Below are 57,671 nucleotides of genomic sequence, written 5' to 3'. Positions count from 1 at the left end.
GGAAAGCTTCAATGCCTACCTCGGTGCCCTGGACGACCTGGCCGAAGCCGAGCTGATGCTTGATGACAGCGATGCCGAGATGCGCGAAATGGCCCGCGAGGAGATCGGCGCTGTGCGGGCCCGTATCGACGAGCTGGAAGCGCAGTTGCAGATCCTGCTGCTGCCGCGGGATCCGAACGACGGCCGCAACGTCTTCCTCGAAGTGCGTGCCGGTACCGGCGGCGACGAGGCGGCCATCTTTGCCGGCGACCTGTTTCGCATGTACTCGCGCTACGCCGAGCAGCAGGGGCTGCGCATTGAAATCATCAGCGCCAGCGACGGCGAGCACGGTGGTTACAAGGAAATCATCAGCCGGGTCGTGGGGCAGGATGTGTACTCCAGGCTCAAGTTCGAATCCGGTGCGCACCGGGTGCAGCGGGTGCCGGAAACCGAGTCCCAGGGGCGTATTCATACCTCGGCCTGTACCGTCGCAGTAATGCCGGAGCAGGACGAAGTGGCCGAAATCGCCATCAACAAGGCGGATCTGCGGGTGGATACCTTCCGTGCCTCCGGTGCCGGTGGCCAGCACGTCAACAAGACCGATTCGGCCATTCGCCTTACCCATATTCCCACCGGCGTGGTGGTGGAGTGTCAGGATGAGCGCTCGCAGCACAAGAACCGTGCCCGGGCCATGTCGCTGCTGGCGGCGCGGTTGCAGTCGGCCGAGCAGGAACGTCATGCCGCCGCCCAGGCCAGCACCCGCAAGAGTCTGGTGGGCAGCGGTGACCGCTCCGAACGCATCCGCACCTACAACTATCCTCAGGGGCGGGTGACGGATCACCGTATCAACCTGACGCTCTACAAGCTGGGTGAAATCATGAACGGCGAGCTGAACGCCATCATCGATCCGCTGCAGCTGGAATATCAGACCGAACAGCTCGGCGCCCTCTCTGAGGAGTGAAATCGGAGGAGTAATGCCGCATGAGAGTGATGACACCTGTACTGATGAGTAAGCTGCGGTGACCTTGACCATCGCCAAAGCGCTGCAGTGCGCCGCGCAACTGGTCGACAGCGACAGCCCGCGGCTGGATCTGGAGCTGCTGCTGTGTCACCTGCTCGACTGCGACCGTACCTACCTGTTCATGCACCCGGAACGGGAACTTACGGCCCTGCAGGCGGCGGCTTTCGACGGGCTGTTGCAACGGCGTCTGGCCGGAGAGCCGGTGGCGCATCTTACCGGCCGCCGCGGTTTCTGGACCCTGGATCTGGAGGTAAACGCCGATACGCTGATTCCGCGCCCCGATACCGAAACCCTGGTCGAGCAGGCACTTGAGCTGCTGCCCGACGGTGACTATAGGGTCGCGGATCTGGGCACCGGCACCGGTGCCATTGCACTGGCGCTGGCCAGTGAGCGCAGTCAGTGGTCACTGACCGGCTGTGACCGAATTGCAGGCGCTGTCGCACTGGCGCAGCGCAATGCGGCGCGCCTGGGGCTGAGCAATGCGCACTTTGTGCAGGGCAGCTGGTTCGAACCGCTGGACGGGCGTTTTGCGATGATTGTGAGTAACCCTCCTTACATAGACCCCGCCGACCCGCACCTGGGGCAGGGGGATGTCCGATTTGAGCCGCGCAGTGCGCTGGTGGCAGAGGAAGCGGGCCTGGCCGATATTCGTCATATTGCCGAGGGTGCACGCAGCGCGCTGGAGTCCGGCGGCTGGCTGCTGTTTGAACACGGATATGATCAGGGCGGCGCGGTGCGGGCCTTGCTGGATGAGTTGGGTTATAGCGAGCTTGCCACGCGGCCGGATCTGGGGGGGCGTGATCGTGTCACCCTGGGGCGCTGGCTACTGGAATCTGCAAGGAGTGACTGAATGCTGACCGATGAGCAGTTGTTGCGTTACAGCCGGCAGATCATGCTGCCGGAGGTCGAAATTGATGGCCAGGAAGCCTGGCTCGGCGCCCGGGTACTGATTATTGGTCTGGGCGGGCTGGGCAGCCCCGTGGCCATGTACCTGGCGGCGGCGGGCGTGGGTGAGCTGGTGCTGGTGGATGACGATGAGGTCGATCTGAGCAACCTGCAGCGGCAGATCATTCACAGCACGCCGCGTATCGGCCAGCCCAAGGTGGAGTCGGCACGGCAAACCCTGACGGCACTTAATCCGGATATTCGCATCCAAACGCTGTGCGAACGGCTTTCGGAGGAGCGTCTTGACGCGCTGGTGGCCGGGGTTGATCTGGTGGTGGATTGTTGCGACAACTTCGGCACCCGTTTTGCGGTCAACCGGGCCTGTGTTGCCCACCGGCGTCCGCTGGTATCGGGTGCGGCTATCCGGCTGGAAGGCCAGGTCGCGGTGTTTGATGCCAGGCAGCCGGATTCGCCCTGTTACCAGTGCCTGTATCGCGATGGCGAGGATGAGAACCTGACCTGTTCGGAATCGGGCGTGCTGGCACCGCTGGTGGGCATTATCGGTTCTGTGCAGGCGATGGAAGCATTAAAGGTGCTGGCGGGTATCGGCCAGCCGCTGGTAGGCCGGCTGCAGCTGCTGGATGCCCGCAGCATGGACTGGCGCACCTTGAAATTGAAGCAGGATCCCTCATGTCCGGTTTGTAGTCGGGCCGACAAGGAGTAAAGGTTTTGAACAACGATAAAATTATTCGAAAGATTCTGGAAAACTCTAAAACCATTGCGCTCGTGGGCGCCAGCCCCAGGCCCCATCGTGCCAGTCATCAGGTCATGGGCTATTTGCTGGCCAAGGGGTATCACGTGATTCCGGTCAACCCCATCGAAGCCGGTGCCAGCATTCTGGGGCAGCCGGTGCTGGCGTCATTGTCCGAGATAGACGAGCCCATCGACATGGTGGATATCTTTCGCAACTCGGTCGATGCCGGCGATGCCGTGGATGATGCCATCGCGGCCCATGCCCGGTCGATCTGGATGCAGCTGGGCGTGGTGAACGAGCCGGCCGCCGAGCGTGCCCAGGCCGCGGGGCTGGACGTCGTCATGGATCGCTGCCCGGCGATCGAAATTCCGCGGCTGGATCTGTAGCGGAAAAGCCGCTGTTTTAGCGGCAACTTTAGAGCTAAATCCTGTGAAAGACACGCTTTTCAGAGGGTTTGTCCTGGTTGTCCCCGTGGTGCCCGGTAAAATGGGCGGTTCCTTTCAGTTCCACAACCCGACCCACAACTCTATCCACAACAGGACCCCCGATGAGTCTTATCCGTATGGAAACCGGTCAGCGCATGAGCCGGATCGTGATTCACAATGATACCGTTTACCTCTGCGGTCAGGTTGCGGCCGATGCCAGCGCCGATATCCGCGAGCAGACCAGCACCATGCTGGAAAAGGTCGATACCCTGCTGGCCCAGGCCGGCAGTGACCGTGAGCACCTGCTGTCCGCAACCCTGTACATCCGTGACATGAAGGACTTCGCGGCCATGAACGAAGTCTGGGATGCCTGGGTGCCGCAAGGGCAGGCCCCGGCGCGCGCCTGTGTTGAAGCGCGTATGGCACGGCCCGAACTGCTGGTTGAAGTCTCGGTGGTTGCCGCAGTGAAAAAGTAACAGTTGATATTGAAACAGAGAAAGCGCCGTTTGGCGCTTTCTCTGTTTCAGGCCCAGGCGTAGCCCGACGCACAGTCGCCGCTGCAGCCCCGGCCGGATTTAATGCAGTTTCAGGCCGACCTTGGTGATGACATCGCCTTCCACCGCCTTGACCACCAGGGTGACCGGGCCCAGCATCAGGCTGTCGCCCACAACCGGGTGGCCGTGCTGGTGGCGCGCGATGCAGGCGGATAGCGTCTGGGTCGAATCCTCCTGCTCGACCTTGATGCCGTAGGCCTGCTCGACATCGGCCAGCTGCGCCTCGCCATTGAGTACAAATTCCCCGAAGAAGGCCATTTCCGCCAGGTGTTTGGGGCCGTGGGGGGCGTTGAACTGATGTCCCAGGGCATCGATCATGTCCGGGCGCGCCATTACGGCCAGCAGATCGCCGTCCTGCAGGGCGGTCTTGGCCTGGGGCCGCAGGTAGCGGCCCTGACGAAACACTGCTGCTATACCGGTATCGGCCGGCATGCGCAGATCACCCAGCGGGGAAGGGCGCTGCCAGCGCTGGCCCTGCAGCCGGAACAGCAACAACTCATGTTCCCCCACTGCCGGTACATCGATGGGAATACGCCGGTGCGCCTGTTCATGCCCCGGCACTTCCAGTTTCATCCAGCGGGCCACCGGTGCCAGGCTGGTGCCCTGCACGATCAGGGATACCAGCACAATGATAAAGGCGATATTGAAGAACAGCGGCGCCTGTTCCACACCGGCCATGACCGGGAACAGGGCCAGTACGATGGGCACGGCGCCGCGCAAGCCGACCCAGGCGATAAAGCTGCGTTCGCGCCAGTGAAAACCAAAGGATCGGAGGGTGCCAAAGACCGCCAGCGGGCGCGCCACCAGTATCAGCACTGCCGCCAGCAGCAGGCCGGCCGGTGCAATCAGCAGCAGCTGGGACGGGTCGACCAGCAAGCCCAGGATCAGGAACATGCACAGCTGGGCCAGCCAGGCCAGGCCGTCGTGCACCTGCAGTATGGCCGGCATCATGCGCACCCGGGTATTGCCCAGCAGCACGCCGGTCAGGTAGATCGCCAGAAAGCCGCTGCCACCCAGGGCGTTGGTGCCGGCGAAGACGACCAGGCCACAGGCTGTCACCAGCAGCGGATACAGCGCCGTGACCAGGTCCACCCGGTTGATCAGGAACACCAGCAACTTGCCACCCAGCCAGCCACAGAGGACGCCGACGACGATCTGCTGCAGCAGCATCAGCGGTGCCGACCAGAGGGAAGTGGCGCCGTCCTGGGTGATCAGCTGCAGCAGAATCAGGGTCAGGAAGATCGCCATGGGATCGTTGCTGCCGGATTCGATCTCCAGGGTGGCGCTGACGCGGGCGTTGAGGTTCAGGCCACGGCCCTGCAGCAATGCGAAGACGGCGGCAGCGTCGGTGGAGGATACGATGGTGCCGACCAGCAGGCCATCGAGCCAGGAGAGGTCAAAGATAAAGACCGCGGCCAGGCCCGTGACCAGGGCGGTTATCAGCACGCCCAGGGTCGCCAGTATCAGCGCGGGCCTGAGGCCAACCCGGAAGGTTTCGCCCCGGGTGCGCATGCCGCCATCCAGCAGGATGATGGCCAGTGCCAGGTTGCCCACCAGGAAGGCGGTTTCAAAATCGTCGAACTGGATATGGCCCAGACCGTCTTCGCCGGCGAGCATGCCAACGCCCAGAAACAGCAGTAGCACCGGCATGCCAAGCCGGTTCGACAGTGGGCTGAGCAGAATGCTGAGCATCAGCATCAGGGCGCCGACCAGCAGAAACAGGGAGGTCATGACATCGATCCTTGAGGTTGCCGTGCGTACCCTGCGCCTGAATGGTGCGGGAATTATAGCGCGCACAGTGCCTAGTATACGGGGACGCAGGATTTCGGCCAATGGCCGTTGTGAATCAGGAGCTTGCGGCAAGAGGCTGGATTTCAGACCATACCGGGGGCTTGCCTGTGGAGCTGGATTCGGGGGATAACAGGCGGACGCAAGAACAGTGGGAGGTGACGTGATGCGAGGTCAGATGGCGAAACTGCTGGGTACATTGCCCCAGTGCGGTGTGCTGGAGCTGATACTGCTGCGGCCTTCCCGTGAAGAACCCATGCAGAGCGTTACCGAGGCCCGCGTACAGCTGGGGCAGGGCCTGCTGGGCGATCGCTTTAGCGGTCGGCTGGACAGCAAACGCCAGATTACCCTGTTTCAGGCGGAGCATGTGGCAGTGCTGGCGTCCCTGCTGCACAGGGAATCGCTGGATCCTGCACTGCTGCGGCGCAACCTGCTGGTGCGTGGCATCAGTCTGCACGCCCTCAGCGGGCGGCGCTTTCGCATCGGTGAAGTGGTGCTGGAGGGGGCCGGGCAGTGTCACCCCTGTTCGCGCATGGAGGCGGTGCTGGGCCCCGGCGGATTCAATGCCATGCGCGGTATCGGCGGGCTCTGCGTACGCATTATCGAGGGCGGAAACATCCGTGTAGGCGACAGGGTGCAGGCCGAGCCAGAGCTGCCGGATGCGCCCTGAGCCCGCTTCGCAGCAATCCGCTTTGCTCGCCGCCGATTATCGAGGGTGGATGCATCGGCGTGGGCGACCATGTGCAGGCTGAGCCGGAAATGCCGGATGCGCTGTGCTGTTGTATCAGCTTTGCTCGCCGCAGATGGATGTTTGCATCAGCTCGCGAATCCGCGCCGGCGGCTGTCCGGTGGCGACAAGAAAATGCAGTTTGGTGAAGGCGGCCTCGACGGTGAGATCGCTGCCCGGTACCACACCTATATCATTCAGTTTGGCGCCGGTGGCATAGGCACCCTGGCTGACCTTGCCCTGCAGGCACTGGGTCAGATTGACCACGACCTGGCCCCGGACCGACGCCTGCTCCAGCGCCTGCATCAGTTCACGGTTTTCATCCGGTGGATTGCCGACGCCAAAGCTGCGGATCAGCAGCCCCTTGAGTTGCGAATCCTCCAGCAACTGGGCGGCGATACGCCCCGGCATGCCGGGATACAGGTGCAGCAGCGAGACGGCGGCAGGGTCGAAGTGCGGTGCTTCAAAGCGCGGTGCGCCGCGTTCGAGCAGCAGGTGCTCCTGCAGTTCTATATGGATGCCGGCCTGGCCGAGCCAGGGGCAATTGGGCGTATCGAAGGCATCGAATCCGGTCGCGCGCAGCTTGCAGGCGCGATTGCCCCGCAGCAGCCGGCCATTGAAGTAAATGCAGACTTCGGGCACCGAATAGTTGCCCGCCAGAATCAGCGCGGTGATCAGGTTGTCCAGGGCATCGTTGCGCGGTTCGATCAGCGGAATCTGTGAGCCGGTCAGTATGACCGGCTTGTCCAGGCCCTGCAGGATGAAGGACAGCGCCGAGGCGGTGTAGGCCATGGTATCGGTGCCGTGCAGCACCACGAAGCCCTTGTAGTCGTCGTAATGCTCCATCAGCGTTTGGCCCAGGCGCGTCCAGTCGGATGGCTGGATGTTGGAGCTGTCGATCAGCTGGGCGAATTCCAGTATTTCAAAATGCGGCAGGTTCTGTTGCGCCTGCTTGCTGAGTTTTTGCTGCAGCAGTTGATCAAAACCCGGCACCGGGATATAGCCCTGATCCGAAGGGTGCATGCCGATGGTGCCGCCGGTGTGAATGATCAGAACTTTTGATTTCATTATTGTGGCCTTGGGCGGTCTGGGTGTGGGCGGCTTGGGTTCTCAGGCGCCGAGAAATTGCTGGCGGATGCGGTAATCCTGTTGGCAGCGCTGGGCATAGCGCTGCGTCTCCTCACTGATGTCTGCTGTGAGGCTGTCCGGCAGGGCCGCGCCCGAGTGAATCAGACACTGGATCAGCTCGGGCCTGTCACTGCGCAACGCCAGCAGCAGGATACTGTGTCCAGCACTGTCCAGGCTATCGATACGGGCGCCGGCTTCCAGCAGGCGGCTGAGATGCAGCATCAGCCGGGCCGGTTCGCAGTGCTCGAAGCAGGCGTGCAGCAGCGGTGTGCCCGCGCTGTTGTGGCGATTGGGGTCGGCGCCCGCACGCAGTAGCGCGGCGATCAGGTCCAGGCTCTGGCCCGCCGGGCCGTGCATTTCAAGAGCCCGCCAGCTCAGGGATTGGCCTTGCGGGTCTGTGGCATTGGCGTCGGCACCGGCGTTGAGCAGCAACGTCAGCAGTTTTGCGCGCCGCGCGTCGATCGCCAGCTCAGTCGCAAGCTGGCCGTCTTGCACCGGTTGCAACAGCAGTGCCGGGGTGGCCTTGCGCAACAGTTTGGCCAGGCCATCGGCATCATCGCGTTCGATCGCCTGCATCAGCTTGGCCGGTTGTGAGCCTGTGAATAGCTTGAGCATATCCTTCTGAATCCCTGAACCCGATGGCATCTATTCTGGCGCCTAGGAGGCTGTCCGACAATACTCAACCTACTGCGAACCATCTGAGTTTGGCTGTTTTTTGTGCTGTTTTTTCGTTAAATAGAACCACTATTCGCCTTAAAACACCGCAAAAAACCGCTCAAATCATCCGGCTCTCGCTACGGCCAGCATTCTCGGACAGCCTCCTGGTCGTTTAGAATCATAGGCTATCTCATAATTCATTACTCAGGACTGCGAATGCCGGCCCAGATATCCCTCGAAGCCATCAAGGTACTTGATGCCATAGATCGCCACGGCAGTTTCGCCGCAGCGGCCGAAGCCCTGTATCGCGTGCCCTCCGCCATTACCTACACGGTGCAGCGTCTTGAGGAGGAACAGAACATCAAGGTGTTCGAGAAACAGGGACGGCGCATGGTGCTGACGCCGGTGGGACGCATGCTGTTGCAGCATGGCCGGCAGATTCTGCAGGCGACTGAATCTCTGGCCGAAATGGCACAGCGCATGGCCCACGGCTGGGAAGCGCAGTTGACCATCGCCATCAATGCGCTCTTTCCTGTGGAGCTGATCTTTCCCCTGGTGAAACGCTTCCAGCTGGTGCAGCCCGATATCCACATACTGCTGCACTACGAGACCCTGGCGGGTACCTGGGACTGCCTGCACGATGGCCGCGCGGATCTGGTGATTGGCGCACCGGGGATGCCGCCGGAAGGGCGCTCCTACGATCTGTTGCCGCTGCCGCTGATGCCGGATAGCGCCTTCTGCTATGTGGCGGCGCCTGAGCATCCTGTCTGCCAGCTGGAGCAGCCGGTTAAACGGGAGGCGTTGCGCCGTTTCACCTCGGTGGTCATTCCCGACAGTTCCCGTCGCCTGCCGGCCCTGACCTATGGCCTGCTTGAAAGCCAGCCGCGCATCTTCGTGCCGGATGCCGATGCCAAGCTCAAGGCCCATCTGGCCGGCCTTGGCATCGGTTTCCTGCCGCGCTTTCGTGCCGCGCCTTATCTGGCAAGCGGCGAGCTGGTGGAAATCGACGTCGATCTCACGCGCACCGACCACACCCATCATCTGGCCTGGAACAGCAGCAACCAGGGGCGTGCACTGCACTGGTTTATCGATGCGCTGCGGGAAGACAATCCCTTCGGCGAGATGATTGAGCAGGGTCAGGCACCGCGTTGAGCGGGGCTGTGGCAGGCTGTTGTGCTGCAGCCTGGCAGGCGAAAACGTGATTGCGCGCTGGAAGAGGGCCCCATTCAGCCTATTTCCAGCCTTATCCAGAATGGCTGATTCTAAGCGGAAATGTCTGCATGTTTGCCGCCGATTACGGCAGTGTCCGGCAGTGCGGGATTGATGCAGAAACGGGTTTTCAACATATATTGTACGATGTATGATTATCCTGGCTGTTGCGCCGAGTGCCTATATGCAAAGGCAAGTCGGGTGCGGCGCTGCAGCAGGGTGACAAGATGGCAGCGGTCAGTTTGACGTGGCAGGCACGGGCAAGCCTGTTACCGGTGCTCTGTCTGGTTCCACTGCTGGCAGCTGCAGCACATACTTACCGGCGGGCATGCTTGCTGTTGTGTCGGGCGCCGAGGTTTGAGTGCCTTGCGCCACACTGGTTTGATGGTACCTTGAGCCCCGCTTTCTTTAGCCAAAACATGCCTGACATTTCCCCATGCCCAGACAATCCATAGATAAAGATTCTGAAATCCCGCTGGATAAAACCCGTCAGGCATCGGGTTTTACACTCATCGATGTGGCCAAAGTGGCCGGCGTTTCCCCGATTACCGTATCCCGGGCGTTGAACCGACCTGAACTGGTGTCTGATCAAACGCTGGAGAAGGTTCGGCGTGCGGTGGCGCTGGTCGGGTACATCCCCAATATGCTGGCAGGCGGGCTGGCCAGCAAGCAGAGCAAGCTGGTCGCCGTTTTCGTTCCCACCATCGCGCACTCTATTTTCTCTGACATGGTCCAGGCGCTGATGGACCAGCTCGGCGAGGCCGGTTACCAATCCATCCTCGGCGTTACCGGATACTCGCTTGAGAAGGAAGAGTCATTGCTGGGCGCGATATTGGGGCGTCGACCTGATGGCATTGTGCTGATGGGCACGGAGCACTCTGCACTGACCCGCCAGCGGCTTGTCTCCTCCGGTATACCCGTGGTTGAGGCCTGGGATTTTTGTGAAGATCCTATCGATATCCTGATTGGGTTTTCCCACGAAGCCGTCGGCAAGGCCGTAGCGGATCACCTGCACGCAAAAGGATACCGGCGTTTTTCTGTCGTCTCGGCCGGTGATCCGCGCGGGATCAAGCGTTGCAAGGCGCTTGTGAACGAGTTGCGGGAGCTGGGTATCATGGATGTTCCTCAGGTGATTTTTCCGCCACCGGCGACGCTGAAAGAAGGGCGGGAAGGGCTGAGTCAATTGTTATCAGAAGGCGCAAAACCTGAGATCGTTGTGTGCAGTTCGGATACGGTCGCGCAAGGGGTGCTGGCTGAAGCCGCCTCACGCGGCCTGCGGGTTCCGGAAGATATTGCCGTTATGGGGTTCGGTGATCTGGGCAGTGCAGCGCAAGTCTATCCCGCCCTGTCTTCTGTCAGGCTGGATGGGGCGCGAGTCGGGGGCTTGATTGCAAGCGTGCTGCTGGAGCGCTTTCGCAACCAGGGTGCACATCAGGCCCAGGTGCGTATCGATACGGGCTTCACATTGATCGATCGAGTCAGTGCGTGAGGGCGTGGGGAAGCTTGCCTGTGCTTCTGAGCAGGCTGGATGAGTCCGTGCCGCCTATTTCCTGATGCCTGTTGTGCCCCGGTCGACGCGCGGCGGCCTGCCGGAAGGACCCATGCTGCTTTCCCGCGTTAACAATCCGCGTCCGGGGTCCTCTGCCGGCGATTAACGTCCCCGTTTCGATGATGGCTGCCGGGCTTGCAGAGTCGCGTTGTTGCTCAGCAAATAATGATTGCGCAATCATATGTATGATGTATGATTATTTGAGTCCACTGCAGGGCAGGACCCTTTCCGGAAACTCGGGTGCGCGTCTGTCGTGTGTGGCGGCCAAAAGAGCGGGTGAGCAGCGATAGGCGTTCATTGTTGTGAATGCCTAGCTGTCCGAGACAAAACAGGTCATACAGGAATAATAAGATATGAAAGGTTTAGTGTTAGGTTTACGTCTGAGCTTGTGTGCGCTCGCGGCAACACTGGCTGCACAGAGCTTTGCAGCCGATATTCCAGCGAACATCCGGGTCGTCATTGGTTCCAAGTCGACCGGTGGTGATACCTATCAGTCCAGCAGCATTGTGGCCGAGGCCCTGTCTGCCAAGCTGGGCGCCAACTTCAAGGTCGACGCCACAGGCGCGCCGGCGGCCTACAAGGCTGTGGAGCGTGATCGCAGCGCCGATGGCAGCACTATCATGGTATTCCACGACCAGGCCTATCTGGGCGTGCTCTACGGGCAGAAAGGCTATTCCGACCTGTTTGAAAACTACCGTGTCGGGCCGACCTTCGCCATCAACCCGGGCAATGCCTACCTGGTCAGCAAAAACTCACCGTACCAGAGTGTGGATCAGATTATCGATGCGGCGGGCAGCGGCACGACCGTTCGGGTAGCGATTCAGCCGGGCGGGGTTTCCGAGATCGGTTACAGTGCGCTGAAAAACGCGGTCAAGCTGAAATATCCAGGCAAGGAAGGCAACCTGACGCCGGTCAACACTGGCTCCCAGGATTCCAAGAACCAGGCCATGTTTGACGGTCTGGCCGATGTCATCAACGGCAGTGTTCAGTCGAACGAGCAGTACACCCGACTGCCTGCGGACGACCAGAAGGCGATGAGCTTTGTCTGGCTGACCGCGCGTGAGCAGACCATCCAGCAGGCCAACGAAGAAGGCATGGGCAAGACCAGCCGCAATGATCTGCTGAGCTTCGTTGAGCCCAGCGTCAAGGTGCCGATGGGAGAAGGTCAGGATTTCACCTTCGATAAGGAATTCTTCTTTATCTACAACAAGGATATCGATCCCGCTTTCGTTGACGCCATCGACAAGGCGCTGGGTGAGATTTACGCCGAAGGCAAAATCCAGGAAGTGCAGAAGAAATCTTTCTTCATTCCAAACTTCAAGCCAGCGAATGAAGCTCAGACCTATCTGAAAGCGAAAAACGACCGCATCGCCAGCGTGATCAAGGCCATCGAGGGCTAAGGTCCGCACGACCAGGACCGTTCGCCTGCAGGGCGGTCCTTTTCCCATGATCGGGGAGCGGCTGCCTGATGGCTGCGCCGTTATCCTCAGTTAACCGTTCGGTGGAGTTATGAGCCAGACACTCACGTCATTGCTTGAGGTCTCGATCGACTTCGATCAATCGCATCTGTTTTTTCCGCGGCTTGTGCTCGGGTTGCTGGCCGCAATGCTGGTACTGATCGTCGCGCTCAATTATGGGCGCCTGGTCGAAATTGTCAGGACGCGGGGCGCGGGCCTGGCGTTCTTTGAAGAAAACGCCGACAAGTTTCGCCTGTTCAGCACACTGGCGCTGGTGGTGGCGTATTTCCTGGCAATGGATTATGTCGGGCAGCTGTTCCCCAATACCGGGCTGGGATTCCTGTTCTGCTCCATGGCGTTCATCTTTGCCCTGTCCCTGGTGTATGTCCATGAAGTGACGCGCCGGGTACTGCTGGTTATCACCTCAAATGCACTGATTGCGCCGCTCGCGGCCTGGTACGTGCTGGGCACGCTGTTCAATATCACCTTGCCGTAACGCCCCGGAGTCACTGCGATGGATTTTATTTCCCTGTTATCCCCCGAATTCTTTCTGCTGGCGGCTGCGGGCTCGATGGTGGGCATTATTTTTGGCGCCATTCCGGGCATGACCGCCACCATGGCGGTGGCCGTCTGTCTGCCGCTGACCTATTCCCTGGGCTTGCATGAGGGCCTGGCGCTGCTGCTGGGCCTCTATGTCGGTGGTATCTCGGGTGGCCTGGTGCCGGCGATTCTGCTGAATATTCCCGGTACGCCGTCCTCCATTACGACCACCTTCGATGGTCACCCCATGGCCAAGCGGGGCGAGGCAGAACGGGCGCTGAAAATCTGTATCGTTTCGTCGCTGGTCGGCGGCCTCTTCAGCGCGGTCATTCTGTTTCTGTTTGCGCCTGTGCTGTCCGATTTTGCGATCAAGTTCTCCTATGTGGAGAAGTTCCTGATCATATTCTTTGCGCTGACGGTTATCGCATCGCTGTCAGCAAATATGCTGATCGGCATTTTCAGCGGCCTGATCGGCGTCTTTCTAAGCCTGATCGGCACCTATGACGTGGGTGTCGGGGGCAACGGCGAGTACCGCCTGATGGCTGACTTCATGGTGCCCTACCTGGAAGAGGGCTTCTCGCTGCTGCCGGTACTGATTGGCCTGTTCGGCCTGGCGACCATCCTTCAGGAAGCGGAGAAGGGTATCAAGGAAGAGCATGGCGAGAACCGCATCCAGCTTGAAAAGGGCTTGCCGTTCAAGCTCAATGTGTTTCGCGGCCAGATGGTCAACCTGATCCGTTCGTCATCCATTGGTACCTTTGTCGGCATGCTGCCGGGTATCGGCGGCAGTGCAGCCTCGGTACTGGCCTATACGCAGCAGAAAAACTTCTCCAAAGACCCGTCGAAAATGGGCAAGGGTGCGCCCGAAGGGCTGATTGCATCGGAGTCTTCGAATAACGCCCTGACCGGTGGCGCCCTGATTCCGCTGCTGTCACTCGGTATTCCCGGTGACAGCACCACGGCCGTGCTGATAGGGGCTTTCACCCTGCAGGGGCTGCAGGTCGGGCCGCTGTTCATCGCTGAAAACCTGGATACCTGGTATTCGATGATCATCGGGCTGCTATTCGCCAACCTGGTGATGTTTGGCGTCATGTTCTTTGCGATCAAGCATATCGCCAAGGTCGTGATGGTGCCCAAGTATGTTCTCTATCCGCTCATCATCATGATGTGCGTGGTCGGCGCCTATGCCATCAATTACGGCATCATGTTCGATGTCTGGACGCTGTTGATCTTCGGCCTGGTGGGCTATGTGGCGCAAAAGATCGGTATCGAGGTCGCACCGCTGGTCATCGGCTTTATCCTCGGCAGTTCCGCCGAAGTGTATTTCGTCAAGAGCCTTGAGTCCTTCGGCACCCTGAGCATCTTCTTTACCAAGAGCCCGATCGCACTTGTGCTCTGGCTCATGATTGCCGCCTCAGTCATGTTCTCCATCTATCTGGCGCTCAAGGCGCGGCGTGAAAACAAGGCCCCGTGCGTGGAAGTCTGATTATTCCTCTGGCCTGTCGGGTGCAGTGCCCGCCAGGCAATCCGATCTGTTTGAGGGTGCCATGAATACACCAAACGAAACCGCTATCACCATCCGCATGCACGAGACCGACAATGTGGTCATCGTCGCCAATGCCGGTGGCCTGAAGGCCGGAACCCTGCTGGATGAGGGTACGCGGCTGCTGGACGATATACCCCTGGGCCACAAGGTGTCGCTGACCGACCTCGCCGTCGACGAGGCTGTAATCCGTTACGGTGAGGTGATCGGTTACGCGCTGGAGCCTATCGCCCGCGGCCGCTGGATCAACGAAACCCTGGTGCGGCTGCCGGATGCGCGCCGGCTGAGCGAGCTGTCAACCGAGGTGCGCCCGGCGCCGCAGCTGCCGCCGCTGGAGGGATTCTCCTTCGAGGGCTACCGCAATGCCGATGGTACCGTGGGCACCAAGAATGTGCTGGCGATCTCGACCAGCGTGCAGTGCGTCGCCGGCGTTACCGACTACGTGGTGCGACGGATCAAGCAGGAGTTGCTGCCGCGCTACCCCAATGTTGACGATGTGGTGGCACTGAACCATAGCTATGGCTGCGGCGTCGCCATCAATGCGCCGGCGGCCATAGTGCCGATCCGTACCCTGCAGAATATCGCCCGCAACCCCAATTTTGGCGGTGAAGTGATGGTGATCGGTCTGGGCTGCGAGAAGCTGCTGCCCACGCGCCTGATCCCCGAGGAGCAGGTGTTGCGCCTGGCTGAAAACGCTGCCGATAGCGCAGCGAATCGACCATCGCCGATCCTGAGTCTGCAGGACGAAGCCTTTAACGGCTTTGGCGAGATGGTGGACGGCATTCTGCAACTGGCTGAATACCACCTGGAAAAACTTAATGGTCGCAGCCGCGAATCCTGCCCGGCGTCGGAGCTGGTAGTGGGCATGCAGTGCGGCGGCAGCGATGCCTTCTCCGGCGTCACCGCCAATCCGGCGCTGGGCTTTGCCGCCGACCTGATCGTGCGCGCCGGCGGCACCGTGATGTTTTCGGAAGTTTCCGAGGTGCGCGACGCCGTTCATCTGCTGACGTCCCGCGCCAAAAGCCCGGACGTGGCTCAGGCGCTGCTCGACCAGATGGACTGGTACGACAACTACCTCAGCCAGGGGCAGGTCGACCGCAGCGCCAATACGACGCCCGGCAACAAGAAGGGCGGGTTGAATAATATCGTCGAAAAGTCGCTGGGTTCCATTGTCAAATCGGGTACCACTGCGATTGTCGATGTCGTGGAACCGGGCGAGCGGGTTCGCAAGCGCGGCCTGAATTTCGCCGCGACCCCGGCCAGCGATTTCATCTGCGGCACGCTGCAGCTGGCCGCCGGCATGAACCTGCAGGTGTTTACCACCGGACGGGGAACGCCCTACGGCCTGTCGATGGCGCCGGTCATCAAGGTCTCGACCAACAAGACCCTGAGCAACCGCTGGCACGATCTGATCGACCTCGACGCTGGTCGCATCGCCACCGGCGAGGCGACCATTGAGGATATCGGCTGGGAGCTGTTTCATTTGATCCTGGAGGTGGCCAGCGGCCGCACGCTGGTGGCGGCCGACCGCCTGGGGCTGCACAACGATCTGGTGCTGTTTAACCCTGCGCCTGTGACCTGATACGAGCTGTGGCTGTTGCCCCCGTGCCCTGAGTGCCGTGGCGCGGGGTGTGTGCTCTGTGGTCTGGCTTTGCCGAGCGCTTTTCATGCCCGGTATTTTATACGCGAATCAGCCCATTTAAGGCTTGCGACTTTAAAAGTATGATGTATGATGAATTACAACTAAGGCGCACTTCTACGGCCTTGTGACTCAACAGGGTGCTGGCCACGACTCCCGCCGCTGCAGGCTGCAATTCGGGAGCCCGGTTGCTTCGCCCTGGTTTGGATGAATTTGCTGAAGGCCCTGCTGCGGCTTTAATGAATGATGAGGATCAACACAATGGCGCTATCTGTAGAACGTATCCGTCAGTCCCTGAGCGATGGTCTGCTCTCCTTCCCGATTACCGACTTCGATGCCAATGGCAAATTCAATGCCGACACTTACCGTGATCGCATTGAATGGTTCGTGCAGCAGGGTGTATCCAGCGTCTTTGTCGCCGGCGGTACCGGGGAGTTCTTTTCGCTGTCCCAGGATGAGTACCGCGAGATCTGCCAGATAGCGGTTGCTACCGTCGCTGGCCGCGTGCCCGTGATCGCCAGTGCCGGTCGCAGCACGGCGGACGCCCAGGCCTACTGCAAGGTGGCCCAGGACGCCGGTATCGACGGCATTCTGCTGATGCCTCCGTACCTGACCGAATGCCCGGCGGATGGTGTCGTTGAATACGCCAAGGCCGTGATCAACAGCACCGAGCTGCAGGTGATTTACTACAACCGCGGCAATGGCGTGCTGGATGCCGAAAGCGTCAAGCTGCTGGCGGCGGCCTGTCCGAACCTGGTGGGTCTGAAAGACGGTGTCGGTGATATAGCTGCGCTGAATGACACCATCAAGACCGTGGGCGACCGCCTGGTCTACATCGGTGGCGTGCCGACCGCTGAAATCTTTGCCGAAGCCTACCTGGCCATTGGTGTGAATACCTATTCGTCGGCGGTGTTCAACTTCATGCCGGAAATGGCGATGAAGTTCTACAGCGCGCTGCGCGGCGGCGACCAGGCCACGGTGACCTCGATCATCAAGAATTTCTTTATCCCGTTCTGCCGCCTGCGTGATCGCAAGAAAGGCTACGCCGTCAGCCTGATCAAGGCCGGTGCCGACATCGTTGGGCGTCCTGCCGGCAACGTACGCGCACCGCTGACCATGCCGACCGCGGCGCAGAAGGAAGAGCTGGCAGCTATCATCAGCGCCTGCCGCTGAGCATAGGCACCCCGGAGGCTGGGTGACAGCGCAAATGCTGTTATCCGGCCGCTGGTTTACAAGCGAGGAGACACGATGTTCACCACCATTAAGAAAATGACCGTGGTGCCGGTCGCCGGTTACGACGGCTTTTTGCTGAACCTCAGCGGTGGCCATGCTCCCTGGTTTATCCGTAGCGTTGTGATTCTGGAAGATACGGCGGGCCGCATTGGTCTGGGCGAAGTGCCGGCCACCCAGGGCATTCTGAATACGCTGGAAAAATGCCGTGAGCTGGTGGAAGGCCAGAGCGTGGGTCATTACAAGGCCCTTATCAGTCGCGTGCGCCAGGCCACATCCGGCCAGGCGGAAGATGTGCGCGGCAACCAGACCTTCGATCTGCGCACCGCCGTGCATGTGATCACCGGCATTGAATCGGCATTGTTGGATCTGGCCGGCCAGGCGATGAATCTGCCCGTGGCAGATCTGCTCGGGCAGTTTGGCAAGCAGCGCGATGAAGTCGAGGCACTGGGCTACCTGTTTCTGCTGGGCGACCCGAAGAAGACTGATCTGCCCTATCCAACCTATGAAAAGGCCAGCGGCGACAAGCCACAGGACGACTGGGACCTTGTCCGTACCCGTGAAGCGCTCACGCCTGAAGCTGTAGCTGAGCTGGCCAAGGCGGCATACGCCCGTTACGGCTTTCGTGACTTCAAACTCAAGGGCGGGGTGCTGGACGGCCATCAGGAGGCCGAGTGCATCGCGGCCCTGTACGATGTTTTCCCCGACGCACGGCTGACGCTGGACCCCAACGGTGCCTGGACGCTGAAACAGGCGATCGAGTACCTGACGCCCATCAAGCACATGCTCAGCTACGCCGAGGATCCCTGTGGTCAGGAAGGCGCCTGGTCGGGCCGCGAGACGATGTCCGAGTTCAAGCGCCAGACCGGCCTCAAGACCGCGACCAACATGATTGCCACCGACTGGCAGCAGTTGCGCAATGCCGTGCGTCTGGACGCCGTCGACATTCCGCTGGCGGACTGCCATTTCTGGACCATGCAGGGCGCCGTCGCCGTGGGCGAGCTGTGCAACGAGTGGGGGCTGACCTGGGGCTCGCACAGCAACAACCATTTCGATATTTCGCTGGCGATGATGACCCATGTCGCCGCCGCCTGTCCGGGCGAGATTACCGCGATCGATACCCACTGGATCTGGCAGGACGGCCAGCGCATTACCAAAGAGCCGCTGAAGATCCGTGACGGCAAATTGCGGGTACCGCAAAAGCCGGGTCTGGGGATTGAGCTGGATCGTGCCAAGCTGGAAGAAGCCAACCGGCTATACAAAAGCCTCGACGTTGGCCAGCGCAACGATGCCATGGCCATGCAGTATCTGATTCCGGGCTGGGAGTTCGACCCGAAGAAACCGTCGCTTGTCCGTTAATGGATGAATCAGGGATAATGGGGGTGGAACTTCCCTCGAATAACGACATCGGACAGCACTGATGACCAGCCAGAATAATTTGACCACCGGCACAGATGACTTCCAGGTTCAGCGCGTGCGCCAATCTGGCAGCCTTTCGAGCAATGTGGCCAGTCAGCTGGAAAACATGCTGTCCCAGGGCAAAATCAGCGTAGGGCAGAAGCTGCCCACTGAAAATGCCCTGTGCGACATGTTCGGTGTCAGCCGTACCGTTATTCGCGAAGCGATCACGCAGCTCAAGTCGCTCGGCCTGGTCGAAACCAAACGCGGGGTCGGGACGACGGTGCTGCGTAATTCGCCGGCTGAAACCTTTTACGCCCATACCATCAATCCGACGGCGGTCGAGGATATCCTGCACATTCTCGAACTGCGCCTGGTGGTTGAAACCGCGGCCTGCGAGCTGGCGGCACTGCGCCGGGACGACGACGATATGCAGCATATCGAAACCACGATGGAAGCCTTTCATCAGGCCCGCCTTGAGCACAAGATGGCGCGCAAGGAAGATTACGACTTTCACCTGAGTATAGCGGCGGCCAGTAAAAACCCGTTCTTCAAGAGTTTCTATGAGCAATTCAATAAAAATATTATTCCGCGCACCAGTATCGTCGATAGCAATATCGACCAGGCCGCGTCTGAAGAGTATCTGGACCGGATTGAAAAGGAACATTCCGATATAGTCGCGGCGATAAAATCGAAAAATCCGGAGGCTGCTCGCCAGGCCATGCATCAGCATCTGTACCGGGCTTATCATTTGTATGAAAAATACAAAAGAAACAGTTCGTTTGATTGATGTTTTTAAACCCTGATGCTCAAGGTCATATTTTAAGACTTGAGTTTAGGTGTTTGACGAGCTTTTCAGTGCCAAGTGTCTTATTGCAGGATGGACATGGTTTTGAAGCTGATGCCCGGTGTGCCTGACAGATAGCTTTGGTGACCGGAAATTTGGCGCCTGGAAATCAGGCACCAGAATATTCAGGGTTAGAATTTCCGGAATTAGAGAGTTCGGAATTAGAGAGCTCGGAATTAGAGAGTTCAGAGTTAGAAACTTCTGAAGTAAAGCGCCAGGAGAGAGACTGCCCGGCAGTCCCTTGATACAGATTTTGTAAGTTTTTATTTTCGCATGCCCGCCCCGGAATCGGGGCCCGTAAATACCCATTTATCCGGTTGCCTGTCCGTTGGCAGGTTGCAGGCATCGCTGCGCTCTTTTGGCAGCCAGGTTAAATTCCGCAGGAGGTTTTCTATGCAAATTACAGGTGAAATGCTGATCGGTGCCCGCGCTGTTCGCGGCAGTCTTCAGGCGATTCATGCCATCAATCCGGCCAGCGGCGAGCAGATGCAGCCGGCCTTTGGGGGCGGTTCCGGCGACGAGGTCAACCAGGCCTGCGCACTGGCCTGGCAGGCGTTTGACGGTTACCGGGAAACCTTGCCGCAAACGCGGGCCCTGTTTCTGGAGGCGATTGCCGACAACATCCTGGCGCTGGGCGATACGCTGGTCGAGCGGGCCATGGCCGAGTCCGGCCTGCCGCGGGCACGCATTGAAGGCGAGCGCGGCCGCACCATGGGGCAGCTGCGCCTGTTCGCATCGGTGGTGCGCGCCGGCAACTGGCTGGATGTGCGCATCGATCCTGCGTTGCCGGAGCGGGCGCCGCTGCCGCGTGCCGACCTGCGCCTGCGCAAGATCCCGCTGGGACCAGTGGCGGTATTTGGTGCCAGCAACTTCCCGCTGGCATTCTCGGTCGCCGGTGGCGATACCGCCTCGGCTCTGGCGGCTGGTTGTCCGGTGGTGGTCAAGGCGCATTCGGCGCATCCGGGTACCTCCGAGCTGGTGGGCCGGGCGATTCAGCAGGCGGTGGCGGATGCCGGCCTGCCGGAAGGCGTGTTCTCGCTGCTGTTCGGTTCTGGCCGTGAAGTGGGTTCGGCACTGGTGGCCCACCCGGCCATCAAGGCGGTGGGCTTTACCGGTTCACGCAGCGGCGGTACCGCGCTGATGCAGATTGCCGCCAACCGCGCCGAACCCATTCCGGTGTACGCCGAAATGAGCAGCATTAACCCGGTGTTCCTGCTGCCGGCGGCCCTGCAGGCCCGCGGCGAATCCATCGCCAGGGGATTTGTCGGCTCGCTGGCCATGGGTGCAGGTCAGTTCTGCACCAATCCGGGTCTGGTGATAGCGCAGGAAGGCGCGGCGCTGGATGCCTTTTTGCACACCGCTGCCGCGGCGCTGGCCGATGTGGCCGCCCAGACCATGCTGACGCCCGGCATCCACCAGGCCTACAGCGAGGGCGTGACTCAGCTGAACAGCAATACCGCCGTCGCCGCGGTGGGGTCGGGTATCGCCGGGCAGGGGCCGAACCAGTGCCAGGCCGGGCTCTATGTCACCACGGCCCAGGCTTTCCTGACCGACGAAAGCCTGGGGGCGGAGATCTTTGGCGCCAGCTCGCTGGTGATCAAGTGCCGCAGCACGGACGAGTTCGCCCAGGTGGCTGAGCACCTGGAAGGCCAGCTGACCGCCACCCTGCAGCTGGATGACGCAGACCTGGCCCTGGCGCAGGCCCTGTTGCCGGTGCTGGAGCGCAAGGCCGGCCGACTCCTGTGCAACGGTTACCCCACCGGGGTGGAGGTCTGCCATGCCATGGTGCATGGCGGCCCCTATCCTGCGACCTCGGACAGCCGTTCGACGTCGGTGGGCAGCGCTGCCATTGAGCGCTTTTTGCGTCCGGTCAGCTACCAGGACCTGCCGCAGGCGCTGTTGCCGCTGGCCCTGCGCGATGAGAACCCGCTGGGCGTGCGCCGGCTGCTGGACGGTCAGAACGATATCGGCTGAGGCGTCGATACTGCACTGCCTGGCGGCCCGGTGGGCTGCCAGGTGCTGAACCTGTCAGGACGCTAGCCGTCCGTAAGGCCTCGCATGTGCGGGGCTTTTTTATCTGTGCAGTTTGGTGCGCATTTAATGCGGGCGGCGGGCCTCGTTAGGGTCTGCCTACCTGAATCATCGACAGCCAGGGACAAGACGCCCGATGGATAATTCCCTTGCCGTGCTGAGCCAGATTTTTGCCGTCATCGGCCCCGTGTTCACCATGGGGCTGCTGGGCATGCTGCTGAAGAAAATCGACCTGATCGATGATGCCTTTATCAATACGGCGTCGACCCTGGCCTTCAGGGCCACCATGCCGACCTTGCTGTTTCTCGGCATCCTGAAGGCGGATCTTGCAACGGCGCTGCAGCCCAGGCTTATCGGCTATTTCTGCCTGGCGACCCTGCTTTCCGTTATTACCATCATGCTCGGTCTTTACCTGTTGCAGTACTGGGGCCTGGTCTGACACTGCCATTACTCCCAAGGCCATGACAGGCTCCAGCCCACATTATCAAACCACCAAGAGGTCATCATGAATACGCCAAACATACTGCAAATGGGTCCCCTGACGGACGCCTTCAATGATCGGCTGAGTTCGCTCCATGCAACAGACCGCATCTGGGAACAGCAGGACCGCGACGCCTTTTTGCGTGAAACAGGCCGCCGGGTTGACATCATCGTGACCTCGGCCCGCTATGGCTGCAGCGCCGAGGTCATGGCTGCTCTGCCCAATCTCAAGGCCATCATCAGTTTTGGCGTCGGCTATGACCCGATCGATATGGATGCGGCCCGTGCCCGTAACATTCGCGTTAGCAATACGCCGGATGTGCTCAATGACTGCGTGGCGGACCTGGCCCTGGGGCTGATGATTTCCTCGGCCCGGCGCATCGCAGCAGGCGATCGCTTTGTGCGCAGCGGGCATTGGGGGCAGCAACCGTTTCCACTGGGCAGCCGGGTCAGTGGCAAGCGCCTCGGCATTCTGGGGCTGGGTCGAATCGGCAAGTGCGTTGCCAAGCGTGCATCGGGTTTTGATATGGATATCCGCTACCACAATAGGCGCGAGGACCCGGCGGTCAGTTATGGCTATGAGTCTTCCTTGGTTGAGCTGGCGAGCTGGGCCGATTACCTGGTGCTGACCTGTGTTGGCGGCCCCTCCACTGAGGGGCTGGTCAGCCGCGAAGTGCTGGCGGCGCTCGGCCCCAGGGGGACCCTGATCAATGTTGCCCGTGGCTCAGTGGTGGATCAGCCGGCGCTGGTGGAATTGCTGCTGGACGGGCGTCTGGGCAGCGCCGCGCTGGACGTGTTTGCCGAGGAGCCGCAGGTGCCGGCCGAGTTGCTGGATCTGCCACAGCTGGTGCTGTTGCCCCATATCGGCAGTGGCACCCATGAAACCCGCCGGCAGATGGAGGAGCTGGTGTTTGAAAACCTGGCGGCCTTTATCAGTCGCGGCGAGCTGGTGACGCCGGTGCTCTGAAAGTGGCAGGCCTGGCGGCATTATTGTCCGTTACTGGGCCGACATCGGGTTCTGGCGCCAGCCGGAGCCTGCGCTGTCGATCCTGTGCAGTTGCTTAAACTCATGCCGTCGGAGAGTGACGTGCGTTGACGTCTGCTTTCACTCAAGGGACGATCGATGCCCTCGGGTATGGCCACTTTTCAGCCAATAGAAGTAGGGGTTTCCAGCCTTAGATCAGAATCTCGCGGACGTGCTTGGCAATAACTTTTCCAAGTTCAAGGTGCGCGTCCAGATCCAGATGGATGCCATCGATCTGCGAAGAGACGATGTGATTACCGGCATCCAGGAAATGGCATCCCAGCTCGTCGGCCACGGCGGCATAGGTCGTGCTGAACAGCTGGGATTTTATCCGGCCGCCGGTGAAGCGGGTGCCCACAGCACCGACTTCCAGAATCGGCGCCGGCGCCACCAGCAGCACAGCGGGTGCCGCACCCTGTGGCCCCGCATCGCTGCCTTGAACCCTCTCCACAAGTCGACCCGCCGCGCGGGCGATATCATCCGCCAGCACGCTGAAGCGGTGCTTGAGATCGTTGGTGCCCAGCATGATCACCACCAGGTCAACCGGCTTCTGTGATGCCAGGCAGGGGGTCAGATAGTTCAGCCCGTTGAGATGAGCTCCATCTATAGGATCGTCGTGGACGGTCGTGCGGCCACCCAGACCCTCGACCAGAACCCGGAACCCTTCCCCCAGCACGGCCTCCATCACGCCTGGCCAGCGTTCATCCAGCGCATAGCGACCCGAGCCGTCGGGGCGATGGCCCCAGGTATTGGAATCTCCAAAACAAAGCACTGTTTTCATGCTGACTCTCTCTGGCTGGGTGGTTGAAGCAGGTGTGGGGGGGCGGCTTATGGCGCAGGGCAAGGATGACGCCTTCCGGCGTCATCCTTGTGCTCGGTGGGTCAACCGTCCTTCTGCATCAGCGGGGCCAGGGCAAAGTTGCCGCCCTGATACTGGAGCAAAGTGTCCGGGGTCTGACCCTGCTCCGCCGCCCGGGCTTCCACTTGTGCCCGATAGGTTTCGGAGCTGTCCTGCGGCTCCCAGCCGAGGTGTTTCACAGCATGGTTGTCCCACCAGGTATCCTTGTTGGCGGATACCCCGTAGATCACCGGGCAGCCCAGCACGGGAACCCTGAATACCTGTCGGGTCAGCGCCATGAAATCACGCGGGCTCAGCCAGGTGCTCAGCATGCGAACATCCTGCGGCTGGGGGTAACAGGAGCCGATGCGCACTATGGCGGTCTCCTGCCCAAGTTTGTCGTGATACATGCTCGCCACGGCCTCGCCGAAACACTTGGACACACCATAATAGCTGTCGGGTCGCGTGACAGAGCTGGCGTCCAGCCGTGTCGACGGCTTATGGAAACCGATGGTGTGATTCGAGCTGGCAAAGAGGATGCGGGGCTGGCCGTGCTTCTGCGCCGCGCTGTACAGATTGTGGATGCCGACAATATTGGCATTCAGAATCGCGTCGAAATGGTTCTCGACCGAGATGCCGCCCAGGTGAAGAATGCCATCGCAGCCCTCGACCAGGCGGTCCACAAAGGCGCTGTCGCCCAGGTCGCCGCACATGACTTCTTCTGCATCCGATACAGGCGTCAGAGCGGTAATGTCGGTGAGCCTGAGGGTTTCAGCAAAATCCGCCAGGTTTTCGCGGGCGAGGCGACCCAGGCCGCCGGCCGCTCCGGTAATCAAAAGTTTTTTTAACATCGTAATTCCTACAGCAACAGGCTTGGCAGTGTCAGGGATACTGCGGGTATATAGGTTGTCAGCAGCAGTGCAACAAGAATCGCTGCATAGAAGGGCCATATGGTTTTAAGCACGCTTTCGATACGTACCTTGGCGACGGCGCAACCGACGAACAGACAGCCGCCCACCGGTGGCGTTGTCAGCCCGAGCCCCAGGTTCATCATCAGGATCATGCCGAACTGAACGGGATCGACACCGTATTCGCGCACAACCGGCAGGAATATCGGTGTACAGATCAGGATGAGCGCAGCCATGTCCATGAACATGCCCAGAATCAGCAGCGCAAGGTTCACCATGAGCAGGATCATGATCTTGCTGTCCGATATCGACAGCATCAGCGTCATGATTTTCTCGGGTACATGGTAGAGCGCCAGGAAGTAGGCAAAGGCAGTGGCAGAGCCCACCAGAATCATGACCAGCGCCGTGGTGCGGATGGCCTGGGTCAGGCTTTGCCTGAAGGCGTTCCAGCTCAGGGAGCGGTAGATGAGCAGGGTAACGAACAGGGCCCAGATAGCACCGATGGCAGCGGATTCCGTGACGGTAAAAATACCGGACAGCACACCGCCAATAATGACCACGGCCGTAAAAAATCCGGGCAGGGCAGACGCCGCGGCAATGGCAACGGCCCTCCATCCCGGGAACTCGCTGGAAGGGTAGCCTTGCTTTATGGCAACCACATAGGCGGCAACCGCCAGCATGACGCACATCAGGATGCCTGGCATGATGCCGGCCAGAAACAGGGCCGGAATGGATATGCCGCCGCCGGCTGCCAGCGCGTACAGAATCATGTTGTGGCTGGGAGGAATCATGATGCCGGCGATAGAGGAGGTCACCGTCACGTTAACGGAATAATCATCCCTGTAGCCCTTTTCGCGCATCATCGGAATCATGACCGATCCCAGCGCGGAGGTGTCTGCCACCGCAGACCCGGAAATCCCGCCAAACAGCATTGAACTGAGGACGTTGACGACACCCAGGCCGCCGCGCACCTGGCCCACCAGCGTTTCTGCAAAACGCACCAGCCGCAGTGCAATACCGCCATGCATCATCAGTTCGCCGGCGAAAACGAAAAAAGGGATGGCCAGCAGCGTAAAGCCGCTCATGCCCGACACCATTCGCTGAAACACGATCAGTTCAGGCAAGCCTTCCACGAGCGCTGCAGCCAGTGCCGAAATGCCCAGTGCAAAGGCAATGGGGATGCCGGCCATCATTGCCAGGGTGAATGCCCCCAGTAGAACGAACAGACCCATATCAGCTTTCCTCGGGCAGTGCCGGCATGGCAGGCTTGAGCATGAGCAGGCCCGCCATACGCTCCAGCATGAACAGAACAATCAGTGAGCCGCAGATGACCAGCGGCACGTACTTGAGACCTTGTGGCAGGCCCAGAAGCGGAATCTGCCGGTTCCAGGTGCCTATCACCAGGTCGGTTGAATACCAGGCCATTGACGCGCCGAAGCCGCAGAGCACCAGTGCATTGACGAATTCCACGCCACGCTGAAGTTTGGGCGACAGTCTTTCCAGGAAAAAGGAGATACCCAGATGAAAGTTTTCGCGTAGCCCCAGGGCGGCTATGGGCAGTGACACCATCAGGACCAGCATCAGCGCAAGGCTTTCGGCCCAGGTGGGCGAGTCGTTCAGCACATAGCGCCCCCAGACCTGGTAGCCGATCAGGCCGACCAGACCGATCAGGGACAGGCAGCCGATAAATACCGCGGCTGATGCTATCCAGTCATTGAATTTCCAGCGCATATCAAGTTACCTCCGCACTGACAGATTGCCCGGCGGCCGAGGCCGCCGGGCATCGGGAGCCTTTAGTCAACGGCCTGGATCTTGTCCAGAATATCGCGTATCGCCGGATCGGCAGCGAACTGTTCATAGACAGGCTTCATGGCGTTGATGAAGGCACTCTTGTCTTCCAGTTCGACAATGGTGTTGCCGGCGTCGCGTACCAGCTGCTCCGACTTGGCTTCGCGCTCAGCCCAGAGTGTGCGTTGCAGTACGGCGCTGTCGATGGCGGCCTGGCGTACGACCGCCTGGTCTTCGGCACTCAGGCCCTCCCAGGTGCTTTTGTTCACGACGAAGACTTCCGGCACTATCGTATGCTGATCGAGAATGTAGTGCTTGGCAGCCTCGTAGTGGCCACTGGACTCATACGACGGCCAGTTGTTTTCGGCGCCATCGACAACCCCCGACTGGATGGCCGTGTACACCTCACCGTACGGAATGGGCGTGGCATTGGCGCCGAGCGCTTCAACCATCGCGACGTTGACATCGGAATTCTGGACGCGAATTTTCATGCCCTTGAGGTCGGCAATTGAATTCAGTGGCTTGTTCGCATAGAAGGAACGCGCGCCGCTGTCGTACCACGCCAGGCCCACCATATTGGCCGATGCCATGGCGGCGGCAATTTCGGCGCCTACGGGGCCATCCATGACGCGGTGCATATGATCGACTGACTTGAACGCGTAGGGCAGGGTCGTCGCCTGGGTGGCCGGGATAATGTTATTGAGCGGAACAAGGTTGAAAACGGCATAGTCGATGCCCCCGAACTGGATCTGTTCGATCGCATCATCCTGCTCGCCCAGCTGAGCCGAGTGGTAGGTTCTGGCAGTGAGTCGCCCATCTGTACGTTCACTCAGCAGCTTGCCGAAGTCGTCCATTGCCATGGAGACAGGGTAATCCGGCGGGTGACCGTTCCAGCCTTTCAATTCAGCCTGGGCGGGGGTGGCCAGCATCAGGCTGGACGCCAGCATGCTTAAGCAGACGGTGTGACCTACAAAGCGCTTTATCATTGTTGTGACTCCTGGTGGGGTTCGACCTTGTTGTTGTATGACGTCGGGGATCGTCAATTCGCCAATCCCCGTTCGCTCTTGTCTGTGGCCGTTATTTTGTACCATGAAGTTGTATGACAAACAATAGTCATACGATGTCATATTTAAGTGATTGACTTCCTGGGTGTGCCTTTCCTGTGCGGCCGTATTTGCTTTAACTTTACCTAATATGTTGTTTTATAGTTATTTATCGGTGTTTTTTTGTTTTTTTTTGAGATTTCTGGTCTTTTGCGGGAGGATCTTAAAAATATTTGTTATCGTATGACTGTTGACTGAACCCCTTGTTGTCGTAAGATGTCGTATGTCTTTGTGGCCTACTTCAATAACCGTATCAGCGGAGAGCACAACATGACGAACCCGAATCGCCTGGTCGTATGTATCACTGAATATAGGCGCCTATCTGTGCTTCACGAGACTACCCCGCTGCCCTGCAACAGGCGGGCAGGCTGATGCGCATTGCAGGCGTTACGACACACATACTCGAACATCCGCTGGAACAGCCGTTTGAATCCTCCGCCATGCGCTTCGAGGTGCGCCGCCATCTGCTGGTCGAGATTCGTTGTGACAACGGTCTGGTGGGCTGGGGGGAATGCCTTGGCAACCCGCAGATCAATGCCGCTATAGTGGCGGCAATGACGCCGCTGCTGCTGGGCCGCTCGGCGCTGGATATCGAGCCTATCTGGCTGGAGCTGTACAACCAGTTCCGCGATCAGGGGCAGCGAGGCGCCACGGTCAATGCGATCAGCGGTATCGATATCGCGCTCTGGGATCTGTGCGGCAAATTTTACCAGGCCCCTGTCAGTCAGTTGATGGGCGGTGCCTTTCGAACCTCGGTGCCGGCCTATGCTACCGGCGGCTTTCGGCAGGTCGGGCTCGATCGCATCAGCACGCTCAAGCGTGAGGTTCAGGGCTTCCTTGATGCAGGCTTTGGTGCCATCAAGATAAAGATCGGTTTTGGTATCGCACTCGATATCGAATCGATTGCTGCGGTACGTGAGCTGATCGGGCCCGATATCCGCCTGATGATTGATGCCAACCATGGCTATGATGCGGTGGCGGCTACGCGGGTTATCCAGCTTGCCGAGCCCTATGGTATCGACTGGTTCGAGGAGCCTGTGGTCCCGGAGGCGCTGTCCAGCTACCGGCGGCTGCGAGAACTCAACCGCATTCCGATTGCCGGCGGTGAAACCTGGCATACGCGCTGGGGTATCGCCGAGGCATTGCGTCAGGAGGCTGTCGATATCCTGCAGCCGGATGTCGGCGGTGTCGGCGGGCTCAGTGAGGCGCGTCGCCTGCTGACCCTGTGCGATATCTACGGCGTACGCTGCGTCCCCCATATCTGGGGAACCGATGTGGCGCTGGCCGCCGGCCTGCACTTCCATGCGATCCTGCCACCGTCTCCGCCGGCCTTTGAGGCACAGACGGCGTTGCTGGAGTTCGATCAAAGCAGTAACCCGATGCGCGACTGCCTGCTCATGGAGCCGATCCGTCTCGAGGCCGGCAGGGTTCGTATACCCGACGGGCCGGGTCTTGGCATCGAGATCAACCGCGATGCCCTGGAACGGTTCAGGGTCAGGTCCTGATCGATCATTCCGGGGCCTGGGCCTCGCGAACAACAGAGGAATTGAAATGTCACGCAAACTCGAAGGGCAGGCACCGCGAACCCGCCTGCCGGCACGCAGTGTCGATACCCATATGCACCTGTATGCGCCGCAATACCCGCAGCTCACGCCGGGACCGCTGATTCCACCGGATTGTCCTGGCATCGATGAGTATCGCCGCCTGCAGCGCTGGCTGGGGCTGGAGCAGGTCGTGATCGTGCAGGCGAACGCCTACCGGGACGACAACCGCTGTATTCTGGAGGCGCTGGATGCCTTTGGCGCACAGGCCCGCGGCGTGGCTGTGGTGACACCCGATACGCCGGTCTCGGAGCTGGCCAGCATGCATCAGCGTGGTGTGCGGGGGGCAAGGATCATGCAGTTGCCCGGAGGGGCCGTCGGCCTGGAGCACCTGCTGGCGGTGAATGCCCGTATCCGTGAATTTGGCTGGCACTGTATCGTCCAGTTTGACGGTCGCGAGATGCTTGATCATGTGGCATTGCTAGCGCAACTCGACAACCCCTTCATTATCGATCACATCGGCAAGTTCCTGGGGCCGGTAACGCCGCAGGACCCGGAATTCCAGGCCCTGCTCAAGCTGATGGACAAGGGTAACTGCTACGTGAAGATCGCCGCCTGCTACGAATCGTCCCATAGCGGTGGGCCTGACTATGCCGACACCGCGGCGTTGTCGCGCGCGCTGATTGCCCATGCGCCGGAGCGGGTGCTCTGGGCCAGCAACTGGCCGCATGTGAGCCAGTCGGTTGAAGGTGCACCGGATGATGCGGTGCTGCTCGATACTGTGTGTGGCTGGATGCCGGATACGGCCACGCTGGAGAGGATTTTCGTGCACAACCCGAGGGATCTGTACGATTTCAGTTGAAAGTCCCGGCGTTGCTTACTTACTTAAAGGGCTGCTTAAAAGCCTGCCTGCAAAGCGGTTCATCTCACTCTGCCGGGGAAGGCGGCCATCTTCGCGATGCCGAAAACGCTGCCGATGAGCAAGTCATCGTTTTTATCTTCCTGGCACGGAACTCGACGGCATGCCGGGGGAATAGTCCCCCGGCTGCCAGGCTTGTCAGTCTGACGCGTTTTCGTGGATGGAGGCGAGCGGCTGGATGCGCAACGACTTGAGCACTGCATCACCACCTTCGGCGAAGAGTGCGATGCGGTCGCTGTCATCACTTGGGAAGATCCGATCGGTGATCACCCGGCTGCCGTCCCCTGCGAACACCTCGACCGAAGACCAGTCGAGCAGGATATGCAGCGTCAGTTTCCCGTCTTCCAGTTGCAGCGGGCTGGCGTGGCGTCCGGCGAAGTCCGGATGGAAACCGTCGACATCGGCGGCCTGTGCCCGGCTGCGGTCGACGAACAGCTCGCCGAGCTCGATGTCGTAGCCCACCAGGGTCTCCTCGCCGTCACCCACGCGCAATTTGAGACCGAAGCGGGTCGCACTGCCGGGCTCGAATTCCGCCTTGATCTCTACCGCCTTGCCGCGTGCCCCCTTGCCGTCAAGCAGGTGCTGGCCTTCTGTCACGCGCCGTTTTCCCAGGGCAAAGACCGGTCCGCGGCGCAGCTGCGCCAGCTCGATGATCGGCGTCTGCACCAGCTCCACTTTGCCGTCGGCCGTACTCCGCAGGCCGACATCCCGTGGCAGGCTCTGGGCGCTGCGCCAGGGCGCGGTCGGAATGTCGTTGGCGTAGTTCCAGTTGTTCATCCAGCCCAGCCAGACGCGATCACCGCCCGGCATGTTCTCGTAGGACACCACCGCGTAGAAATCCTTGCCGTAATCGATCCAGTCGGCGCGCTTCACGGCTTCATCGGCAAAGCGGATATCGTCCACCATGATATGCCCCCAGCCGCCCTCGTTCTTGTCGAGGATGCGGATCCTGGCTTCCTGACCGGCGAAGGCATCAACGTTCCAGGACGCCCATTGCAGCCGCTCGCTGTTTTCGCCGGTGGCCGAGCGCACCACCTCGCCGTCGACCAGCAGGCTGACCGTGGTTTCGGTCGGGCGTGGCAGTGCCGGTGCATCGGACTGGAAGAAGTGATCTGCGGACACGTGCCCCCAGCCGCCGCTGTTCTGATCGATGATCTCGATCGTAGCGGACTTGCCGGCGAACTCCCGCACATCCCAGGCGACCCAGTCCATGGTCGGGTCATTTTTCCCGGTGGCGGTGCGCACCACCTGGCCGTCTACCCGCAGCACCACCGCCGTGGCCTGGTCCGGATAGGGGTGGTTACCGCTGCCGATGACGAAATTGATGTAGTCGCGCTCGATCTGGAAAAACGGCGATACCAGGGTTCCCACTGCCGCGTCGCTGCCGATATAGCTCTGCAGGTGACGCTCGCCGACGTAACCCGGGTCCCAGGGGCCGCCCAGCACGGGACCCTCGCCGACGAACACGCCACTGGGTGTCCAGCCCAGCTCTGCGTAGGTAACCCCGTCGGGACCTTCGAAATCGGCGCCGGGAAACAGCAGCTCGCCGTCCGGCACCGTGCCGTCGCCGGCTGCGGGATCGTGCGGATGCCGGCCACCACCGACCAGCAGGTTGATGTGGCTGAAGCCGTCGATCGTGAACGGCGGCGACGTCAGGGAGCCGGTCGCCGCGTCGCCGAATATAAAGGTGTTGGCCAGGCCGTCGCCACGGTAGCCCGATACTTCCTGCTGTCCCGGCAAGGCGCCGACCGCGGGCGCCAGGCCGAGGAAATCCTCGGTGGTGTCCCAGCCGCGCTCGGCGTAAGTGCCGGGGCCGTCGAAGGTTTCGAAGGGCACACCGGCCGGCGGCAGGTCGTCATAGATGTTCTCGGCGTGAAACTCGACCCCGTCGAAATCGCCGACGAAGTACTGCGCGCCCGAGCCGCCGGCAATCGCACCGGGATTGAGATTGACGACCAGCATCCAGCGGGTGTCGTTCGGGTTGCCGTCGACCGGCAACTCGAACAGGTCCGGCACCTCCCATATGCCGCCGGTGGCGTTGGCCGGGCCGAAGTCGCTGAGGAAATGCCAGGCCTTCAGGTCCGGCGAGCCGAAAAACCGCACCCGGTGGTCGGTCGCCAGCACCGTCGCCATCACCCACTGTTGCGAATCCTCGTGCCAGAACACCTTGGGATCGCGGAATTCACGCGGATTGGGAACGCCCGACGGGTGTGTCCAGCCATTGATCACCGGGTTTTGGGCATAAGGCGTCCAGGAGCGGCCGCTATCCAGGCTGTAGGCGATGGACTGCACCTGCGAACCCGGCGGCAGGCACAGGCCGGCCCTGGCATAGGCCTCGTCGCAGGGCGCGCCGGCCGGTTTGCCGTTGGGAAACCAGCTGGTGTATATCGCCACCATCGGCGGATTGCCGAGGGTTCCGAAGCCGCTGCTGTTATTCCAGTCGATCACCGCGCCGCCCGAGAAGTACTGTTCCTGGTCGGCGTCCGGATCTTCCGGGTCGGACATTAGCGCGACCGGCAGTTCGTCCCAGTGCAGCAGGTCCCGACTCACGGCATGGCCCCAGGACATGTTGCCCCAGGTATTGCCGAAGGGGTTGAACTGGTAGAACAAATGATACTCACCCTGGTAATACACCAGACCATTGGGATCATTCATCCAGTTTTGGGCGGGGGTGTAGTGAAACTGGGGCCGGAAGCGCTCCCGGTAGGTGGGTTCTTCTGCAGGCGACGCTGCGGCAGCGGCCAGCGCCGCCATGCCGAGGGCCAGTGCCATCGGCTTGCTGTATCTGCTCATGCTGTCTCTGTCCTGATTTGTTTGTTTTTGTTATTTCTGGATGCGATGCCCCGGCCGATCCTGACCGGCCCTCCCCGTAACCGAGCCGGGGGGGGGCGACAAAATCGCGTCGCAGGGGCGTCAGCACGAGACTGTTACCGCCGCATGTCTGCATTATTTCAATTGTTGCAAGTTGTTGTAACAAAGCCCGAGGGGGTTATCGCTTGGCGTCGAGCGGCTCACGCGCAAAAAAGCCCGCGTAAAGGCGGCACGGCGCCCTGGGGTGTTCAGGCGCCGCGATTATCGTTGTTGAGTGTCAGGAAGCGTTCGCGGCTGTTGGTCAGATGCAGGCGCATGGCGGCGCGCGCCGCATAGGAGTCCTGGCGTGCAATCGCCGCCACCACCTCTTCGTGTTCATGATTGACCCGCTCGGACTGGATACGCTTGCGCGGTACCAGCGAATCTTTGAGGTGGTTCATGATATCGATGAAATAATGGTTTCCGGTTGCCTCGGCAATGCGCAGATGGAACTGCAGGTCGGCATTGGCGGCCGCCTGGTCGTCCCTGGCTTCGCAGTCCTGCAGTGTTTTTAACGCCTCTCTGATTGCCTGCAGCTGCGCCTCTGTCCGGCGCTCCGCGGCCAGCCCTGCTGTTTCGATCTCCAGGCTAAGGCGTAACTCCAGAATGGCCACCGCATCCTGCACCGAATCGACGACAACATCCGGCAGCGGTTTGCCTTCGCTGGGCTTGGCGATGACAAAAGTGCCCACGCCGTGCCGGGTTTCCACCAGTCCTGCTGCCTGCAGGCGTTGCAATGCCTCACGTACCACGGTCCGGCTGACACTCTGCTGTGCCATGATGGAGGACTCGGTGGGCAGTTTGTCGCCTAGCTGGAGTGTGCCCGTTGCAATCTGCTGTCTCAGCTCCTGCACCAGTCCCTGGGCGAGGTTGCGGGGGCGCTTGCGCTGCGTACCGTCAGGGTCGTTCGGCGACGCAGCGGGTGGCGGGTTCATGGCGGTATCTCTGTCCAATTTGTTCAAGTGATCGTACCACATTCCCTCCTCGGTTTTGTACTTGAACAGGCTGTGGTTGGACGCTATGTCGTCTAATTCCCTTAAGTTTCATGCGTTTTGGTCAATCGCCAGGGAACCCGTCTTTTTATATCGCTGTGGTCATTAAAGGATGGTTGTCTGATGATGTGCTGTTGGGTTCCAGGGGAGAGGGGAGAGGGGGGAGATATTCGCGTGTCCAATGCCCTCGTAAAGCGCCTGCCGGGTCGCTTTTAGCAAAAACGCGAGGGCGGCTATTGCCTGCATGTGAATCTGCCGATTTTCCGCAACCTGAAACAGCTTCATTTGGCTCTGATCCAGGCGGCGCTGGCGTTTTGACCTTGAGCGCGTGTCGCGCTATACCCTGTATAAGGGAGGGGATTTTGCACTGCACAAGAAGACTGCAGTGGGCGCTGTCCCGCCGATGCGTGGAGCTGCAGACCCGCTGATATTTTGAATCGTTTGGAGGTTGTAACATGAATACCGGCAGATCAATGTTAACCCTCGTGGTGGCCCTGACTGCCACCATGACTGTCTATGCGCTGCCTCAGGCGCAGGCGCAGGCGCAGGCGCAGGCCCAGAGCGGATCGGATACTGCTTTTGATCACATGGTGGGAACCATGTCCGGTCGGGACACAGGTTCACTGTGGTTCGAGTACTACGTAGCTGAACTCAATCAGGATATTGCCGCCAAGGATGCCCGGGAGGCGTATGGCGCGGCAGGCCCCGAGGGGCCGGTGATCGGGTTCGATGGCTATGTGAACAGCTTTCTGCCACCGGACACGGGCTCAATGTGGTTCAATAACTATGTGGACAGTGTCAATCGTGATATTTGGGAGCATCAGCATTACGAATAGCGAAGCCTGCCGGGCGATAAACCCGGTGATTCAGCAAGTGCTTTTGCAGCACGTTAAACGCAGGGCATTTCCATATCTGCCCGATAATGGCCCCGCGGTTACGAAGCCAGGGGCGTCAATTCCTTGTAAGCATAAGCGATGGCGTCTCAGGCAGGTGTCTTTCGAGGCCGAAAAGCGCTCTGGTCTGTTGTACGATGCCCCCCACCTGGACGGGGCAAGCGCTCTGCCAGTCATTCAGATAGTCCGCAAAGGCTTTTTCCGCGCTGCCCCTGAGCGGGTTTAGATGTCGAATCGCACGCCATCGCATCGGATCCCGCTCGAACAGCGCAAGTAATTGCGTCGCCACGACTTCGTTCTTGTCCCGCTGGTAGGGCGTTGCCTGCAGACTTTCCTCATGTTGCCGGTACCAGTTCGCCAGCGTGGTATTGCCCGCCAGATGTCTATGCTGCTGCTCCAGCAGATGCTGGGCGTATGCGGCGAAAACAGGCGCGTAGCCTATCCAGTTGCGCGATGGGGGCTGCTGCTCCCAGCTCCTGGCGAGGCGCCGCAAAGTGAACAGTGATGCCGTCTCGCATAACGACTCTTCGAACCATTGGTTGCCGGTCACGACCTCGCCACTGTCGTTACTGTTCTTATGGTCAAAGTTGGACAGGATATGGCACAGCTCATGGGAAAACTGGTAGGCATACTGGTACCAGCGCTGGTCCCGGGCGCTTAGAAGAACCAGGTATTCCCCGTCGGCACCGCGTTCGTAGAGTACCCGGGGCGAGCCGTTGCGGGGCATTACCCTGATGCGCAGCGGCGCAACCGCGGGGCGGCCTGTATAGGTCATAAAGGTATCGGCTACAGACGACAGCAGCGTGCGAATTTCGCCCCCCCGTACGTTGCCCCAGTGGCCGGGGGCTATGGTGATGTCGACGGCGGGCGCGATTGCGGAGTCCTGTCCTGACCAGGCGGCAAAAACCGGTATCGGCCCGAAGAGGATCAATGCAGCGGCCAGCAGCATGCTCCTGGTTATTTTCAGATACTGCCAGAAACGCAGGGTCAGGCGCTTTTTGTTCACATGGCACCCCGGGGACTTGACGTCGAGATTTACCGGTGGCGCACCTGTGCGTGCGCTGGTGCGAGGACAGATGAACGTGAAAACGGCGCATCTGTTACCGGTGTTCTCTTTACCTTAAAGGGTGCTGATGAGGCACTGAATTGCCCTGGGGGATGAAATTGGTCGTCTGAAAGTAGTAATTCCGACTTTATTCGGCGGGCTGCGGCTGGCACGATCCTGCGGGGCGCCAAGCGGCAGTCCCACTCAGATCACGCCGGCTAAGCGCAACCCGAAGACGCCGGCCGAGACGGTGACGATCGACCCCAGCGTCGTGGTCAGAATGATATTGGCCGTCAGCTGGGCATTGGCGCCCATGGCCCGGGCCATAACAAAAGCCGCGGCGGCGGTGGGGCTGGAGAAGAGCACGAACAGCAGCACCAGTTCAGTACCGCTGAAACCCAGTGCGGCGGCGATGGGCACCATCAGCAGCGGCAGAATCAGCAGCTTGGTGAGGGTGGCCCAGAAGGCGGTGAGTGAGCTGTTGCGCAGGCTTTTCAGGTCCAGCGCGCCGCCGATGGCCAGCAGTGCCAGGGGCAGGGTGAGATTGGCGAAGTATTTACCGGTGGTGTCCAGCACCGCGGGCAGGTGCAGGCCGAAATAGGAAAACGGCAGGGCCAGTGCCACGGCGATAATCAGCGGATTCAGTGCGATGGCGCGCAGGATGCCGCTCAGGCTGACGGGGCCGGCGCTGCCGTGGTTCGCGGTGACGGTCAGCACCACCACCGACAGCACGTTGTACATGGGGATCACCAGCGCCAGTATCATCGCCGCCTGGCTCAGGCCGCTGTTGCCGAACAGGTTGTAACTCAGCGCCATGCCGATAATGCCGAAATTGCTGCGAAAGGCGCCCTGAACAAAGGCGCCCAGATCTGCGGCTACTGTAATCCGGCGTGCCGCCAGCCACCAGATGGCGACGAAACTCAGCAGGGTGGCGAGAAACACGAATCCCAGCAGCGCGGGGTTGAACACCGCCTGGAAGTCCGTGCGGGCGATGGACATGAACACCAGCGTCGGCAGGGCCACCATAAAGACCAGCCGTGACGAGGTATTGATAAAGGCATCGTCGATCAGGCGTTGGCGGCGCAGCAGGAAACCCAGCAGCACAATAACGAAAATGGGGGTAACGATGCCGGCGGTGAACTGCAGTGATTGCAGGTAGAGTTCCACTCTAAGCTCCGGATGGGTGGCGGGGCTGTAGTGTACCCCAGCGGCACAGCCTTGAGCATAGAAGTTGCTGCAACTGCGTGATCAGTGGGTCTGGGAGGCTGTCCGATAATGCTGGCCGTAGCGAGAGCCGGTTGATTTGAGCTGGTTTTTGCGGTGTTTTAAGGCAATAAATCTGCAGGATAGCCGATTTGCACAGCGTTAGCTGCCCTCCGGGCAGGCTACAGGGATGTGGCTTGTGAATAGTGGTTCTACTTAACACTTGGAACGAAGTGGAAAGAACCGCTTTAGCGGGGTCGCAGACCGAGGAGCCTGCGACGAGTAAAAAACGACACAAAAAACAGCCCTTCTTGGTGTTAAAGAGCCAGGTGGTTCGCAGTAGGTTAAGTATTGTCGGACAGCCCCCTATGTAGTTTGGGGTAGTCGAACAGTTCCCGGGTGCCGCAGGAGTCGGCCAGTTCGCACCAGCGGGTAATGCTCAGATGAATGTGCAGCACGGCCGAGGTCGGGAATTTTTGCAGCGCTTCGTGGGTCAGGTAGTAGGCCAGGCTGTCGAGGCCCGGTGAATGTCCCACCAGCATCAGGTGATGGCAGTGATCGGGCTGCTGTTGCAGCACATGCAACAGGGTTTCGCTGCAGGACTCGTACAGGTCCGGCAATTCGTGCAGCTGCTCGGAGCCGAGTTCCAGGGTGTCGGCCAGGGCTTCGGCGGTGGTCAGGGCGCGCAGCGCGCCGCTGGTCAGGATGCGATCGGGGAAGAGACCGAAATCGCGCACCCGCTTGGCCATCAGTGGCAGGTCGCTTTCGCCGCGCTTGTTCAGCGGGCGGTCTATGTCATTCAGCAAGGGATCGGCCCAGCTGGACTTGGAATGCCGGATCAGCGTGAGCTTTTTCATGGTGATTGCCAGGTGGCGGGACTTCGTAGCAGTATTGGTCGAAAGTGGTGGAAATACCAGTGAGTGGGGTGGTCTTCTGCCCTGTGCAGAAGCATTGTTTAGCCTGGCTCAATGGTCCGAATGGGGTTGGGCTGCGTACAACCGTTTTAATGCTGTTTTCACTGTTAATGTACTGTTTTTTTGTCGCCGGACATCCCGCGCGTTACCCCCCACTGATAAAACTCGGTAAGCTGGGGCTCTGCGGCCCTGTCCACGGGCGTTTCTGCGGTATCGTGGCGCTGCGCGAGTTAAAGATGACTATAAAGGCTAATCGAGTGAACACTAAAAAATGGCCAGGATGGCTGCTCAGGGGTGTGCTGAGCACCCTGCTGTGTACGCCTGCGCTGGCGACAGCGGCCCAGCATGAGCAAGTTGTGGCAGAGCGCACCCTGGCGGTGGAGGTTGAGGGGCTGAACGGGGATTTGCCGGGCGAACTGGCCGACAATATTCGTGCCTTTCTGGCGATTGAGCGTATCAAGGGTGAAACCGCGCCCATGGCGAGCCGGTTGCAGTATCTGCACCGCCAGGCCGAAGAACAGATTCGTACTGCTCTGCAGCCCTTTGGCTACTATCAGCCCACCATCAAGACCGAATTGATCAATGAGCCCAGGCAGTGGCTGGCGCGCTACCAGGTGGATCCCGGCGAGCAGGTGCGGCTGGAAAACATCAACGTCGTTGTCACCGGTGAAGCCGAAGCCGACCCGCAGTTTGTGCAGGCGCTGGCGGATAACCGGCTGCAAAAGGGGCAGGCGCTGCGCCATGCCGATTATGAAGCCCTTAAAAGTCGACTGCAGTCGCTGGCCTCCGAGCGGGGCTATTACGAAGCGGTGTTGAGCCGGCAGCAGTTGCTGATCAATCCCGAACTGAACCAGGCCGATATAGAACTGGTGCTGGATTCAGGCCCGCGTTATCGCATTGGTGCGGTTAATTTTTCCGAGGCGCCGGTGGGCCAGACCCTGTTGTCACGTTATGTCCCCTTTAAAGAGGGCGATCCTGTTTCCAGCGGCAGGCTGCTCGAGCTGCAGCGCGGGCTGACGGAGAGTGACTATTTCAGCCGCGTGGAGGTGCAGCCGAACTGGGACAAGGCGGTTGATCAGGTGGTGCCGATCGACGTGGAGCTCGAGCCCAACAAGCGCACTGCGTACCGCTTTGGCGCCGGTTACGGTACCGATACCGGGGCGCGTGTCAGTGCCAGTCTCAACCGGCGCTGGATCAATACAAGGGGCCACAGTTTCAGTAGCCTGATTCAGCTGTCCGAAGTCGATTCCACCGCGGCGGTGCAGTACAACATCCCCGGCGAGAAGCCGCAGACCGACCGCTACAGTGCCCGTATGGCGTGGGAAACCGAGCTGACCGATAGCACCGACAGCGAAATTCTCAGCCTGGGCCTATTGTGGCAAAAGCAGCTCGGCCCCTGGCAGCGGCTGCTGTCGGTCGACTGGGAGCAGGAGCGCTTCACGCTGGATGCTGAAACCAGCAGCACCAGTTTTCTGATCCCCGGCATGCGCTGGTCGACCACTAGTACCGATAACCCGCTCAACCCGACCCGCGGTTACCGGCTGTCGCTGCAGCTGGATGCCGCCAGCGAAGTGCTGCTGTCCGAGGCCGATTTTGTGCAGGCCCAGGTGAAGGGCAAGCATGTGCTGACGCTGAACAACCGCACCCGCCTGCTCACCCGTGCCGAGCTGGGTGTAACCGCCATGGATAATTTTGATCTAATGCCCTCGTCGCACCGTTTCTTTGCCGGTGGCGACAACAGTGTGCGTGGATACGATTACAAGCAGCTGGGCCCGACGGGCAGCAACGGTGACGTTGTCGGCGGTCGCTACCTGCTGGTGGGCAGTGCCGAGGTGGATTATCGGGTAGCCGAGAGTTGGCGTGTGGCAGCCTTCTTTGATGCCGGCAACTCGCTGGATTCGCTGTCCGAACCGCTGAAAAACGGCGCGGGTATCGGGGTGCGCTGGCAGTCGCCTATCGGCCCTGTGCGGGTCGACCTGGCCAAACCGCTGGATGAGTCGGGCTTTCGCATTCATTTCACCCTGGGTCCTGATCTATGAAGCGCTGGACACTGCGCATTCTGTTAAGCCTGCTGGTACTGATTCTGTTGTTGCTGGCGGCCATTGCTGCCATAGGCCTGACCGAGAAGGGTACCCGCGTCCTGTTTAATCAGCTGCAGCCGCTGATTCCGGGTCAGTTGAGTTACAGCGCGCTTAACGGCGCCCTGCTGCAACAGGTTGAAATAAGAGGCCTGAATTACCAGCTGAACGATCTGCGGGTCGAAGCGGGGCGCATCGAGTTCGTCTGGCACCCGGCGGCGCTGCTCAGTGGCCGGATCGAACTGGATCGTCTGGGCGTGGAGGAGCTGGACCTCTGGCTGCCGCCTGCTGCCACCGACGAGGCGTCGGCAGAGCCAGAGCCTGCCGGCCCGTTGGCGCTGCCGGATTCGGTGCAGCTGCCGCTGGCGATACAGATCGGCGAAATCTACGGCCATGGTGTGCGGATTCATCCTGCAGGCAGTACCGAGCCCATCCTGATCGAGGCCGTGGCGCTGGGGGCACACAATGAACTGGAGCGCGTGATACTGGATCGTTTCAGTATCAAGGCGCCCCAGGGCGAGCTGAGCCTCAGTGGCGAACTGACCGCCGCCGGCAACTATCCGCTGGCATTCCAGCTTGACTGGAGCGCACTGATTCCCGAACGCGGCGTGATCAGCGGCAGCGGTACCCTGGGGGGGGAACTGCTGGGTGATGCGGCAGTGCTGACGCTGGAGCAGCAGCTGCAGGGGTTGGCGGACGCGGCGCTGCAGGCCCGGGTGTCCCGGCCCCTGGGCGAGATCAGCTGGCAGCTGGCACTGGATCTGGCCCGGTTCGATCCGGCGCCCTTTGCCGCCGCGCTTGGCGGTCATCTGGTGAGCGGTTCGGTTAACCTCAAGGGTGATCTGGCCTCGGCCGGGGGCGATATCGCGCTCGTGGGCAGCCTGCCCGATGTCGGTCCGCTGACCCTCAACAGCAGCCTGGATGCCACCACCGAACAGCTGAGCCTTGCGCGGGCGCAAATCCTGCTGCCGCAAAGCGGCGCTGATCTTAACCTGTCTGGCACTGTGCTGGGGTTGCAGCAAACGCCCGAGCTGGATGTGACGCTGGGCTGGACAGGCCTGCGCTATCCGTTGTCGGCCCAGCTGCCGGCGCAGTTTGCCAGCGAGAGCGGCACACTGAAAATCACCGGTCCGCTGAGTGACTACAGCCTCAGGCTGGATGGCAAGGTCAGTGGCGAAGGCCTGCCGGCCACGGGCGTGACGCTGGCAGGCGAAGGCAGCCTGGAGAGTATGCCGGTACTGGCCTTGACCCTCGACACCCTCGGCGGTCAGCTGGTGCTGGAGGGTAGCGCCGGCTGGACTCCGCAACCGGTGTGGGATTTGCAGGTGCGTGCCGACAAGATCAACCCAGGCCTGCAGTGGCCCGACTGGAAAGGCGCCATTGGGCTGAACCTGAAAACCCAGGGGCAGCTGGTGGATGGCGAGCCCCGCGCGCAGCTGGAATTAGCCGCGCTCTCGGGCAGCTTGCGGCAGCAGGCGCTGAGCGGCAGCGGCCAGATCAAGGTAAAGGGCACGGCGCTGGATATCCCTGAACTCGCGCTGGGTTGGGGTAACGCCAAATTGAACGTCCAGGGGCAGGCGGCGGACAAGCTGGCGCTGGACTGGCAGCTGCTGGCCAGCGACCTGGCGGCGCTACTGCCCCAGGCGGCGGGGTCTATCAAGGCCGGCGGTACCCTGGGCGGCACCGCCCAGGCGCCCCAGATAAATGCCAGCATTCAGGGTAGCCAGCTGCGTTTCAGCCAATATCAGCTGGAGAAAATCGGCGGTACAGTGGCGCTGGATCTGGGCTGGAAAACGCCGGCCAGAATCGACCTCAAGGCCGAGGATCTGCTGCTGGCCGGGCAGCCGGTCCGCAGCCTGAGCCTGCAGGGCAGCGGGCTGGAGAAGGATCACAGCCTGACACTGGATCTGGACGCCAAAGCCGCCCAGCTCAGCCTGGCGCTTAAGGGCGGGCTGCAGGACAAGCAGCAGTGGCGCGGTACCCTCACCCGGCTGGATCTAACCCAGCCCGATGCCGGTGCCTGGGGTTTGCAGGCGCCGGTGCCGCTGGAGCTCGCCGCCAACAGGGCGCGTGCCCAGGCGCTCTGTCTTGATGCCAAAAGTGGCCAGGGTCGGCTCTGTCTGGATGGCCAGTGGCTGGCCGAGGGCAAAAGTGAGGGCGGGCTGACACTGCAAGGCCTGCCGCTGACGCTGCTGGCGCCCTGGCTGCCGGCCACCACCGAGATCACCGGGCAGATTAATGCCAAGGCCTCCGGCAGCCTTTCGGCCAAGGGTGCACTGGCCTATGACGCCCAGGTTTCACTGGATCAGACACGCCTGACCCTGCCCGATGAAGGGCTCAAGGTGAGCTTTACCGATGCCCGCGTCAGTGCCAGCGGTACTGACAAGAAAGCGGCGCTGGATCTGAATCTGCTGATGGATGAAGTCGATGGCCGCGTCCAGGGCTCGGTGACGGTGGATGACCTGGCCGGCGCCGGTGTGATCAAGGGGCAGCTTGCCCTGGCCATCGAAGATCTCAAGTTTCTCTCGTTGCTGGTGCCGGACATGAAGGTGCGCAGTGGCAAGGTGCTGGGTAATCTGGCCCTGGGCGGTAACCTGGCGGCGCCACGGATTCAGGGCGAGCTGAACCTTAACAACGGCAATATAGAGCTGCCGGCGGCGGGTATCGCGCTGGCCGATATCAGCCTGCGGCTGCGGGATGACCCGGCCCGGCCGGAATACCTGCTGCTGGACGGCAGCATGGCCTCCGGTGGCGGCACCCTGACGCTCTCGGGCGAGGTTGAGCCCCTGGCCCAGAGCGGTCTGATCCGCATTAACGGCGAGCGTTTCCAGGCCGTGGGAACGCCGGAAATACAAGTGTTTATCTCCCCCGACATGGAGATCAGCATGACCGAAGGCGCCATCTCGGTGGGGGGCGAGCTGAAGGTGCCGGAAGCGCTGATCAAGCCGCCCAAACTGAGCAATGCGGTGTCCGTCTCCCCCGATGCCGTAGTGGTGAATGCTGCCGGTGTCGGTGAGGCGCCGCTGGCCGGCCCTGAGCTGGATCTCAAGCTGCGGGTCACGCTGGGCGACAAGGTGCAGGTGGATGCCTTTGGTTTCAACGGGCGTTTGACCGGCGGCCTGGCGCTGCAGGAAGACAGCCGCCGTGGCACCCGTGCGACCGGCAATATCGATGTCGCATCGGGCAAATACGAGCTCTATGGTCAGGAGCTGGATATATCCCGCGGCAGCTTCGTTTATACCGGTGGTCCTGTGGATAACCCCGGCCTCAACATGCGCGTACAACGCAAAGTGGATGAGGTGACCGTGGGCGCCCGGGTGGGCGGCACGCTGCGGGTCCCCAAACTGACGCTGTTCTCCGAGCCCGCCATGCCGGACACCAGTCTGCTGTCCTACCTGATACTGGGGCGGGCACCGGGCACGACTTCTGCCAGCGAGCAGGAAATGCTGGTCAAGCTGGCCCTTGCCATGGGGCGCAAGGGCGGCAATGCCGTGGGCGAGCGCCTGGCCGATGCGCTTAACGTGGATGAAGTGGGCGTCGGTGGTGGCGATACGCTGGAAGAAACCTCCTTCTATATCGGCAAGTACCTGTCCCCCAGGCTCTATGTGAAATACGGCGTGGGCCTGCTGTCGCCAGCCTCCAGTTTCCTGCTGCGCTACAAGCTCACCGACCGCTGGTCGTTCGAGTCCAACACCAGCACCACCGGCAGCGGCGCCGATATTTTCTATCAACTGGAGCGTTAACCACGCAAAGGTGCAAGGAGCGAAGTAAAAGTGGCAAGGTGAAGGAAAGCGAAAAACCTGTGCCACAAATAGTTGGCCCCGCAGAAGCGGGGCCGGTGCCAATGAGCAATCACTCATAAAACCAGTTACGTTCGTTGTGCGATTTAAGGGTGGTTTACCTCCTTGGGTTTGGGTTGCGGGCACGACAAGGGCGCTCTTCAGTTACCGCCTGAAGGCCGGTGTTGACCTCTGTCCTTTGCCGGCTTGGTGTGCTTTCGCTGTCATTGTTTGTTTCAGTGACTCATCAGTACGGGTATCTCGGCATGTTCGAGAACATGTCGGGTTACGCCACCGAATACCTGCTGGTGCAGGCGGTTGTGACTGTAGGCGCCCATAACGATCAGCTCTGCCTTGTCGGCTTTGGTGGCATCGAGCAGGTCTTCGCCATCGTGACTCCGCTGTTTCAGGTGTTCGATTTGGCTGTTGATACCGTGACACGCCAGGTAGTGCTGCAGTGCAAGAGCGCTCGGTTCCTTTTCCTCGCGGTGCTCGAGGGTGAGAATCCTCACCTGTTGCGCCCGCGTCAGGAAGGGTAACGCATTCGCTACTGCGCGAGCGGCTTCGGTACTGCTGTTCCAGGCGATGGATATGCGTGTCGGGCTGAAGCCGGTTTGGGTACGCGGCATCACAAGCACCGGCCTGCCGCTATAGAGCAGGGCGGCTTCCAGTGTTGATGTCGCTATCCCGCTGTTGGATTTGGGGATGATCAGCAGATCGGAAACCTTGCCTTGCTGGGCTAGCTGTTCGCTGCGCAGCCCCACGACATTGTGCCAGCTGGCGGATGCTGCATCCGCCAGGCAGGAGTCACTGAGGGCGATGTTGCTGTCAGCGGCGAGTTGAGCGAAGCACTGTTGCAGCTTTTGCGCATCACTCTTGGAGCTGCTGTCAGCAATGGTTTCCATTTCCTGCAAAAGCTTCGGTGACAGCCCGACGACGCCCCTAGGCATGAATTGACTAGGGCTTGCCTGGGCATGCAGCACTTGCAGGTGTGCCTTAAAATACTGGGCCACAGCCAGAGCCCCTTGCAAGCGCTCTTCCACCTGCCCGCTGGTCGACAGCGGTGTTAGCAATATTTTCGGGTTATTCATGCTTCTTGCCTCTTAACTCAGTGGCCAGGGGAGCTGCACCATTTCCTGCAACAGTCCGCGGGGCATATCCAGCACCATCAGGTGCGACAGCACCACCAGGAAGGCCAGGGCCGCACCGGTCAGCGATAGGGTTTTGATCATCGAAGTGCGTGCTTTTAGCAGCAGGAAGATGATGAAGAACAGGCCAATGGCGATCAGATAGCCGAACAGATAGCAGCCCAGTATCAGCCCGGTCAGCCAGTAAACATAGTGGGGCAGGCTGGTGATGCTGCTGTCGGTGCTGTAGCCGGCTTCCACTTCGTTGTCGAAGTTCACCGGGTCTTCCAGTCGTCCGCGCAGCAGCTTGACCAGCACGATCAGCGACATCACCAGCATGAAAGCGCACAGACCCGCGGTGAATACGCCGCCCAGGAATGAGTGCTGCAGTGCGTCGTAGAGGCCGTAGCCAAAGAGGCCGACCACGGCGATGGCGAAGATGATCTGCGGGCGCAGGTTGCTGGCGCGACGACGCGGAGCTTCAGGCGCTGTCTCAGTCTCGGTGTTTGCGCCTGTGTCGTCGGTTTTGTCAGCAGGCTTGGTGCGCACGGCGAAGTAGATCGAGGCAACGGTAATCGCGGCAATGATCAGCACGCCAGGCTTGGTCAGGAAGGACCAGCCATCAAACTGCACCGCCTGATACAAATAGGTTTCCATGCCGCCGGCCAGTACGAAGCCGATCAGGAAGGCCGGGCGTGGCCAGTCGAAGCGCTTCATCACGACACCCAGCACGCCAATGGCCAGCAGTGCGACCAGATCGCCCAGACTGCGGGTTGCCTGGAAGGCGGCAAAGCAGATGACCATCAGCATGAACGGGGCCATCAGCGCATAGGGGATCAGCGTCAGGCGTGCGACCCACTTGGACAGCAGCAGGCAGGAGCCGGCGCCTATGACATTCGCCAGAGCCAGTGACCAGACGATGGTGTAAGTGGTGCCGAGTTCAGCGCCCACCATGGCGGGGCCCGGCTCCAGGCCGATCAGGACCATGCCGCCGAGAAATACCGCCATGCTGCCGGAACCCGGAATACCAAACAGCAGTGTGGGGATCAGCCCGCCGCCTTCTTTGGCATTGTTGGCTGATTCAGGCGCGATAACGCCGCGCACGTCGCCCTTGCCGAACTGGGGGTTGTCCTTTGCCTTGGTGGTTTGCACCGCATGGCCATAGGCAATCCAGTCAACCACGCTGCCGCCAAGACCGGGCAGGGCGCCAACCAGGGTGCCGAGTATGGCGCAGCGGATCGACAGCCATTTGTGCTTGATCACATCCTTGAACCCGTCAACCCAGCCACTGCCCAGCTCAGAGGCTTCGGCGATGGCGCGATTCTGGCGCAGCAGGTCGATAATTTCCGGAATGGCAAAAATGCCCAGGCCCACTACGACCAGCGGAATGCCATCCATCAGATAGGTATTATCGAAAGACATGCGGTATTCGCCAGTGGCAGGCGCTGCCCCGAGGCTACCCAGCAGCAGGCCGATGCCGCAGGCGCTGATGCCTTTCACCAGGCTGTTGCCGGCCAGAACGCCGACCATGCTCAGACCCAGCAGGGTGAGCATAAAGAGTTCAGCCGAGCCAAAGGCCAGAATCAGTGGCCTTGCGATCAGTACGAAGACCGTCAGCATCAGGGCGCCGAACAGGCCGCCGAACAGGGATGCAGTAAAGGCGGCGGCCAGTGCGCGGGCGGCGTGGCCCTGTTTGGCCATCGGGAAGCCGTCCAATACTGTGGCCTGGGAGGCGCTGGAACCCGGAATACCCATCAGCACCGAGGTGAAAGTATCCGACGTCGGGATAACCGCCACCAGGCCGACCAGCATGGCCAGCGCGGAGATCGGGTCCATGCCGTAGAGGAACGGCAGTAGCAGGGACAGGCCGGCGATGCCGCCAAGACCGGGGAAGATACCGATCAGCAGGCCGAGAAAAACACCGCCTGCCAGATAGAGAATATGGTGCAAGCTGAGCACGGTCAGCAGCGATGTAATCAGAGTATCGAGCATTGGGGTCACCACTGGAAAGGGTGCGAAAAGGGCGGTTAGAACCGCCCGCAGTAGTGCGCCTTGGGTCCTGAATCAGAGGCCGGCGCTGTATTTGGAGTTGAGCCAGTTGATGACCCAGGCTCTGGCTTCATCATCCATGCTGACAGCTTCGGTAAACATCATGCTGGCTTCATCGCCAACGGCCTGGTCGTAGTCACCCAGTACATCCTGTGCCTTTTCACTGAAACCCGGTGTGGCAACCGCCTTGGCGATGGCTTCCCGGTAAGCCTGTACGACATCATCCGGTGTGCCCTTGGGCAGGAACAGGCCTTTCTGGGCGGCATAGCCGGCGATAAAGAAGGCTTTCCAGGCGCGGAAGCGTTCGCTGCTGGGCGCACTGCCGTGCACCATCTCATAGGCTTCCACGAAGTGCGGCAGGTCCGGAAAGGTCGGATCGCGCTGGATTTTTCCGTCCTTGCCCAATACGCCCCAGCTGAACAGCGGTATGGCCTTGCCCTCATCAACCAGGGGCTGAACCTTCTTGATAAAGCCGGAAGTGGTCTGGTCATCGATATTGACTTCGCCACGCTCAAACGCCAGGCGTGCTTCGCCGCGTCCTTTCATGCCGAATACGGCTTTGACATCCAGCCCCAGTACTTCGAATGACAGCAGGGTAATCAGATCCAGGCTGGTTGCGCCCTGACTGGCGTACTTGAGGTCGGCATCCTTGAGTTTTGCCAGCTCGGCGATGTTTTTGACACCCAGGTCAGAGCTGATATACACCACGCCTCCCGTGGGTGATGCCAGTATGGCGGTCCAGTCCTTGTACTCATATTTCACACGCTTGTCGCCCAGGATATACGGGAACATGGTGGAGCCTGAGGAGGCGAAGATGTCGCGGCCATCGGCCTTGGCACGCGCTTGAAATTGGTTGGCACCGCTGGTGGAGCCGCCGCCCGGAATATTCTTGACCACGACAACGGGCTGGCCAGGAAGCTGTTCACCGATGAGGGGGGCGTAGAAACGGCCCCAGGTGTCGGTGCCGCCGCCTTCCTTGAAGGGCATAGTCATTTCGATGCGGGCGCCTTCGAAATCGGTGGCAAGGACGGGGGTCGTAACGCTCAGTGCGCTGGCGCAGGCAATGGCGACAACCAGGGGACGAATGGCGCGGGCGGAGAATTTACGCAGGAACTTGTCGGCGTTCTTCATGATTTTGGTCTCTTTTATTTATTGTGGGTCCCGAAGCCTTGCGGATCGGGGTTAAGGCTGAAGGTATGCCCCCAAGCTGTCACCAGCCTGTCATGGGGCAATTTCAGGGCATTTTTTTGGTCAGGACACTTTGGAATTGCGTGCACCGTTCCAGATGAAGCTCGGTACAAAGAGATCGCCGCTGATCAGCTTGCGGGCGGTGCGGATCACACCGGCACTGCGCACATCGATGCCTTTGGCCGCGGGCTGGATTTCCAGCACGATTTCAATCTGGCCGCTGGGGTGTTCAATGCGCAGGGTCGAATCGCCGAATACGTTACCCAGATAAGGCGCGGCCACAGAGCCCGGTACCATGGCGCAGGTGCTGACGCAGATTGCGCCTGTGACGGCATGGCTGGCGTGGCAGTTGTCGGGTACGAAGTAGCGTGAGGTAAGGCTGCCGCCGTTGCGCGGTGCCGAAACCAACGCCACCTTGGGTATCACTTTGCCGCTGGCATCGCCCAGGCCCATCTTCCAGGAGGCCGCGCGGCGGATGCTTTCGATGCGCGCCATCATCTCGGTGTCGCTGTCCAGCTCGGCCTTGGTTTCGGCGCCATCCTTGCCCAGAGATTCGGCAGCGATGACCACCATGGGCACGGCGGCGTCGATGCAGGTAACCGGCACCCCGTCGATCAGGTCCCAGGCGTTGCCGGTGGGCAGCAGGGTGCCGGTCTTGCTGCCGGCGACATCGAGAAAGTTGAGCAGCACAGGCGCTGCGGTACCGGTGACGCCGTCAATGGCGGTGTCGCCTTCGTATTCAACCTGGCCGTTGGGGGTTTTTACCCGCACCTCGATCAGCTTGCTGGTATTGACGTTGAACACCCTTACCACGGTTTCGTCTGCACCGGGTTTTACCAGGCCGGACTCGATGGCAAAGGGGCCTACGCCTGCCAGAATATTGCCGCAGGACGGCGCAATATCGACGGACAGCGTATCGATGCCGACCTGGGCAAAAAGGTAATCGACATCGGCATCTGGCCGTTTGGAGGCCGAGATGATCGCCGTCTTGCTGGTGAGGGAGGTGCCGCCACCGATGCCGTCGATCTGCTGGGCGCTGGGGGAGCCGAGTGCCGCCAGCAGAACCTTCTCCTGGGTGGGCCAGTCGTCGGGCAGGCTGGATGCCAGGAAATAGGGGCCGCGGGAGGTGCCGCCGCGCATGATGGTGCAGGGAATGGATGTCTGCATGGTCGCTAACCTGGTGGCTGAGAGGGGGTGAGATTTAATATTTCTATGTCATTTTTTGTTGAGTCAGCCGTGTCTGGCTGATTTGTGATCAAGATACGCCCGGTGGTTTTACGCGACAAACCATATAATTTTCATTATTGGTATAGAAAAGCTAAACCTGTATTTTTCTGCTTAAAAAATATGGTTGAATTTCATGCAGTTTTCCGCGGTTATTTCCGGCGCTATTAGACGCAGAATGGTTCGCAGAAGTGGAATTGGTTTTTTGTTAATTTATTGTTATTTATATTTTTTATCTGAATATATGGATTTTTTGGTGCTGTTCTACGAGTTTCATTAGGCTAGGTCGCAGAACTGCTACGCTCGCATCGGGTGCGGCGACGAGCCGGGTTCTGGACAAGGGTGAAACTCTTTAGAGTTAGAATATCTAAAACTTTTAGAGCGGCTTATTTTTTGAATTTTTAATGGATGGTATTTATCTGCTATTGAAATAGTCGCTATTTGATATAGATATTCTACACTATGTGGAAATTGGTCCCGCTGGGGCTGCGTACTACCGGATACAGGATCAGCATCATGCGACGATTACCCCCCCTTAAAGCGCTGCGCGCCTTTGAAGCTGCCGGGCGCCACGAAAGCCTGAAACAGGCGGCGGACGAGCTGCATGTCACCACCGGGGCGGTGAGTCAGCAGGTCAAGCTGCTGGAGGAATTTCTGGGGGTTGACCTGTTCAAGCGCCTGAACAAGTCCGTGCGCCTGACAGAAGCCGGTCGGGCGGCGCTGCCGCTGATTGAAAGCGGCTTCGAGCTGCTGAACCAGGCGGTGACGCGGGCACAGCAATTTGGCAATCAGAATTTGATCACCATCAGCGTGGCTCCGTCCTTTGGCGCCAAGTGGCTGCTGCCAAGGCTTGAGCTATTTCGCCGTGCCCATCCGGATATCGATCTGCGGGTGGATGCCTCGACCCGGCTGGTGGATTTTTCCTACGAGGATGTGGATCTGGCCATCCGCTACGGGCCGCCAAAGGAGCGGGGCATGCACCTTGAAGCCCTCACCGATGAAGTTGTTTTTCCGGTATGCAGTCCTCGCCTGCTGGAACGGGGCAAGGTCTTCCGGCAGCCGCGGGATCTGGCGGGCCAGACGCTGCTGCACTTCGAGGGCCGGGCGGATGACCGTGAATTTCCCGGTTGGGGGCAGTGGCTTGGGGTCGCAGGTGTCGCGTCGCTGGAGGTGGTGAACGGGCCGCGTTTCAGCATGTCGAGCATGGTGCTGCAGGCGGCGATGGACGGCCAGGGCATTGCGCTGGGCAGCAGTGTGCTGGCGGCGGATGACCTGCGTGCCGGGCGCCTGGTGCGCTTGTTCGATGTCAGCGTACAGGCGCGGCACAGCTATTATCTGATATGCACGCGCAATACTCTGAACCGGCCCGATATTCAGCGCTTTGTGCAGTGGATCAAGCAGGAAATGAGTGCCGGGCACCGTGACAGCAAGTGAGGCAGCATGCGAATTCTGATCGTAGAAGATGACCTGACCCTGGCTGAGGCCATCAGCCGGCGACTGCTCAAGCAGGGCCACGCCGCCGATGTCGCCCTCGATGGCACTAAGGCTGACAACATCCTCAGGCATCAGGCGTTTGACCTGATCATTCTGGACCTGAACCTGCCGGGGCTCGGCGGTGAGCAGGTGCTGTCGTTGTTGCGCCGGCGCAGCAGCACCACGCCGGTGCTGGTGCTGACCGCACGGGGCCAGATCGAAGACCGCATCAGCCTGCTGGATCTGGGGGCTGACGATTACCTCACCAAACCCTTCGACTTTGGTGAGCTGGAGGCGCGCAGCCGCGCCCTGCTGCGTCGCAGTCAGGGGCAGGCGCAGGACAGGCTCAGTATCGGCAACACCGAACTTGACCGTCACGCCTGTGTGGTGACCGTCGATGGCGAGCTGGTGGCGCTGAAACAGCGCGAGTTTCGCCTGCTGGAAATCTTCATGGCCCACACCGGGCGGGTTTTGAGCAAGGAAGAGTTGCTCGATCATCTGTATAACTTCGATGAGACGCCGGGCCCCAATGCCATCGAGCTCTATGTGGGGCGCCTGCGCAAGAAGCTGCCGCACAGCTCGGTTCAGATACGCACGCTCAGGGGTCTTGGTTATGTGGTTGAAAATACGCCGGCCTGATGTGTCGCGCTGGTCAATCCGGCGCAAGCTGCTGTGCATGACCAGCGTACTGCTGATCGCCGTGTCGCTGCTGGGTGTGCGTGCTTCCCAGACCTATGCACAGCGCTCCGCGCAGCTGTCCTACGACCGGCTGCTCACCGGAGCGGCGCTGCAGATCGCCGAACAAATTGCGCTGCGCCACGGCAAGGTTGTGGCGGACCTGCCCCGCGCCGCCTTCGAAACCCTGGCGCTGGCGCCGGATGACCGGGTCTACTACCGCATTCTGGGACCCGATGACGAACATATTACCGGTTACGACGACCTGCCCTCTGCCCCCGCTACCCGAGTTCGTCACGCCGGCTCCGCCGATGGCGATACGTTCAGGAAAGTGTTCTTTGATGCTCGGTATCGTGGTGAGGCGGTGCGTTTTGTCGTGCTGGAGCGGCTGCTGACCGAAACTGATTTCAGCGGCTATATCCAGATTCAGATTGGCCAGACGACGCTAGCGCGCACGAGCCTGGCAGATGAAATCAGCCTGCGGGCGCTGCAGCTGATCGGGCTGCTGTTTATGGTGGCACTGTTGCTGGTATCGCTGGGCATCTGGATGACCCTGCGCCCGCTGGAACGCTTGAATAGCGCACTGGCACGGCGCTCATCGGTGGATCTGAGCCCGCTGGACCTGGCGGTGCCACGGGAGATTTCCAAGCTGGTGCGTACCATTAACCATTTCATGCAGCAGCTGGGCGGTACTCTGGATGGCCTGCAGCGTTTTACCAGCGAGGCGGCACACCAGATCCGCACGCCCCTGGCGGGCCTGAGATCCCAGGCGCAGAATGCGCTGGATGAAGAGGATGCCGGTTTGCGGCAAAGACAACTGAACCGGGTGCTGGAGTCGGCGGATCGCCTGAGTGATACGGTGAATCAGCTGCTCAGTCAGGCGGTGCTGGCCCATCGCCTGCGCAGCCAGCAGACGGAGCCCGTGGCACTGGATCAACTGGTACGCGAGCAGTGCCGCCAACTGGCGTTGCCGGCACTGGAGCAGGGTGTGGAGCTGGCCTACGACGGCGACGACGCGGTGCTGTTGCAGGCCAATGCCTTTGCGCTGCGCCAGATGGTGCAAAATATTCTGGAAAATGCCATACGTTACAGCAATCCGGGGAGCGAGGTGCAGGTGCGGCTGGAGCAGGACGAAAGTTATATCAGTCTGTCGGTGGCGGATCAGGGTCCTGGCATCCCGGATGCCGAGAAACCACTGGTGTTCGAGCGGTTTTATCGCAGCCCCAACAATGTCCGCACCGGTTCGGGCCTTGGACTTGCCATCGCCAAGGACGTCGCCAGCTATCACCGCGCGTCCCTGAAACTGACCGACAATCAACCCGCGGGCCTGGTTGTTACTGTCCGTTTTCACCGCAGGAGGGTCCTGTGATGCGGCTTTCAAGGTTGCTGACTGGCCTGTTGCTGAGCGCGACTGCGGCGGCGCTGCAGGCCGAAACACTATGGGCACTTCCTGCTAAAGGCACTCAAGCCTCGGTGCTGCAGATTCATGGAGGGGCCGATTTTGTGGCCATTGCGCCGGTACTGGAGGCCTATCAACGGAAATACCCGTCGATACGGGTGAATTATCACGAGTTTGGCACTCGGGAGCTGTATAACCGCTTCCTCGCCGACTTGCCGAAAACGCCGGACCTGGTGATGAGTTCGGCCATGGATCTGCAGTTCAAACTGGTCAACGATGGTTATGCCCAGCCCTACCGTTCGGCCGAGACTCAGGCGCTGCCCGACTGGGCCCGCTGGCGCAACGAGATCTTTGGCATTACCTACGAGCCGGCGGTGATGGTGATCAACAGTGGTTTTCTGGATAACGAAACGTTGCCCTCGAGCCGCGCAGAACTTATTGACCTCATCCGGCGCAAGGGGGATCAGGTGCGCGGGCGGATTGGCACCTTTGATATTGAAACCGTGGGTATTGGCTATCTGGTCTGGTCCCACGACAACCTGCGTACCGCCAGCAACGGTCGCCTGCTGGAGTCCTTCAGCCTGCATGACACCCAGCTGTTCTCAAGCAGCGCAGCCATGCTGCAGCAGCTGGCACTGGGCAACATTGTAATTGCCTACAACGTGCTGGGCTCATACGCCCATGCCTGGGCCAGGAAATACCCGGTGCTCAGCGTGGTCTTGCCCAGCGATTACACCACCGTGATCATGCGCAGTGCCTTTATCCCCAGGGCTTCCGGGAATGCCCCGGACGCGCAGCGTTTCCTCGATTTCATGCTGTCGCTGCAGGGCCAGCAGATACTGGCGGACAAATCGAGCCTCTATCCCATTCGCGATGACGTATCTGGCGAAACCAGTGCCCAGAACCTGCGGTTGTCTTACAGTAGCCCGCTGCGCCCGATACCACTGGGCGTATCGCTGCTGGTGCAGACCGATGCCATGAAACGCAGTCTGATTCTGGAGGAGTGGCGCCGGGCCTTCGAAGCGCCCCGTGGGCCAGGTGCATCGGCCGCAGATGATCAGTAGTCCTGCAGGGGGCGGCCATCGAAATCGGCCACCCGCTTCACGGTTGCGCTGGTGTCGAGAATGAAGACCTGATCGAGCGGGACATAGCGGCCCAGGCCGTTTTTTGCCTGGAACCTGAGCCTGACCCGATACTCCTTCCTGGAGCTGAAATCCAGTTTGTCGATCTTTATCACCTTCAGCACGGGGCCCCATTCGATCAGCTCAAGCGAGCCGGGGTTATGCAGGTTCGTCTTCAGGAAAGCGGCGACCTGCTGTACCGAAGCATCGCCTGGGTTATTGCTTACCGGATCGAAGGTGCTGCCCGGCTCGACGTTAAAGGTGAGCCCCTGTTCCATGGTCCGAACCAGTTCGCCAGCCAGCTGGTCGGCGTTGGATTCTGGCTGCGCGGCAGTGCCTGGCCCGGTTAGCGGGGCCCCCTGGCGGTAGACCCGCCCGGCCAGCTTTTGCATGAGCCGGTCGTACGCATTCTGCGGCGTCGCGGCGTCGCCCGGGCCCTGCGCCTCCTGTTGCTGCCGGTCCCGGGACGCCGCCGCGTCGGCCTGACGCTGTTTTTCATCGGCGGAGAGTCGATGGTCGATCTGCTGCTGTGCCGGGCAGGGCTGGCTGGAGAAACTGAGTCGGCCATCCGGCCCCCGGCACTTGTAGACGCCGGCCTGCGCCTCAAAGGCCAGCATCAACATCAGGGCAGGAATCAGAGCAGGGATCAGGCGGCAGCGTTGCATAACGGGAATCCTGTTTACAGCTATCAAACAGTGTAGCCTCCCCGGGGGGCTGTCCGAAAATTTCACCTGCTGCGAACCCGCTGGCTCTTTAACCTCAAGAGGGGCTGTTTTTTGTGCTGTTCTGCGTTAAATAGAAGCACTATTAACCCCAGAAACCAGCTCAAACCAGCCGGCTCTCGCTTCGGCCAGCATACTCGGGCAGGCTCCCGGGAGGCTGCGCAGCGACTTAGATGCAGTATCCACGCAGGGTTTCCTGACCACATGGCCTTCGGATTTCAGCTGATCGAAGGCGGCCGGTTTTTTGCCTGTGGTTTCACCAACGGCTGGCAGGTGCCGGTTCAGCTCAGGCTTATGCCAAACAGGGTGCGTAGCAGGTAACCGGTGATGAAGGCGAGTGAGGCGGCGGTGCCGCCGGTCAGCAGCGTGCGTACGCCGGACGCCAGCACCGGCAGCGAGAAGACCAGGCTTTTCAGCATGCCGATGGAGAAGAACATGCAGGCGGCGATGGCGGCACTGAGGGCAAACTGCCACTGCATGTCTTGGGCCGGTATCAGAAAAGGCGCCAGCGGCATGGCGCCGACAAGCAGGAAGGCGGCGAAGGTGGTGAACGCCGACTTCCAGGGTTGGGGGCAGGCTTTCTGCAGGCCGTATTCTTCTGTCAGCATGGTGTCGATCCACAGGTTCGTGTCCTGGCAGATTGTCTGGACGATTTCTTCCAGCACGTCCCCCTGAAACCCTTTCTGCTCGAATATCTGGCGTATTTCTTCGCGCTCCCCATCGGGTACGGTATCGATATGGTGCTGCTCGGTACGGCGAACGTCGTCGCTGAATTCCCGTGCCGCCTTGATGGATTCGTAATTGCTGATGGCCATGCTGAAGCCATCGGCAACCAGGTTGGCAAGACCCAGCACCAGTGCCACCGCGGATGGGAAGCCGGCACCGACCGCGCCGCAGACCACGGCAAAGGTGGTCACGCAGCCGTCGATGCCGCCCAGTACCGCATCGGAGATGTACTGGGCCTTGTCGGGCTCCTTGAGGCGCTGCCTGATTGCCTCGGGCCTGTGATCGCGCACAAGTTCTTCTCGGCTGGCCTTTTTCATCTGGAAGTCTCTTCTGGCGGGCGGATGCACGTTGCACGGCGGATGGGCACTGGCGTTACTGATGGCAGGATAGCCCAACAGCCCGCTAGCGGGGGGAGGGGCGGGGCGGCTGCTTCGCGTGGACGTGGGCAAGACTGCTGCCCTGAAGCACCGTTTGATTGCCGTTGAGTGGGGCCAGGGATTTGGTTCTTGCGAGCGGGGACGCGGCAGTACGCTGGGTTCCCCGCGACCGCGGGGATAAACCGATTAATGGTGGTGGGGCAGTGATTTGAACCCTGAACAGTATTCTGCCAGTCCGCTCCAGACCGCATTAACTGCGGGTGGCTGCTCGCTGCCGCCCGCTGACCAGCTACAGGCAACGGTATAGCCCGATATGGACGATCAAGGGAGACTATACGGCTTATTGATCGAGAAAACGCTTGAGTGGCCTAAAGTAACCTGATCGCAACAATGGGACCGTCGGCGACGATTCTATCACCTTGCAGGCGCTCGTGCTTGAGCCCCAGGTATTCATGCGACGCATTGTGTAAAGTATCCACATCAACGCCGTGAACGATCAACTGCGTCCCTGTCGTGCATTTAACTTAGATCGGTCCATCTAAGCTAGCCGCACGGAAAAACTGCGAGTTATGTTCTTCAGTTTAAGTCATTTTTTGGGCTTGGTTCGAGTGTTAATTTTCCTTCATTTAGGACAATTGCTCGATAAAGCTTTCCAAAGTTTGAGTCAGAACTAGATGCGCCAATGATGGCAAGGAGAACAGCGAGAAAAATTGTGGCAGCAATAGAAGACCCGATACCCAAAAAAAATCCGACCTTGGCCTTGGTTCTATCCGTAATGTGAGTCTTTACATCATCCAGCTCGCCCTGAACCTTTGCATTGGAGGCTACTACTTGCTGTAGGACTGCAGAGTTTCGTGTTTGTTCTGTCAGAAACTGTTGCGAGATTTCGTCTGCAAACTCAAATAAAGTTTGCTCCGCTTCCGAACGCAGCTGATCCAGCCTCCGATCATTATAATTTCTAAGAAAACCTTTTAGCTCCTCATGAGTCGGCGAGCGGCCTTCGTTAACTTCCGTATCGCGGAAAAACTCAAACTTCTGTATTTTATATTCCGCGTACGCTAGTCGTCCTATTAAGGACAGAGAAAGATCGTCTTCCTCAACGACCAACTTTAGAAGAATTGGATTATGCGGCTGAATATCGTCAGCTTGACCTTCCGTAGCCTGTTGTTCCATCGACCTATCCGTGAATAACTAAACTATATAGTAACCAATATCTATTATTTAGATGAGCGCTTCTGCAAGGTCATCCTCATTTCTCTCATCTCTGCGTCTTTTCAAGTGAGCAATCATCGCTTTTTTCATGGCGCGATCCGCTGTAGCACGGTTTATACGTACAACAGTAATATCACGAGTACCAAGAGCAATTATACGAGAACTCGACGCTTCGAGTGTAACTTCGTTTGCATCTCGATCTGGAGCTATGAACACCCTCGATCCTTGTCTTTTGCTCATCATCTCACTCTTCCAAGTTCATCTGCGAAGTTGCATGACAATTCACCGTAACTCCCGAATTGATCATAGCATAACGGCAGGGTTCGGTGCATTGGTAGATACAAGTGCTTGATTAGCATGTAAAATTAAAAGTTTAGCAACATCTACCTACCAAAACATTCCTTCGAGGCCAGAAATAGTGGCCAGATACATTATTCGCTTTGGTCGCCCTGCTTGCTGCAGGTGCTCGCAGGGCCTCCCTCACAAGCGAAGAAGATCACGCACCAGCCAGCTTGGAATCACAGAAGATAAGTTTTCGGGGGAAGGATAAAGACGGGGAAACAGTCGAAATGGGCACAAAGCCATGTGGGCAAATTAAAGACTCAATGTAACTATTCAGCTCATTTTTATAAAAAATATCTTGACAGGGTTTTTGCTAAAAT

At 60.1% G+C, this 57,671-nt stretch carries 49 protein-coding genes (1 of these 49 running past the window's edge); 27 read left to right on the top strand and 22 right to left on the bottom strand.

Annotated features, from left to right (window positions below):
* The 5 genes from prfA to MRS74_RS18080 all read left to right on the top strand — a co-directional run.
* Window positions 1-940, top strand: the 3' portion of a protein-coding gene (prfA, locus tag MRS74_RS18100; RefSeq protein ID WP_254581679.1) for a peptide chain release factor 1. It extends 146 nt beyond the left edge of the window; the window shows 940 of its 1,086 coding nt (coding positions 147-1,086); its start codon lies off the left edge, out of view; its stop codon occupies window positions 938-940.
* A 58-nt stretch (window positions 941-998) separates the two neighbouring features.
* Window positions 999-1,850 carry a peptide chain release factor N(5)-glutamine methyltransferase gene (gene prmC, locus MRS74_RS18095; protein ID WP_368671296.1) on the top strand — a complete coding sequence of 284 codons (852 nt, stop codon included), beginning with the start codon at window positions 999-1,001 and terminating at the stop codon, window positions 1,848-1,850.
* Window positions 1,851-2,609 (top strand): molybdopterin-synthase adenylyltransferase MoeB, encoded by a 759-nt coding sequence (locus MRS74_RS18090; RefSeq protein ID WP_254581678.1) that lies wholly within the window; start codon window positions 1,851-1,853, stop codon window positions 2,607-2,609. It begins immediately after the preceding gene.
* Between the two features lie 5 nt (window positions 2,610-2,614).
* A complete protein-coding gene (locus MRS74_RS18085; protein ID WP_254581677.1) occupies window positions 2,615-3,025 on the top strand; it encodes a CoA-binding protein in 411 nt (136 codons plus the stop codon).
* Between the two features lie 161 nt (window positions 3,026-3,186).
* Window positions 3,187-3,540, top strand: a complete 354-nt coding sequence (locus MRS74_RS18080) for a RidA family protein (RefSeq protein WP_254581676.1) — start codon at window positions 3,187-3,189, stop codon at window positions 3,538-3,540.
* Between the two features lie 99 nt (window positions 3,541-3,639).
* Here the strand turns inward: MRS74_RS18080 and MRS74_RS18075 are convergent, their stop codons facing one another.
* Window positions 3,640-5,349: a potassium/proton antiporter gene (locus MRS74_RS18075; protein ID WP_254581675.1), complete on the bottom strand. Its 1,710-nt coding sequence runs from the start codon at window positions 5,347-5,349 to the stop codon at window positions 3,640-3,642.
* A gap of 223 nt (window positions 5,350-5,572) precedes the next feature.
* Between MRS74_RS18075 and MRS74_RS18070 the strand changes: the two genes are divergently transcribed.
* Window positions 5,573-6,076, top strand: a complete 504-nt coding sequence (locus MRS74_RS18070) for an MOSC domain-containing protein (RefSeq protein WP_254581687.1) — start codon at window positions 5,573-5,575, stop codon at window positions 6,074-6,076.
* A 114-nt stretch (window positions 6,077-6,190) separates the two neighbouring features.
* Here the strand turns inward: MRS74_RS18070 and ansA are convergent, their stop codons facing one another.
* Together ansA and MRS74_RS18060 are read right to left on the bottom strand one after the other, a co-directional pair.
* The gene (gene ansA, locus MRS74_RS18065; protein WP_254581674.1) at window positions 6,191-7,201 is read right to left on the bottom strand and encodes an asparaginase; all 1,011 of its coding nucleotides are present in this window, start codon (window positions 7,199-7,201) and stop codon (window positions 6,191-6,193) included.
* A gap of 42 nt (window positions 7,202-7,243) precedes the next feature.
* Window positions 7,244-7,876, bottom strand: a complete 633-nt coding sequence (locus MRS74_RS18060; RefSeq protein ID WP_254581673.1) for an ankyrin repeat domain-containing protein — start codon at window positions 7,874-7,876, stop codon at window positions 7,244-7,246.
* Between the two features lie 258 nt (window positions 7,877-8,134).
* On the opposite strand from MRS74_RS18060, the gene MRS74_RS18055 reads away from it, so the two are divergent.
* The 12 genes from MRS74_RS18055 to MRS74_RS18000 all read left to right on the top strand — a co-directional run bounded on the left by MRS74_RS18055 (window position 8,135) and on the right by MRS74_RS18000 (window position 22,808).
* A complete protein-coding gene (locus tag MRS74_RS18055) occupies window positions 8,135-9,070 on the top strand; it encodes a LysR family transcriptional regulator (protein WP_254581672.1) in 936 nt (311 codons plus the stop codon).
* Between the two features lie 493 nt (window positions 9,071-9,563).
* On the top strand, window positions 9,564-10,616 hold the full coding sequence (locus MRS74_RS18050) for a LacI family DNA-binding transcriptional regulator (RefSeq protein ID WP_254581671.1): 1,053 nt from the start codon (window positions 9,564-9,566) through the stop codon (window positions 10,614-10,616).
* Window positions 10,617-11,029: 413 nt separating this feature from the next.
* Window positions 11,030-12,076, top strand: a complete 1,047-nt coding sequence (locus MRS74_RS18045) for a type 2 periplasmic-binding domain-containing protein (RefSeq protein WP_254581670.1) — start codon at window positions 11,030-11,032, stop codon at window positions 12,074-12,076.
* A 109-nt stretch (window positions 12,077-12,185) separates the two neighbouring features.
* Window positions 12,186-12,629, top strand: coding sequence for a tripartite tricarboxylate transporter TctB family protein (locus MRS74_RS18040; protein WP_254581669.1), 444 nt, complete (start codon window positions 12,186-12,188; stop codon window positions 12,627-12,629).
* A gap of 18 nt (window positions 12,630-12,647) precedes the next feature.
* Complete coding sequence (locus tag MRS74_RS18035) at window positions 12,648-14,159, top strand: tripartite tricarboxylate transporter permease (protein WP_254581668.1); 1,512 nt, start codon at window positions 12,648-12,650, stop codon at window positions 14,157-14,159.
* 61 nt (window positions 14,160-14,220) lie between these two features.
* Window positions 14,221-15,798: a galactarate dehydratase gene (gene garD, locus MRS74_RS18030; RefSeq protein WP_254581667.1), complete on the top strand. Its 1,578-nt coding sequence runs from the start codon at window positions 14,221-14,223 to the stop codon at window positions 15,796-15,798.
* Between the two features lie 318 nt (window positions 15,799-16,116).
* A complete protein-coding gene (gene kdgD / locus MRS74_RS18025; protein WP_254581666.1) occupies window positions 16,117-17,028 on the top strand; it encodes a 5-dehydro-4-deoxyglucarate dehydratase in 912 nt (303 codons plus the stop codon).
* 75 nt (window positions 17,029-17,103) lie between these two features.
* On the top strand, window positions 17,104-18,444 hold the full coding sequence (locus tag MRS74_RS18020) for an enolase C-terminal domain-like protein (RefSeq protein ID WP_254581665.1): 1,341 nt from the start codon (window positions 17,104-17,106) through the stop codon (window positions 18,442-18,444).
* A 61-nt stretch (window positions 18,445-18,505) separates the two neighbouring features.
* Window positions 18,506-19,273, top strand: coding sequence for a FadR/GntR family transcriptional regulator (locus MRS74_RS18015; RefSeq protein WP_254581664.1), 768 nt, complete (start codon window positions 18,506-18,508; stop codon window positions 19,271-19,273).
* A gap of 450 nt (window positions 19,274-19,723) precedes the next feature.
* A complete protein-coding gene (locus MRS74_RS18010; protein ID WP_254581663.1) occupies window positions 19,724-21,304 on the top strand; it encodes an aldehyde dehydrogenase (NADP(+)) in 1,581 nt (526 codons plus the stop codon).
* Between the two features lie 193 nt (window positions 21,305-21,497).
* Complete coding sequence (locus MRS74_RS18005; protein WP_254581662.1) at window positions 21,498-21,800, top strand: AEC family transporter; 303 nt, start codon at window positions 21,498-21,500, stop codon at window positions 21,798-21,800.
* Window positions 21,801-21,866: 66 nt separating this feature from the next.
* Entirely contained in the window at window positions 21,867-22,808 is a 942-nt protein-coding gene (locus MRS74_RS18000) for a 2-hydroxyacid dehydrogenase (RefSeq protein ID WP_254581661.1), read from the top strand.
* 208 nt (window positions 22,809-23,016) lie between these two features.
* Here MRS74_RS18000 and MRS74_RS17995 read toward each other — a convergent pair whose 3' ends face one another.
* The 5 genes from MRS74_RS17995 to MRS74_RS17975 all read right to left on the bottom strand — a co-directional run bounded on the left by MRS74_RS17995 (window position 23,017) and on the right by MRS74_RS17975 (window position 27,385).
* Complete coding sequence (locus MRS74_RS17995) at window positions 23,017-23,646, bottom strand: SGNH/GDSL hydrolase family protein (protein WP_254581660.1); 630 nt, start codon at window positions 23,644-23,646, stop codon at window positions 23,017-23,019.
* Window positions 23,647-23,747: 101 nt separating this feature from the next.
* Complete coding sequence (locus tag MRS74_RS17990; protein ID WP_254581659.1) at window positions 23,748-24,554, bottom strand: NAD-dependent epimerase/dehydratase family protein; 807 nt, start codon at window positions 24,552-24,554, stop codon at window positions 23,748-23,750.
* An 8-nt stretch (window positions 24,555-24,562) separates the two neighbouring features.
* Entirely contained in the window at window positions 24,563-25,843 is a 1,281-nt protein-coding gene (locus MRS74_RS17985) for a TRAP transporter large permease (RefSeq protein ID WP_254581658.1), read from the bottom strand.
* Window position 25,844: 1 nt separating this feature from the next.
* Window positions 25,845-26,342 (bottom strand): TRAP transporter small permease, encoded by a 498-nt coding sequence (locus tag MRS74_RS17980; protein ID WP_254581657.1) that lies wholly within the window; start codon window positions 26,340-26,342, stop codon window positions 25,845-25,847.
* Window positions 26,343-26,404: 62 nt separating this feature from the next.
* Entirely contained in the window at window positions 26,405-27,385 is a 981-nt protein-coding gene (locus MRS74_RS17975) for a TRAP transporter substrate-binding protein (protein ID WP_254581656.1), read from the bottom strand.
* Window positions 27,386-27,873: 488 nt separating this feature from the next.
* Here MRS74_RS17975 and MRS74_RS17970 point away from each other — a divergent pair, with 488 nt between their 5' ends.
* Together MRS74_RS17970 and MRS74_RS17965 are read left to right on the top strand one after the other, a co-directional pair.
* Window positions 27,874-29,007 carry a mandelate racemase/muconate lactonizing enzyme family protein gene (locus tag MRS74_RS17970; protein WP_254581655.1) on the top strand — a complete coding sequence of 378 codons (1,134 nt, stop codon included), beginning with the start codon at window positions 27,874-27,876 and terminating at the stop codon, window positions 29,005-29,007.
* A 46-nt stretch (window positions 29,008-29,053) separates the two neighbouring features.
* Window positions 29,054-29,905 (top strand): amidohydrolase family protein, encoded by an 852-nt coding sequence (locus tag MRS74_RS17965; protein ID WP_254581654.1) that lies wholly within the window; start codon window positions 29,054-29,056, stop codon window positions 29,903-29,905.
* A 195-nt stretch (window positions 29,906-30,100) separates the two neighbouring features.
* Here MRS74_RS17965 and MRS74_RS24055 read toward each other — a convergent pair whose 3' ends face one another.
* From MRS74_RS24055 to MRS74_RS17945, 3 genes are all read right to left on the bottom strand, one after another.
* Window positions 30,101-32,755, bottom strand: coding sequence for a GH32 C-terminal domain-containing protein (locus tag MRS74_RS24055; protein ID WP_306422010.1), 2,655 nt, complete (start codon window positions 32,753-32,755; stop codon window positions 30,101-30,103).
* 266 nt (window positions 32,756-33,021) lie between these two features.
* Complete coding sequence (locus MRS74_RS17950; protein ID WP_254581653.1) at window positions 33,022-33,747, bottom strand: FadR/GntR family transcriptional regulator; 726 nt, start codon at window positions 33,745-33,747, stop codon at window positions 33,022-33,024.
* A 162-nt stretch (window positions 33,748-33,909) separates the two neighbouring features.
* Window positions 33,910-34,089 (bottom strand): hypothetical protein, encoded by a 180-nt coding sequence (locus MRS74_RS17945; RefSeq protein ID WP_254581652.1) that lies wholly within the window; start codon window positions 34,087-34,089, stop codon window positions 33,910-33,912.
* A gap of 170 nt (window positions 34,090-34,259) precedes the next feature.
* Between MRS74_RS17945 and MRS74_RS17940 the strand changes: the two genes are divergently transcribed.
* On the top strand, window positions 34,260-34,640 hold the full coding sequence (locus tag MRS74_RS17940) for a hypothetical protein (protein WP_254581651.1): 381 nt from the start codon (window positions 34,260-34,262) through the stop codon (window positions 34,638-34,640).
* 115 nt (window positions 34,641-34,755) lie between these two features.
* Here the strand turns inward: MRS74_RS17940 and MRS74_RS17935 are convergent, their stop codons facing one another.
* From MRS74_RS17935 to MRS74_RS17925, 3 genes are all read right to left on the bottom strand, one after another.
* Entirely contained in the window at window positions 34,756-35,703 is a 948-nt protein-coding gene (locus tag MRS74_RS17935; RefSeq protein ID WP_254581650.1) for a hypothetical protein, read from the bottom strand.
* 243 nt (window positions 35,704-35,946) lie between these two features.
* Window positions 35,947-36,909, bottom strand: a complete 963-nt coding sequence (locus MRS74_RS17930) for an AEC family transporter (protein WP_254581649.1) — start codon at window positions 36,907-36,909, stop codon at window positions 35,947-35,949.
* A gap of 380 nt (window positions 36,910-37,289) precedes the next feature.
* The gene (locus tag MRS74_RS17925; protein ID WP_254581648.1) at window positions 37,290-37,802 is read right to left on the bottom strand and encodes a SixA phosphatase family protein; all 513 of its coding nucleotides are present in this window, start codon (window positions 37,800-37,802) and stop codon (window positions 37,290-37,292) included.
* A 314-nt stretch (window positions 37,803-38,116) separates the two neighbouring features.
* Between MRS74_RS17925 and MRS74_RS17920 the strand changes: the two genes are divergently transcribed.
* A complete protein-coding gene (locus MRS74_RS17920; protein WP_254581647.1) occupies window positions 38,117-39,898 on the top strand; it encodes an autotransporter assembly complex protein TamA in 1,782 nt (593 codons plus the stop codon).
* Window positions 39,895-43,680 (top strand): translocation/assembly module TamB domain-containing protein, encoded by a 3,786-nt coding sequence (locus MRS74_RS17915; RefSeq protein ID WP_254581646.1) that lies wholly within the window; start codon window positions 39,895-39,897, stop codon window positions 43,678-43,680. Before MRS74_RS17920 ends, MRS74_RS17915 begins: the two co-directional genes overlap by 4 nt.
* Before the next feature lie 272 nt (window positions 43,681-43,952).
* Here MRS74_RS17915 and MRS74_RS17910 read toward each other — a convergent pair whose 3' ends face one another.
* The 4 genes from MRS74_RS17910 to MRS74_RS17895 form a co-directional block, all read right to left on the bottom strand.
* Complete coding sequence (locus tag MRS74_RS17910) at window positions 43,953-44,807, bottom strand: universal stress protein (RefSeq protein WP_254581645.1); 855 nt, start codon at window positions 44,805-44,807, stop codon at window positions 43,953-43,955.
* A 12-nt stretch (window positions 44,808-44,819) separates the two neighbouring features.
* Entirely contained in the window at window positions 44,820-46,835 is a 2,016-nt protein-coding gene (locus MRS74_RS17905; RefSeq protein ID WP_254581644.1) for a tripartite tricarboxylate transporter permease, read from the bottom strand.
* 72 nt (window positions 46,836-46,907) lie between these two features.
* A complete protein-coding gene (locus tag MRS74_RS17900; RefSeq protein ID WP_254581643.1) occupies window positions 46,908-48,023 on the bottom strand; it encodes a Bug family tripartite tricarboxylate transporter substrate binding protein in 1,116 nt (371 codons plus the stop codon).
* 120 nt (window positions 48,024-48,143) lie between these two features.
* Window positions 48,144-49,247, bottom strand: a complete 1,104-nt coding sequence (locus MRS74_RS17895; RefSeq protein ID WP_254581642.1) for a 4-oxalomesaconate tautomerase — start codon at window positions 49,245-49,247, stop codon at window positions 48,144-48,146.
* Window positions 49,248-49,820: 573 nt separating this feature from the next.
* Between MRS74_RS17895 and MRS74_RS17890 the strand changes: the two genes are divergently transcribed.
* The 4 genes from MRS74_RS17890 to MRS74_RS17875 are packed head-to-tail and all read left to right on the top strand — an operon-like array spanning window position 49,821 to window position 53,915.
* Window positions 49,821-50,738, top strand: coding sequence for a transcriptional regulator GcvA (locus MRS74_RS17890; protein WP_254581641.1), 918 nt, complete (start codon window positions 49,821-49,823; stop codon window positions 50,736-50,738).
* 6 nt (window positions 50,739-50,744) lie between these two features.
* On the top strand, window positions 50,745-51,416 hold the full coding sequence (locus tag MRS74_RS17885; RefSeq protein ID WP_254581640.1) for a response regulator transcription factor: 672 nt from the start codon (window positions 50,745-50,747) through the stop codon (window positions 51,414-51,416).
* Window positions 51,391-52,821: a sensor histidine kinase gene (locus MRS74_RS17880; protein WP_254581639.1), complete on the top strand. Its 1,431-nt coding sequence runs from the start codon at window positions 51,391-51,393 to the stop codon at window positions 52,819-52,821. The genes MRS74_RS17885 and MRS74_RS17880 overlap by 26 nt, the downstream gene beginning before the upstream one ends.
* Complete coding sequence (locus tag MRS74_RS17875; protein WP_254581638.1) at window positions 52,821-53,915, top strand: ABC transporter substrate-binding protein; 1,095 nt, start codon at window positions 52,821-52,823, stop codon at window positions 53,913-53,915. Before MRS74_RS17880 ends, MRS74_RS17875 begins: the two co-directional genes overlap by 1 nt.
* Here the strand turns inward: MRS74_RS17875 and MRS74_RS17870 are convergent.
* From MRS74_RS17870 to MRS74_RS17855, 4 genes are all read right to left on the bottom strand, one after another.
* A complete protein-coding gene (locus tag MRS74_RS17870) occupies window positions 53,909-54,637 on the bottom strand; it encodes a DUF4124 domain-containing protein (RefSeq protein WP_254581637.1) in 729 nt (242 codons plus the stop codon). The two genes, MRS74_RS17875 and MRS74_RS17870, sit on opposite strands and share 7 nt — an antisense overlap.
* 338 nt (window positions 54,638-54,975) lie before the next feature.
* A complete protein-coding gene (locus MRS74_RS17865) occupies window positions 54,976-55,737 on the bottom strand; it encodes a VIT1/CCC1 transporter family protein (protein WP_254581636.1) in 762 nt (253 codons plus the stop codon).
* 636 nt (window positions 55,738-56,373) lie between these two features.
* Window positions 56,374-56,970, bottom strand: coding sequence for a hypothetical protein (locus tag MRS74_RS17860; RefSeq protein ID WP_254581635.1), 597 nt, complete (start codon window positions 56,968-56,970; stop codon window positions 56,374-56,376).
* A gap of 48 nt (window positions 56,971-57,018) precedes the next feature.
* Entirely contained in the window at window positions 57,019-57,249 is a 231-nt protein-coding gene (locus MRS74_RS17855; protein ID WP_254581634.1) for a hypothetical protein, read from the bottom strand.
* Window positions 57,250-57,671: the final 422 nt, after the last annotated feature.

Origin of the sequence: Marinobacterium sedimentorum (assembly GCF_024267675.1) — a bacterium.
GTDB classification, from domain to species: Bacteria; Pseudomonadota; Gammaproteobacteria; order Pseudomonadales; family Balneatricaceae; genus Marinobacterium_A; species Marinobacterium_A sedimentorum.
The sequence above is the reverse complement of the archived record's forward strand: the minus strand, read 5'-3'. Positions and strand labels throughout refer to the sequence as shown.

What these genes read in the sequence shown, in the direction of transcription:
- MRS74_RS18090 (WP_254581678.1), top strand. Translation starts at nt 1,851, where the DNA reads ATGCTGACCGATGAGCAGTTGTTGCGTTACAGCCGGCAGATCATGCTG.
- MRS74_RS18080 (WP_254581676.1), top strand. Translation starts at nt 3,187, where the DNA reads ATGAGTCTTATCCGTATGGAAACCGGTCAGCGCATGAGCCGGATCGTG.
- MRS74_RS18075 (WP_254581675.1), bottom strand. Translation starts at nt 5,349, where the DNA reads ATGACCTCCCTGTTTCTGCTGGTCGGCGCCCTGATGCTGATGCTCAGC.
- MRS74_RS18070 (WP_254581687.1), top strand. Translation starts at nt 5,573, where the DNA reads ATGCGAGGTCAGATGGCGAAACTGCTGGGTACATTGCCCCAGTGCGGT.
- ansA (WP_254581674.1), bottom strand. Translation starts at nt 7,201, where the DNA reads ATGAAATCAAAAGTTCTGATCATTCACACCGGCGGCACCATCGGCATG.
- MRS74_RS18060 (WP_254581673.1), bottom strand. Translation starts at nt 7,876, where the DNA reads ATGCTCAAGCTATTCACAGGCTCACAACCGGCCAAGCTGATGCAGGCG.
- MRS74_RS18055 (WP_254581672.1), top strand. Translation starts at nt 8,135, where the DNA reads ATGCCGGCCCAGATATCCCTCGAAGCCATCAAGGTACTTGATGCCATA.
- MRS74_RS18050 (WP_254581671.1), top strand. Translation starts at nt 9,564, where the DNA reads ATGCCCAGACAATCCATAGATAAAGATTCTGAAATCCCGCTGGATAAA.
- MRS74_RS18045 (WP_254581670.1), top strand. Translation starts at nt 11,030, where the DNA reads ATGAAAGGTTTAGTGTTAGGTTTACGTCTGAGCTTGTGTGCGCTCGCG.
- MRS74_RS18040 (WP_254581669.1), top strand. Translation starts at nt 12,186, where the DNA reads ATGAGCCAGACACTCACGTCATTGCTTGAGGTCTCGATCGACTTCGAT.
- MRS74_RS18035 (WP_254581668.1), top strand. Translation starts at nt 12,648, where the DNA reads ATGGATTTTATTTCCCTGTTATCCCCCGAATTCTTTCTGCTGGCGGCT.
- garD (WP_254581667.1), top strand. Translation starts at nt 14,221, where the DNA reads ATGAATACACCAAACGAAACCGCTATCACCATCCGCATGCACGAGACC.
- kdgD (WP_254581666.1), top strand. Translation starts at nt 16,117, where the DNA reads ATGGCGCTATCTGTAGAACGTATCCGTCAGTCCCTGAGCGATGGTCTG.
- MRS74_RS18020 (WP_254581665.1), top strand. Translation starts at nt 17,104, where the DNA reads ATGTTCACCACCATTAAGAAAATGACCGTGGTGCCGGTCGCCGGTTAC.
- MRS74_RS18015 (WP_254581664.1), top strand. Translation starts at nt 18,506, where the DNA reads ATGACCAGCCAGAATAATTTGACCACCGGCACAGATGACTTCCAGGTT.
- MRS74_RS18010 (WP_254581663.1), top strand. Translation starts at nt 19,724, where the DNA reads ATGCAAATTACAGGTGAAATGCTGATCGGTGCCCGCGCTGTTCGCGGC.
- MRS74_RS18005 (WP_254581662.1), top strand. Translation starts at nt 21,498, where the DNA reads ATGGATAATTCCCTTGCCGTGCTGAGCCAGATTTTTGCCGTCATCGGC.
- MRS74_RS18000 (WP_254581661.1), top strand. Translation starts at nt 21,867, where the DNA reads ATGAATACGCCAAACATACTGCAAATGGGTCCCCTGACGGACGCCTTC.
- MRS74_RS17995 (WP_254581660.1), bottom strand. Translation starts at nt 23,646, where the DNA reads ATGAAAACAGTGCTTTGTTTTGGAGATTCCAATACCTGGGGCCATCGC.
- MRS74_RS17990 (WP_254581659.1), bottom strand. Translation starts at nt 24,554, where the DNA reads ATGTTAAAAAAACTTTTGATTACCGGAGCGGCCGGCGGCCTGGGTCGC.
- MRS74_RS17985 (WP_254581658.1), bottom strand. Translation starts at nt 25,843, where the DNA reads ATGGGTCTGTTCGTTCTACTGGGGGCATTCACCCTGGCAATGATGGCC.
- MRS74_RS17980 (WP_254581657.1), bottom strand. Translation starts at nt 26,342, where the DNA reads ATGCGCTGGAAATTCAATGACTGGATAGCATCAGCCGCGGTATTTATC.
- MRS74_RS17975 (WP_254581656.1), bottom strand. Translation starts at nt 27,385, where the DNA reads ATGATAAAGCGCTTTGTAGGTCACACCGTCTGCTTAAGCATGCTGGCG.
- MRS74_RS17970 (WP_254581655.1), top strand. Translation starts at nt 27,874, where the DNA reads ATGCGCATTGCAGGCGTTACGACACACATACTCGAACATCCGCTGGAA.
- MRS74_RS17965 (WP_254581654.1), top strand. Translation starts at nt 29,054, where the DNA reads ATGTCACGCAAACTCGAAGGGCAGGCACCGCGAACCCGCCTGCCGGCA.
- MRS74_RS24055 (WP_306422010.1), bottom strand. Translation starts at nt 32,755, where the DNA reads ATGAGCAGATACAGCAAGCCGATGGCACTGGCCCTCGGCATGGCGGCG.
- MRS74_RS17950 (WP_254581653.1), bottom strand. Translation starts at nt 33,747, where the DNA reads ATGAACCCGCCACCCGCTGCGTCGCCGAACGACCCTGACGGTACGCAG.
- MRS74_RS17945 (WP_254581652.1), bottom strand. Translation starts at nt 34,089, where the DNA reads ATGAAGCTGTTTCAGGTTGCGGAAAATCGGCAGATTCACATGCAGGCA.
- MRS74_RS17940 (WP_254581651.1), top strand. Translation starts at nt 34,260, where the DNA reads ATGAATACCGGCAGATCAATGTTAACCCTCGTGGTGGCCCTGACTGCC.
- MRS74_RS17925 (WP_254581648.1), bottom strand. Translation starts at nt 37,802, where the DNA reads ATGAAAAAGCTCACGCTGATCCGGCATTCCAAGTCCAGCTGGGCCGAT.
- MRS74_RS17915 (WP_254581646.1), top strand. Translation starts at nt 39,895, where the DNA reads ATGAAGCGCTGGACACTGCGCATTCTGTTAAGCCTGCTGGTACTGATT.
- MRS74_RS17910 (WP_254581645.1), bottom strand. Translation starts at nt 44,807, where the DNA reads ATGAATAACCCGAAAATATTGCTAACACCGCTGTCGACCAGCGGGCAG.
- MRS74_RS17905 (WP_254581644.1), bottom strand. Translation starts at nt 46,835, where the DNA reads ATGCTCGATACTCTGATTACATCGCTGCTGACCGTGCTCAGCTTGCAC.
- MRS74_RS17900 (WP_254581643.1), bottom strand. Translation starts at nt 48,023, where the DNA reads ATGAAGAACGCCGACAAGTTCCTGCGTAAATTCTCCGCCCGCGCCATT.
- MRS74_RS17895 (WP_254581642.1), bottom strand. Translation starts at nt 49,247, where the DNA reads ATGCAGACATCCATTCCCTGCACCATCATGCGCGGCGGCACCTCCCGC.
- MRS74_RS17890 (WP_254581641.1), top strand. Translation starts at nt 49,821, where the DNA reads ATGCGACGATTACCCCCCCTTAAAGCGCTGCGCGCCTTTGAAGCTGCC.
- MRS74_RS17885 (WP_254581640.1), top strand. Translation starts at nt 50,745, where the DNA reads ATGCGAATTCTGATCGTAGAAGATGACCTGACCCTGGCTGAGGCCATC.
- MRS74_RS17880 (WP_254581639.1), top strand. Translation starts at nt 51,391, where the DNA reads ATGTGGTTGAAAATACGCCGGCCTGATGTGTCGCGCTGGTCAATCCGG.
- MRS74_RS17875 (WP_254581638.1), top strand. Translation starts at nt 52,821, where the DNA reads ATGCGGCTTTCAAGGTTGCTGACTGGCCTGTTGCTGAGCGCGACTGCG.
- MRS74_RS17870 (WP_254581637.1), bottom strand. Translation starts at nt 54,637, where the DNA reads ATGCAACGCTGCCGCCTGATCCCTGCTCTGATTCCTGCCCTGATGTTG.
- MRS74_RS17865 (WP_254581636.1), bottom strand. Translation starts at nt 55,737, where the DNA reads ATGAAAAAGGCCAGCCGAGAAGAACTTGTGCGCGATCACAGGCCCGAG.
- MRS74_RS17860 (WP_254581635.1), bottom strand. Translation starts at nt 56,970, where the DNA reads ATGGAACAACAGGCTACGGAAGGTCAAGCTGACGATATTCAGCCGCAT.
- MRS74_RS17855 (WP_254581634.1), bottom strand. Translation starts at nt 57,249, where the DNA reads ATGAGCAAAAGACAAGGATCGAGGGTGTTCATAGCTCCAGATCGAGAT.